The 57,671-nt window shown below is 73.1% G+C and carries 40 protein-coding genes (1 of these 40 running past the window's edge); 23 read left to right on the forward strand and 17 right to left on the reverse strand.

Annotation, left to right across the window (positions count from 1 at the left end):
* The 5 genes from KJS59_RS08885 to KJS59_RS08905 all read right to left on the reverse strand — a co-directional run.
* Positions 1-1,001 (reverse strand): acyl-CoA dehydrogenase family protein (locus tag KJS59_RS08885; RefSeq protein WP_213451938.1); only part of this gene is annotated, 1,001 nt, incomplete at its 3' end.
* Between the two features lies 1 nt (position 1,002).
* Positions 1,003-2,157 carry an acyl-CoA dehydrogenase family protein gene (locus KJS59_RS08890; protein WP_213451940.1) on the reverse strand — a complete coding sequence of 385 codons (1,155 nt, stop codon included), beginning with the start codon at positions 2,155-2,157 and terminating at the stop codon, positions 1,003-1,005.
* 12 nt (positions 2,158-2,169) lie between these two features.
* The gene (locus tag KJS59_RS08895) at positions 2,170-6,270 is read right to left on the reverse strand and encodes a non-ribosomal peptide synthetase (RefSeq protein ID WP_249713999.1); all 4,101 of its coding nucleotides are present in this window, start codon (positions 6,268-6,270) and stop codon (positions 2,170-2,172) included.
* A gap of 5 nt (positions 6,271-6,275) precedes the next feature.
* A complete protein-coding gene (locus KJS59_RS08900) occupies positions 6,276-7,400 on the reverse strand; it encodes a M20/M25/M40 family metallo-hydrolase (protein ID WP_213451944.1) in 1,125 nt (374 codons plus the stop codon).
* Complete coding sequence (locus KJS59_RS08905) at positions 7,397-8,275, reverse strand: RimK family alpha-L-glutamate ligase (RefSeq protein ID WP_249713991.1); 879 nt, start codon at positions 8,273-8,275, stop codon at positions 7,397-7,399. Before KJS59_RS08905 ends, KJS59_RS08900 begins: the two co-directional genes overlap by 4 nt.
* Before the next feature lie 1,318 nt (positions 8,276-9,593).
* Here KJS59_RS08905 and rocD point away from each other — a divergent pair.
* The 4 genes from rocD (at position 9,594) to KJS59_RS08925 (ending at position 14,545) form a co-directional block, all read left to right on the forward strand.
* On the forward strand, positions 9,594-10,796 hold the full coding sequence (rocD, locus tag KJS59_RS08910; protein ID WP_213451948.1) for an ornithine--oxo-acid transaminase: 1,203 nt from the start codon (positions 9,594-9,596) through the stop codon (positions 10,794-10,796).
* Positions 10,797-11,026: 230 nt separating this feature from the next.
* Complete coding sequence (locus tag KJS59_RS08915; protein ID WP_213451950.1) at positions 11,027-12,331, forward strand: ATP-grasp domain-containing protein; 1,305 nt, start codon at positions 11,027-11,029, stop codon at positions 12,329-12,331.
* A 53-nt stretch (positions 12,332-12,384) separates the two neighbouring features.
* Positions 12,385-13,155, forward strand: coding sequence for an SDR family NAD(P)-dependent oxidoreductase (locus tag KJS59_RS08920; protein ID WP_213451952.1), 771 nt, complete (start codon positions 12,385-12,387; stop codon positions 13,153-13,155).
* A 106-nt stretch (positions 13,156-13,261) separates the two neighbouring features.
* Positions 13,262-14,545 carry an MFS transporter gene (locus KJS59_RS08925; RefSeq protein WP_213451954.1) on the forward strand — a complete coding sequence of 428 codons (1,284 nt, stop codon included), beginning with the start codon at positions 13,262-13,264 and terminating at the stop codon, positions 14,543-14,545.
* Positions 14,546-14,575: 30 nt separating this feature from the next.
* On the opposite strand, the gene KJS59_RS08930 is transcribed toward KJS59_RS08925, so the two are convergent.
* The 4 genes from KJS59_RS08930 to KJS59_RS08945 form a co-directional block, all read right to left on the reverse strand.
* A complete protein-coding gene (locus KJS59_RS08930; protein WP_213451956.1) occupies positions 14,576-15,691 on the reverse strand; it encodes a GNAT family N-acetyltransferase in 1,116 nt (371 codons plus the stop codon).
* A 27-nt stretch (positions 15,692-15,718) separates the two neighbouring features.
* Positions 15,719-16,855 (reverse strand): ATP-grasp domain-containing protein, encoded by a 1,137-nt coding sequence (locus KJS59_RS08935; protein WP_213451958.1) that lies wholly within the window; start codon positions 16,853-16,855, stop codon positions 15,719-15,721.
* 389 nt (positions 16,856-17,244) lie between these two features.
* On the reverse strand, positions 17,245-18,642 hold the full coding sequence (locus KJS59_RS08940; RefSeq protein WP_213451960.1) for a class I adenylate-forming enzyme family protein: 1,398 nt from the start codon (positions 18,640-18,642) through the stop codon (positions 17,245-17,247).
* Positions 18,632-20,185 (reverse strand): NAD(P)-binding domain-containing protein, encoded by a 1,554-nt coding sequence (locus tag KJS59_RS08945; RefSeq protein WP_213451962.1) that lies wholly within the window; start codon positions 20,183-20,185, stop codon positions 18,632-18,634. Before KJS59_RS08945 ends, KJS59_RS08940 begins: the two co-directional genes overlap by 11 nt.
* A gap of 63 nt (positions 20,186-20,248) precedes the next feature.
* On the opposite strand from KJS59_RS08945, the gene KJS59_RS08950 reads away from it, so the two are divergent.
* From KJS59_RS08950 to KJS59_RS08980, 7 genes are read left to right on the forward strand one after another with little or no spacing between them, the layout of a single operon-like run.
* Positions 20,249-21,727 (forward strand): HAL/PAL/TAL family ammonia-lyase, encoded by a 1,479-nt coding sequence (locus tag KJS59_RS08950; protein WP_213451964.1) that lies wholly within the window; start codon positions 20,249-20,251, stop codon positions 21,725-21,727.
* Between the two features lie 5 nt (positions 21,728-21,732).
* Positions 21,733-23,295 (forward strand): NAD(P)-binding domain-containing protein, encoded by a 1,563-nt coding sequence (locus KJS59_RS08955; protein ID WP_213451966.1) that lies wholly within the window; start codon positions 21,733-21,735, stop codon positions 23,293-23,295.
* Positions 23,285-24,310, forward strand: a complete 1,026-nt coding sequence (locus KJS59_RS08960; RefSeq protein ID WP_213451968.1) for an alpha-hydroxy acid oxidase — start codon at positions 23,285-23,287, stop codon at positions 24,308-24,310. Before KJS59_RS08955 ends, KJS59_RS08960 begins: the two co-directional genes overlap by 11 nt.
* On the forward strand, positions 24,307-25,644 hold the full coding sequence (locus KJS59_RS08965; protein ID WP_213451970.1) for a cytochrome P450: 1,338 nt from the start codon (positions 24,307-24,309) through the stop codon (positions 25,642-25,644). Before KJS59_RS08960 ends, KJS59_RS08965 begins: the two co-directional genes overlap by 4 nt.
* A complete protein-coding gene (locus tag KJS59_RS08970; RefSeq protein WP_213451972.1) occupies positions 25,641-26,927 on the forward strand; it encodes a cation:proton antiporter in 1,287 nt (428 codons plus the stop codon). Before KJS59_RS08965 ends, KJS59_RS08970 begins: the two co-directional genes overlap by 4 nt.
* 28 nt (positions 26,928-26,955) lie before the next feature.
* Complete coding sequence (locus KJS59_RS08975) at positions 26,956-27,618, forward strand: response regulator transcription factor (RefSeq protein WP_249713992.1); 663 nt, start codon at positions 26,956-26,958, stop codon at positions 27,616-27,618.
* Complete coding sequence (locus KJS59_RS08980; RefSeq protein WP_249713993.1) at positions 27,615-28,913, forward strand: sensor histidine kinase; 1,299 nt, start codon at positions 27,615-27,617, stop codon at positions 28,911-28,913. Before KJS59_RS08975 ends, KJS59_RS08980 begins: the two co-directional genes overlap by 4 nt.
* A gap of 49 nt (positions 28,914-28,962) precedes the next feature.
* Here the strand turns inward: KJS59_RS08980 and KJS59_RS08985 are convergent, their stop codons facing one another.
* Positions 28,963-29,589: a TetR/AcrR family transcriptional regulator gene (locus KJS59_RS08985; protein ID WP_213451974.1), complete on the reverse strand. Its 627-nt coding sequence runs from the start codon at positions 29,587-29,589 to the stop codon at positions 28,963-28,965.
* A gap of 66 nt (positions 29,590-29,655) precedes the next feature.
* Here KJS59_RS08985 and KJS59_RS08990 point away from each other — a divergent pair, with 66 nt between their 5' ends.
* Complete coding sequence (locus tag KJS59_RS08990) at positions 29,656-30,369, forward strand: SGNH/GDSL hydrolase family protein (RefSeq protein ID WP_213451976.1); 714 nt, start codon at positions 29,656-29,658, stop codon at positions 30,367-30,369.
* Positions 30,370-30,394: 25 nt separating this feature from the next.
* Here KJS59_RS08990 and KJS59_RS08995 read toward each other — a convergent pair whose 3' ends face one another.
* Positions 30,395-30,568: a hypothetical protein gene (locus KJS59_RS08995; RefSeq protein WP_213451978.1), complete on the reverse strand. Its 174-nt coding sequence runs from the start codon at positions 30,566-30,568 to the stop codon at positions 30,395-30,397.
* A gap of 75 nt (positions 30,569-30,643) precedes the next feature.
* Between KJS59_RS08995 and KJS59_RS09000 the strand changes: the two genes are divergently transcribed.
* The 5 genes from KJS59_RS09000 to KJS59_RS09020 all read left to right on the forward strand — a co-directional run bounded on the left by KJS59_RS09000 (position 30,644) and on the right by KJS59_RS09020 (position 39,422).
* On the forward strand, positions 30,644-33,712 hold the full coding sequence (locus KJS59_RS09000) for an FAD-binding and (Fe-S)-binding domain-containing protein (RefSeq protein WP_213451980.1): 3,069 nt from the start codon (positions 30,644-30,646) through the stop codon (positions 33,710-33,712).
* A 15-nt stretch (positions 33,713-33,727) separates the two neighbouring features.
* A complete protein-coding gene (locus KJS59_RS09005) occupies positions 33,728-35,587 on the forward strand; it encodes a thiamine pyrophosphate-dependent enzyme (RefSeq protein ID WP_213451982.1) in 1,860 nt (619 codons plus the stop codon).
* A 69-nt stretch (positions 35,588-35,656) separates the two neighbouring features.
* Positions 35,657-36,253: a PadR family transcriptional regulator gene (locus KJS59_RS09010; protein WP_213451983.1), complete on the forward strand. Its 597-nt coding sequence runs from the start codon at positions 35,657-35,659 to the stop codon at positions 36,251-36,253.
* The gene (locus KJS59_RS09015; RefSeq protein WP_213451985.1) at positions 36,250-36,969 is read left to right on the forward strand and encodes an ABC transporter ATP-binding protein; all 720 of its coding nucleotides are present in this window, start codon (positions 36,250-36,252) and stop codon (positions 36,967-36,969) included. Before KJS59_RS09010 ends, KJS59_RS09015 begins: the two co-directional genes overlap by 4 nt.
* On the forward strand, positions 36,966-39,422 hold the full coding sequence (locus tag KJS59_RS09020) for an FtsX-like permease family protein (protein WP_213451987.1): 2,457 nt from the start codon (positions 36,966-36,968) through the stop codon (positions 39,420-39,422). Before KJS59_RS09015 ends, KJS59_RS09020 begins: the two co-directional genes overlap by 4 nt.
* Here KJS59_RS09020 and KJS59_RS09025 read toward each other — a convergent pair.
* Positions 39,327-40,307 carry a sigma-70 family RNA polymerase sigma factor gene (locus tag KJS59_RS09025; protein ID WP_213451989.1) on the reverse strand — a complete coding sequence of 327 codons (981 nt, stop codon included), beginning with the start codon at positions 40,305-40,307 and terminating at the stop codon, positions 39,327-39,329. The genes KJS59_RS09020 and KJS59_RS09025 overlap by 96 nt on opposite strands.
* Positions 40,308-40,451: 144 nt before the next feature.
* Here KJS59_RS09025 and KJS59_RS09030 point away from each other — a divergent pair, with 144 nt between their 5' ends.
* A complete protein-coding gene (locus KJS59_RS09030; protein ID WP_213451991.1) occupies positions 40,452-40,811 on the forward strand; it encodes a DoxX family protein in 360 nt (119 codons plus the stop codon).
* Here the strand turns inward: KJS59_RS09030 and KJS59_RS09035 are convergent, their stop codons facing one another.
* The 4 genes from KJS59_RS09035 to KJS59_RS09050 all read right to left on the reverse strand — a co-directional run bounded on the left by KJS59_RS09035 (position 40,812) and on the right by KJS59_RS09050 (position 44,865).
* Positions 40,812-41,249 carry a ChaB family protein gene (locus tag KJS59_RS09035; RefSeq protein WP_249714000.1) on the reverse strand — a complete coding sequence of 146 codons (438 nt, stop codon included), beginning with the start codon at positions 41,247-41,249 and terminating at the stop codon, positions 40,812-40,814.
* Positions 41,250-41,524: 275 nt separating this feature from the next.
* The gene (locus tag KJS59_RS09040; protein WP_213451993.1) at positions 41,525-42,694 is read right to left on the reverse strand and encodes a 4-hydroxybenzoate 3-monooxygenase; all 1,170 of its coding nucleotides are present in this window, start codon (positions 42,692-42,694) and stop codon (positions 41,525-41,527) included.
* 125 nt (positions 42,695-42,819) lie between these two features.
* Positions 42,820-44,034: an MFS transporter gene (locus KJS59_RS09045; RefSeq protein WP_213451995.1), complete on the reverse strand. Its 1,215-nt coding sequence runs from the start codon at positions 44,032-44,034 to the stop codon at positions 42,820-42,822.
* On the reverse strand, positions 44,035-44,865 hold the full coding sequence (locus tag KJS59_RS09050) for an IclR family transcriptional regulator (protein WP_213451996.1): 831 nt from the start codon (positions 44,863-44,865) through the stop codon (positions 44,035-44,037).
* Positions 44,866-45,324: 459 nt separating this feature from the next.
* On the opposite strand from KJS59_RS09050, the gene KJS59_RS09055 reads away from it, so the two are divergent.
* From KJS59_RS09055 to KJS59_RS09070, 4 genes are all read left to right on the forward strand, one after another.
* Positions 45,325-45,642 (forward strand): hypothetical protein, encoded by a 318-nt coding sequence (locus tag KJS59_RS09055; RefSeq protein ID WP_213451998.1) that lies wholly within the window; start codon positions 45,325-45,327, stop codon positions 45,640-45,642.
* A gap of 19 nt (positions 45,643-45,661) precedes the next feature.
* Positions 45,662-47,035, forward strand: a complete 1,374-nt coding sequence (locus KJS59_RS09060; RefSeq protein WP_213452000.1) for a tannase/feruloyl esterase family alpha/beta hydrolase — start codon at positions 45,662-45,664, stop codon at positions 47,033-47,035.
* A 648-nt stretch (positions 47,036-47,683) separates the two neighbouring features.
* Positions 47,684-48,199 carry a TlpA family protein disulfide reductase gene (locus tag KJS59_RS09065; RefSeq protein ID WP_213452002.1) on the forward strand — a complete coding sequence of 172 codons (516 nt, stop codon included), beginning with the start codon at positions 47,684-47,686 and terminating at the stop codon, positions 48,197-48,199.
* Entirely contained in the window at positions 48,196-48,795 is a 600-nt protein-coding gene (locus KJS59_RS09070; RefSeq protein ID WP_213452004.1) for a S26 family signal peptidase, read from the forward strand. The genes KJS59_RS09065 and KJS59_RS09070 overlap by 4 nt, the downstream gene beginning before the upstream one ends.
* Positions 48,796-48,902: 107 nt before the next feature.
* Here the strand turns inward: KJS59_RS09070 and KJS59_RS31725 are convergent, their stop codons facing one another.
* Complete coding sequence (locus KJS59_RS31725) at positions 48,903-50,321, reverse strand: glycosyltransferase (protein WP_213452006.1); 1,419 nt, start codon at positions 50,319-50,321, stop codon at positions 48,903-48,905.
* A 208-nt stretch (positions 50,322-50,529) separates the two neighbouring features.
* Here KJS59_RS31725 and KJS59_RS09080 point away from each other — a divergent pair, with 208 nt between their 5' ends.
* Positions 50,530-57,671 carry the 5' portion of a non-ribosomal peptide synthetase/MFS transporter gene (locus KJS59_RS09080; RefSeq protein WP_213452007.1) on the forward strand. It continues 6,853 nt past the right edge of the window, so the window shows 7,142 of its 13,995 coding nt (coding positions 1-7,142); its start codon is at positions 50,530-50,532; the stop codon falls past the right edge of the window.

Consider the following 57,671-nt stretch of genomic DNA (forward strand, 5'->3'; position numbering starts at 1 on the left):
GCGCCGGCCAGCCGCCACAGCGCGGCCGGCTCGCCGTACCGGTGGGACTCGGCCCCGGCCAGCCGGAAGTACCGGTGCAGGCCGAGTTCCGCCGTCATCGCCCGCACTCCGCAGCTCTGCATGCACACCCGCACCACATCGCGCGCCGTCTCCGCGGCCATCGCCAGCGCCACCACCGGTGCGGTGTCGGCCTTCTCCTGCCCGGAGTCGACCAGCCAGGCCCCCCGATACACGGCCGCCCTGGTCGCTCGCAACGCCACCACGGCCCGCGCCAACGGGAAGGCCACCGCGGGCAGATCACGCAGCCTGGTGTCGAACTGCCGCCGGACACCGGCATAGCGCACCGCGATCTGGTGCGCGCCGTCGGCGATGCCCAACAGGTAGGCGGCCTGCCGGAGCCGCGCTCGGGCCAGCGGGCCGGTGAGCGAGTCGTCCAGCGCCCCGACCACGGCCGCGCCAGCGACCGGCGTCGCCGCGAACCGGACGACCGGCGGCCAGCACCGGGTCTCCACGCTGCCGCCGGGCGCGCCGCGTGGCACCGCGACGAGTACCGGACCGTCGCCCGTCCTGGTGGCCACCAGAATCGGCCCGGCTCCGGGGTCGTCGACCGTGACCGTGCCCGTCAGCTCCCAGCCACCCGCCCCGGGTGTCGCGGTGACCCCGGTGCCGACCGGCAGCGCCTCGAATCCGGCCAGTGCCGCGCCGGGCGGGCAACCCACGTCGGCCGCCATCGCGTCGGCCCGGTACGGGTTTCCGCATGCCGCCCGGCCCAGTTCCTCGCTGACGAGCACGCCGGCGGTCAGGCCGAGGTCGAGGCCGCCGGCGGCGACGGGTCGCTCGAAGTCGGCCGTGCCCAGGTGGTCGAGCACGGCCCGGGCGGGGCCGGACGCTCCGTCGGCCACCGGCGCACCGTGCACTTCGGACCGTACGGGGACGCCGGCGAGGGCGGCGCGCACCGCCCTGCGCACCTGGACGATCAGCGGATCGGGGGTCGGGTCCACGTCAGCGCTTCTCCTGTCCGATGGAGTCGAACGCGGCGGCCACGATCTGCAGCATCACCTCGGAGGTGCCCGCCGACAGCGTGAGCCCCGGCGCCTCCCGGTAGGCGGAGTCCAGGATCACGGCCGCCCGGGTGCGGTTCGCCCGCTGCTCGGGGCCGGGGATGTCAGCGGCCCACGCCGCGATGCTCCGGGCGAGTTCGCTGCTGTGGTACTTGGCGACCGCGGCCGCGACCGGGTCGACCCGGTCGGCCGCGAGTCCGGTGAGCACCTCCCAGGCCAGGGCGTGGTCGGCCGCGAGCGCGCCGTCCCAGCGGCCGATCCGCTCCAGGTGGGCGTCGTGCGAGGAGGCCGGCTCGCGGTCGATCAGCGCCTCCAGCGCGGACCCCAGCCAGCGTTCCGCCTTGAGGTAGTAGTCGAGGCCGGTGCGTTCGATGGCCAGCGCCTGGTTGAGCAGCGGCCACCCCTGGTCGCGCGGTCCGAGCAGGTCGTCGCCGGACACCGGCACCGCGTCGAGGTCGACCCGGTGGAACTGCTCGTCGCTGACCCCGGGTATCAGCGACACCGTCACACCGGGGGCGCCCATGTCGACCAGGAACAGGCTGATCCCCTGGTATTTCCCGGCCCCCGGCGTCGTACGGGCCGCACACAGTCCAATGTCGACGAATCGGGTCTTGAGGCTGAACACCTTCGTGCCGGTGATCCGGTAGCCGTCGCCGTCCGGCTCGGCCACGGCCCGCAGTGCGCCGAGATCCGATGCCGCGTCCGGTTCGGTGTAGAGCACCGACGCGAAACTCGCGCCGCGGGCCATCGCGGGCAGGTACCGCCGCTTCTGCGCGGTGCTGCCCGCCATCAGCAGGAACTGGCCGACGATCTGGATGGTGTTCACGTGCAACGTGTCCGGCACACCCGCGTGCACCAGTTCCTCGGCGACGATCGCGGCATCGGTGAGCGGACGGTCCGCTCCGCCGAATTCGGCGGGCCAGTGCACGGCGAGCAGCCCGAGCCCGCCGAGCAGCCGGTACAGCGACCCCATGTCCGGCTCGACGCCGTGGGCGGGGGTGGCGTCCGCGACCGCCGCACGCACCTCGGCGGAGCGCAGCGCCCGCCGCACGTCCGCGCGGAAGCGTTGTTGTTCCTCGGTGAATCCGAACCGCATGTGCGCGTCTCCTCAGGGGGCGAGCGTCCGCTCGATCTCGGCGACGATCCGGCTCAACGCCGGTTCCGTGAACAGCGTGTAGTGGTCGCCGGGCAGGCCGGTGCTCTGGAACCGGCCCGTGCACACCGCCCGCCACTGCTCCCGCGCGGTGGCGTGGGGCGTGGCCGCCAGCAGCGTGACCGGTCCGCCGTACGGGCCCGGCGGGCGATACGACCGCAACGCCAGCGCGCAGGCCCGGAAGACGGCGTAGCGGCCGGTCAGCTCGTCGTCGCTCAGCTCCAGCTCGACCTCGAGCGATGCCAGCGTCGTCCTGATGTCGGCCAGTCCGGCGGCCGGATCGTCCAGCACCGCGCGCACGGCCGGGCCGTCCCGGCCGGCCAGCCTGGCCACGTCGTGCACGAACCGCCGCCGCACCGTCGGCTCGTCCAGCGGGGCGGCGTCCTCGTCGTAGAAGGCGTCCAGCAGCAGCACCGGCGGCCGTTCCCCGAGATCCCGCTCCAGCTGCCGGGCGACCTCGAAGGCGAGGACGCCCCCGTAGGACCAGCCGGCCAGGCAGGACGACTCCGGTAGGCCGGTCGCCTTCAGCGCCCGCGCGATCCTGGTGGCCGCCGCCGTCATCGCGTCTCGGGGAGGCACGTCGGCATCCCGTGGATCGGCGGCGAACCCGGCCACCCCGATGCCCTCGGGCAGCGCCCTGACCAGCGGGACGTAGCAGAACAGCTCGCCGCCGGACGGGTGCACCAGGAACACGCGCGCCGGGTCGGGTGCGCGCATCAGCACCGGTGCCCGACCGCCATCCGGCGCGACGGCCGAACGGCGCTCCACCGCGGCGTCGGACAGGTTCGCCAGCGCGTCGAGCAGGTCGTCGTCGCGCCCTCGCCCGGCGCGGACGGTGTCGATGATGGTGGCCAGGTGCGCGGCGGTGGGGGAGACGAAGAAGTCGGCGAGCGCGATCTCCACCTCGAACCGGCGGCTGATCGCCGACATCAGCTGGGCGGCCTGCAGACTGTTGCCGCCGGCCTGGAAGAAGTCGTCGTGCACGCCGAGCCGGTCGGTGCGCAGCAGCGGGCTGAGCACCTCGCCCAGCAGCACCCGTTCGGTCGCGGTGCGCGGCTGGTCGCCCGACCCGTCGCCGGCCGGGTTCGGCCGCGGCGCGGGCAGCCTGCGCCAGTCGACCTTGCCGCTACTGGTGAGCGGAAGCTCGTCGAGGACGACGAAGTACGACGGGACCATGTACGAGGGCAGGACCGTGCCGAGGTGCTCGCGCACCGCCGGCACCTGCTGCTTGAGCACACCCGTCAGGTAGCCGACGAGGTGCTTGGCGCCGGCGTCGTCGGTCCACGGCCGCACGCTGACCGGGCCGATCCCGGCGACACCGGCCAACGCCGACTCCACCTCGCCCAGTTCGATCCGCAGGCCACGGATCTTGACCTGCTGGTCGATCCGGCCGAGGAAGACCAGCCGCCCGTCCGGCAGCCGCTTCACCAGGTCCCCGGTCCGGTACAACCGGCCGCCCGGCGCGGTGCCCAACGGGTCGGTGACGAACTTCTCCGCGGTCAGCTCGGCCCGGTCGAGGTAGCCCCGGGCCAGCCCGGCGCCGCCGATTACCAGTTCGCCCGGCACCCCGATCGGCACCTGGCGCAGGTCGCGGTCCAGCACGTGCGCGACGTGGTTGGCCATGGGCCGGCCGATCGGGGGCGAGGCGTCCCAGGTGCCCGGGCACTCCTCGACGATCATCGTCACCGTGCACTCGGTCGGCCCGTAGCCGTTGAACAGCCGCCGGCCCGGATTCCACCGGTTGACCAGTTCGCCGCTGAACGCCTCGCCGCCGACGAACGCGATCCGCAGATCGGTGAACTTCTCCGGTGCCAGCAACGGCATCACGGTCGGCGGCAGGTCGATGACGGTGACGCCGGCCCGTTCCATCAGCGACTGGAGCCGGTCGATGGACAGCCGTTCGTCGTCGGTCGCCAGGCACAGGCGTGCCCCGGTCAGCAACGCGGAAAACGTCTCGAACACCGAGACGTCGAAGGTCATCGACGCGAACCCGAGCACCCGGTCGGCCGGGGTCAGGTCGAACAGGTCCCGGGTGGAATCGATGAAGTTGACCACGCCGCGATGTTCGAGCAGCACCCCCTTCGGCCTGCCGGTGCTGCCGGAGGTGTAGATGACGTAGGCGACGTCGCCGGGTTTCGGGGCGAGCGGGGGGTTCTGGGCGGGCATCGCCGCCAGGTCCGCGCGGACCTCGTCCAGCGCCACGACGGGCGCGGCGACGGCGCTCACGGCCCGGGCGACATCGACGTGCGTGATCACCGCGGCCACCCCCGCGTCGGCGGCGATGTCCGCCACCCGACCGGGGGGATGGGTCGGGTCGAGCGGCACGTAGGCCGCGCCGGTCTTGAGCACCGCGAGCACCGCCGCCGGCAGGTCCACATTCCGGCGCAGGCAAAGGCCGATCGTCGTACCCGGCACGGCGCCGCGCTCGCTCAGCAGGGCCGCGAGCCGGTTCGCGCGGGCGTTGAGATCGGCGTAGCTGGTCGCGACGCCCTCGACGACCACCGCCACGCCGTCCGGCGTCTCCGCGACGCGCGCCTCGAACTGTTCCACGACGGTGGTTTCGCGCACCGGCCGCACCGGGCCGCTACTGACCGCCGTGAGGAACTCCCTCTCCGCCGGGCTCAGCATGTCCGCTGTGGACAGCGAGGCGTCCGGGGTGGCGGTCAGGGTGCGCAGCAGTTCGTCGTAGTGCCGGGCGAACCTGGCGATGCTATCGCCGTCGAACAGGTCGGCGTTGAACTCGATGCGCAGGAGCGCGTCGGCGCCGGGAACCGTTGGCTCCACCAGGTTCCAGCTCATGTCGAACCGGGAGGTGGCGACCCGGACAGCCTCCCGCGAGGTCACGAGGCCGGGCAGACCGGCGGCGGTGGGATCCGCCTTCCCCGCGGCGAACACGATCTGGAAGATCGGTGAGCGGGCCGGGTCGCTGGTCGGGTTCACGGCGTCGACCAGCCTGGTGAACGGCAGGTCACCGTGTGCGCGCGCCGCCAGAACGACGCGTTTGACCCGCCGGACCACCTCGCGGAAGGTCGGGTTGCCGGAGACGTCCGCGCGCAACACCGTCATGGTGACGAAGGATCCGATCACCGGGGATACGGCGGTGTGCCGCCGGTTCGCGTCCGGCGAGCCGATCACCAGGTCGTCCAGCCCGCAGTAGCGGTGCAGCAGGGCGAAGAAGGCGGCGACCAGAACGTCGAACGGGGTCGCGTCCTCCGCTCGGGCCAGGTCCCTCGCCCGCTCCAGGCCCTCGTGCCCGACGCGGAAACCGCGGGCGTCACCGGCGAACGTCAGCGTGTCGCCCCGCGGCCGGTCGGTCGGGAACTCCAGCACCTCGGCGCCCGCCAGCCTGTCCCGCCAGTACGTGGTCAGCCGGTCCAGCTCGCCGTCGTCGAGCCGGTCGCGTTGCCACACCGCGTAGTCCGGGTACTGCACCGGAAGGTCGGGCAGCCGCGGGTCGTCGCCGTCGCGCAGCGACCGGTAGACCTCGGCCAGTTCGCCGCTCAGCACGCCGAGCGACCCGCCGTCGACCACGATGTGGTGCGCGGCGAACAGGAACAGGTGATCGTCCGGCGCCACCCTGATCAACACCGCGCGCCACAGCGGCGTCCGGGCCGGGTCGAACGGTGCCCCGATCCGCTCCTCGACGAGCGCCCGCGCGGCGGCGAGCCGCTGTTCGTGGTCGTCACCCGCGGCCTCGATCAGCGGCAGCTCGACCGGGACGCCGGGGGTGACCACCTGCATCGGGCCGCCGTCGCGTTCCACGATCGCGGTCCGCAGCGCCTCGTGCCTGGCCACGACCGCCGCCAGCGCCGAACGCAACGCGGTCACGTCCAGGTCGCCCTGTAGCCGGATGCACAGCGGCGCGTTGCCGGTCGGACTCCCCGGCGCCAAGCGGCCGAGGAACCACAGGGTCTCCTGCGCGTGCGACAGCGGTGCCGGACCGGTGTTCCCGCGCGGCGTCGGGCCCTGCCGGACCGCGCCCTCCGTCAGGGCCCTCAGCCGCGCGAGGAACTGCGCACGGCGCTGCGCGGGCAGCGCGGCGAGGCGCTGGGTCATGGTGGTCACCGGAGGCTCCCTTCGGGAAGCTGCGCACCGTTCACCCGGTCGTCCGTTCGGACGGGCAGGTGCGCCAGCTCCGCGATGGCGTTCGACAGCACGTCGATGCCGCGCAGGTAGTCCGACAGCACGATGTGCTCGGTGTCGGCGTGATCGAGCCTGCTGTCGCCCGGGCCGTAGGTCGCCATCGGAATGTCCCAGACCTCGGCGAGGGTGTTCATGTCCGAGGTGGCCGTCTTCACCACCAGCCGGGGCTGGGCGTGCTGCCGCCGGATACCGGACACCAGCGCGCGGACCGCCGGGTTGGCCCGGTCCACCCGGCAGGCCGCCACCGAGTTCACCACCTCGAGGGTGCCGACCGGCAGGCGGTCACGCAGCCCGCGCACCAGCGCGTCGACGTCGAATCCCGGCGGGGTGCGGACGCTGAGCTCCGCCGTCGCCGCGGTCAGATCGGCGTTGAGCTGGCAGAGCGTCGCGCCCGGCCGGGCGAACGCGTCGTGGCCCGCGTCCGGCCCGAGCAGGTCGACCAGCGCGGTCCAGCAGGCGACGGCCAGTTCGGACGCCTTCGGCGCCGGGTTGCTCGGGTGGGTGGCGGGACACTCGACGGTGTAGCGCAGGTCGAGCTTGCCCTTGTAACCGAGCACCACACTCGACCAGCCGCTCGGTTCGCCGACGATCAGCGCGTCCGGCCGGTCGTGGGTGGCCCGGATCGCCATCGCCCCACGGGAGCGCGGGGTCTCCTCCTCCACGACGCCGATCACCACGATTCGGCCGGGGAAGTCCACCGCGCTGGCCGCGGCGCAGATCATCGCTGCGAGCGGTCCCTTCGCGTCCACCGCGCCCCGGCCGTAGAGCCTGCCGTCCTCGGCTCGGACCGGGAGCTGGCCCGGGACGGTATCCAGGTGCCCCAGCAGCATCAGCGTCGGGCCGTCGCCGCGTTCGAGTACGCCGATGACGTTGCCCACCGCGTCGATGCGCGCCCGGAAACCCAGGTCCGCCATCGCTTCGGCCAGGAAGTCGGCCAGTGCACGTTCCTGATAGGACGGAGAGGGGATCGCCAGCATCCCGCGCAGCAGCCCGGTGGCGTAGGCTTCGGTGACCTCGCCGGCCGACGTGAAGGCCCGGGTCATCGGTGTGCTCGTTCCAGCAGGTGTTCGACGATGCGGTCCGCGACATCGACCCGGCCGGCGAGCGCGGACTGAAAGCCGGTGAACTCGACCCGGTGGTTGACCTCCAACACCAGCAGCCGGCCGTCGCGGTCCTCGATCAGGTCGACGCCGGCGATGTCGGCGCCGACGGCGGCGGCCGCGTCGATCGACAGCTTGGTGATCTCCGGTGTCCCATCACACGGCCGGGTCTGCGCGCCGAGCGCCACGTTGGTGCGCCACAACTCGCCGGTCCGGTAGACGGCACCCAGCAGGTCACCGCCGACCACGATCGCCCTGATGTCCCGGCCGGGCTTGTCGATCAGCTCCTGCACGTACCCGAGGTGCGACTGCGGGCCGGGCAGCGCGGCGACGTACTCGAACAGGCTTTCCGCACTGGCCCGGTCGGGCAGCCGGGCCACCAGCCGGCCCCAGGAACCGACCAGCGGTTTGATCAGCGCCGGATAGCCGATGGAGTCCAGCGCGGCCAGCGCAGCCTTCGGGGTCAGGCCGAGCGCGGTGCGCGGTATCGGCAACCCGGCGGCCCGCAACGCCATCGTGGTGCGCCACTTGTCCCCGCACACCTCGGTCGCGTCCGCGCTGTTGACCACCTCGACCCCCGCCGCGGCGAGGCAGCGGGCCGCGTACGCCGCGCGGACCTGGCCGATCTCCCGGTTCAGCACGAGACTCCAGGCCAGGTCGCGCTGCCCGGCCAGGAACCACTGGCCGCGCGCGTCGACGTGGTCGAAGGGAACACCTCGCCGGTCGAGTGCGTCGAACAGCCGTTTCTCGTCCGCGCCGACCCTGCTGGCGAGCACGGCGATCCGGCCATCACCCGGGTGCGCTCGTGTCGTTGACACGTGACCTCCGTCGTAGGACCACTGGTTGACCGGACGGCGCAACCGGTCCGCCGCACCCGGTCTGCCGCGTCGCATGGCTACGGGCGCGCCGATACCGGGCGCGTCCGCGACACGTTCATCCACGGGGCGCATTGCGTTTACCGCCTGCCCCGCGACTACGCCTTTTGTTTACCCGGCCCGGGGCCCCGCCCGGGCCACTCGCGGCTGGATTTCACATATGTTCCGCGGTAGTTCATCGCGCCCGCGGGCGGGCTCTCTTGCGGCCAAGGATATTTCGCGCCGGGGGCGCGTACGGCCGCGGTCCCCTCGCCGACTCCGCGGGTCGGATGCGGGCCGGAAATGGTCCGGGTCGGATCGGTGAACGATCATGACAGTTGGACTCGATGAGGCATGGCCGGAAGCCCCGCTGGGCGGGCGGCGACGCTCGGACCGTTCGACAGTGATGTTATTCACGTTGTCGCCTCCGGTGCGGGTCGCGAGGCTGGTCCGCCCGCCGACTCGCGCGGCCAGCGGCATCAACGCCCTGGTCAGGGCGGCACCGACGCCGTTGACCGCGCCCGTGCCGGCCGGCCCGCCGAGCGCCGGCCCGAACTCCGTGGGCCGGCCGCCGGCCCGGGCCGCCGATTTCGCCAAAACGTATCTGGCCAGCGTCTTGCGCGGGTCGGGCAATCCGTGGACCGTCCTGTCGGGTTTGGCGTTTGCGCGCGGATAGTCGTCGTTGCCCGACCGCTTCCGCCCCGTCAGCGCGACCGCTTTTTCCGCAAGGTCGACGTCCTCGGTGGACTGCCGACCCTCGGGCTCATCGCCATCGGCCGCTTCCTCCACACCATCACGCCCCTTGATCAGCCTTCACCCGCCGTGATGTTCGGCGGAAAAGCCCTCTGTTGATCAGGTCGACGCTGCAAGACTAACAGCACGGATAATCCCAGTAAAGCGATCACCATCATTGTTATTTGATCAATAAGCGCGCTGGCGGCGGGGGGACGCGGCTGGCCTCGTCGGCGCGGCCAGCGCCCCGACCGGCGGGCCGGTGATCCCGAGGACGCGGTCGGGAGGTTGCCTGACCAGGCCGGCCCGGGCGAGTCACCGCCGCCCTCACCCACTCCACAGTAGAACTGACGACCGACGACATGCGCTCGTTGCTGACGGCGGTTCGGCCGCTCGGCCCGCCGGCCCAACACGGACCTGTCCGTTAAGCGACTGCTCCATTGCGGCGCAACCGCGGCAGATGTATCGGGCCGCAGTCGACCGCCGCGAGCATCCTCGCCGGACCGGGAGAACATTCCGTTCGGGCGCCGACAGAGTTTAACCTGTCGATATGACTGCGGACGTCGCCTCCACCCGTGACTACATCGCCCTCGACGAGCGCTGGAGCGCGCACAACTACCACCCGTTGCCCGTGGTGCTCACCCACGGGGACGGCGCCTGGATGACCGATGTGGACGGTCGGCGCTATCTCGACTTTCTCGCCGGGTACTCCGCGCTCAACTTCGGCCATCGGCACCCCGATCTCATCGCCGCGGCCAAGGCGCAGCTCGACCGGCTGACGCTGACCGGCCGGGCGTTCCACCACGATCAGTTCGGACTGTTCTGCCGCGAACTGGCCGAGCTGACCGGCACCGAGATGGTGCTGCCCGCCAACTCCGGCGCCGAGGCGGTCGAGTCGGCCGTGAAGATCGCCAGGAAGTGGGCCTACCAGGTCAAGGGCGTGCCGGACGGCGCCGCCGAGATCATCGTCGCGGGCGCGAACTTCCACGGCCGCACCACGACCATCATCTCCTTCTCCACCGATCCGGAGGCCCGCAACGAGTTCGGCCCGTTCACCCCGGGCTTCCGGGTGGTGCCGTACGGCGACATCGACGCGCTGCGCTCGGCGGTCACCGGGAACTCGGCGGCGGTCCTGCTGGAGCCGATCCAGGGCGAGGCGGGTGTGGTCGTTCCGCCGAAGGGGTACCTCGCCGAGGTCCGCCAGCTCTGCGACGACACCGACACGCTGTTCGTCGCCGACGAGGTCCAGTCCGGGCTGGCCCGTACCGGCGCGACGCTGGCGCTGGACCACGAGGGTGTCCGCGCGGACCTGTACGCCCTGGGTAAGGCACTGGGCGGCGGAATCATGCCGGTGTCCGCGGTGGTCGGCCGGGCCGACGTCATCGGGGTGCTCAAGCCCGGCGAGCACGGCTCGACCTTCGGCGGCAACCCGCTGGCCTGCGCGATCGGCCGCGCGGTGGTGCGGTTGCTGGCAACCGGGGAGTTCCAGGAACGGTCCCGCGAACTCGGCGCGTACGCGCACTCCCGGCTCGGCGAGCTGGAGGGCGTCGCCGAGGTCCGCGGCCGCGGCCTGTGGGCCAGCGTGCAGGTCGCCGAGGGCCGCCTGGCCGGCCGCCAGGTGTCCGAGGAACTGGCCGAGCGGGGTGTGCTGTGCAAGGAGTACGCGGGGAACCTGCGGGTGGCGCCGCCGCTGGTGATCACCCGCGCGGAACTCGACCGCGGCATCGACGCGATCGCCGAGGTGCTCAGATGACGCACGCCGCGGCGTCCGCCGTCCCGGCGGGGTCGTCGTGGTACTGTCGTCGTCGGTGATCCCGCGCCGAAGTCCGACCGCATCGATCGCATGTAGACGGACGTGAGGCCGCTGAGCCCCCGCGAGTCCCGTGAGTCCCCGTGAATCTCCGTGCGGCGCATCGCGCGGAGGTGCCGGAAGTGATCCGCCCCAGCCGTGACGCCATTCCCGGCGAGCCGCCGGGAGGAAACGTGAGAGAGGGAACCACGTTGTCCGACGATGTCGCACCCACCGGCCAACGGTCCCCGGCGGTCGCCACCGGACGGCCACGCGTCCTGGTCATCGGCGGCAAGCTCCAGCATGTGCGCAAGGCCCGGGACCTCGGTCTGGACGTGGTCCTCGCCCAGTTCCCGGACGAGTACGACCGCGGCCACTGGCCCCATGTCGATCAGGCGCTGCTGCTCGACTACGGCGACCTCGACCGGCTCCTGCCGCTGGCCCGGGCGCTGCACGAGGGGTACCCGTTCCAGACGGCCGTGTCGCTGTTCGAGCTCGGGCTGCTGCCCGCGGCGCGGATCAACGAGGCGCTCGGCCTCGCCGGCGAGTCGGTCGCCACCGTGGAACTGCTGCTGGACAAGTGGCGCATGCGCCGGCACCTGGCCGCGCGGGGCATCAGCCCGGTGGCCTCCGCGGTGGGCCGTTCCGGGCAGGACGTCCGGGAGTTCGTCAAGCAGAACGGGCTCCCGATCATCGTCAAGCCGATCCGTGAATCGGGCAGCCTGGGGGTGTTCCGCATCCACGACCGGGCCGACGTGGACGCCGTCGCCGAACGGTTCCGATCGCTGGACGGGCAGTTCGACGTCCGGGACCTGACCTCCGCCGAATCCTTCCACGAGTTCCTCATGGAGGAGTTCCTGGACGGCCCCGAGATCAGCGTGGAGACCCTGACCTTCGACGGCCGGCACGTGGTCGTCGCGGTGACCGACAAGGAGTGCGGCGGTCCCGGCTTCGTCGAGATCGGACACTCGCAGCCCAGCGGCTGCCCGCCCGAGACGCTGCGCGAGGTCACCCGGTTGGTGACGGACTTCCTCGACGCGGTCGGGCTGCGCAACGGCCCGGGGCACACCGAGGTCAAGCTGACCTCGCGCGGCCCGCGGATCATCGAGTCGCACAACCGGGTCGGCGGCGACCGGATCAACGACCTGGCCGAGATCGCCTACGGCGTCGACATGGAGCGCTACGCGCTGGCCGCCGGGTTCGGCGTGGTGGAGCCACTGGCCGCATCGCCCGAACCTCGCGCCGGAGCGGCCATCCGGTTCCTCACGCCGGAGCCCGGACGGGTCGTGGCGGTGACCGGTGTCGACGCCGTGCGCGCCGACCCGGCCTTCGTCGACCTCCAGGTGGCGGTGGAACCGGGCGCCGTGGTACCGCCGCTGACCTGGAACGAGGACAAGGTCGGTCACGTCATCGCCCGCGGCGCCACCGCCGCCGAGGCGATCGCCCACGGCAGGCGGCTGGCCGCGACGATCCAGGTGCGCACCGAGCCCGTCGCGTGAGTTCCGCACCACCGCACGTTTCCTGATGCTCCTCAGTAGACAGGAGAGAACTCGTGAGTGACTTCGCAGGACTGGTCGCGATCGTTACCGGCGGTGCGTCGGGAATCGGCCTGGCGACGGCGAAAATGCTGCTCGGCAGGGGAGCCAAGGTTGCCGCGTTCGATCTCAAGCCGGACGGGCTCCCCGACGACATCCTGGGCATCGAGGTCGACGTCACCGACGACGCCCAGGTGAAGTCCGCTGTGGACGCCGTGGTCGAGCGGTTCGGCCGGCTGGACGTGGTGGTGAACAACGCCGGGATCGGCGCGGTCGGGGACGTCACCGGGAACTCCGACGAGGAGTGGCTGCGGGTCCTGGACGTCAACGTGGTCGGGATGGTCAGGGTGGCCCGGCACGCGGTACCGCACCTGCGGCGCTCACCCGCCGCGGCGATCGTCAACACCTGCTCGATCGTCGCGTGGGCCGGGCTGGAGAAGCGGGTGCTGTACTCGGCCAGCAAGGGCGCGGTGTACGCGCTGACGCTGGCCATGGCGGCGGACCACCTCCGCGAGGGCATCCGGGTCAACTGCGTCGCCCCCGGGACGGCGGACACCCCGTGGGTGGACCGGCTGCTCGACCGGACGGCGGATCCGGCGGCCGAACGGGCCGCGCTCAACGCGCGCCAGCCGATGGGCCGGCTGGTGATGGCCGACGAGGTGGCCTACGCGATCGCCTACCTGGCGAGCCCGTTGTCGGGTGCCTCGGTGGGGACGGTGCTTGCCGTGGACGGCGGCACGCACGGCCTGCGGCTGCGGCCGGCGGACCAGCGGGAGAGCAAGTACTGAACGGTCCTGTCGCGCAGGCCGACGCGTTCGGTCCGACCGGGCCGCGGGACATCGCGGCGGAGCATCACCGCCACCTGGATGGCGACATCGTTCGACCCGGAGCAGCATGACGAGCCAGCAATCCGCCGTACGGCCGCGGCAGCGCAGTCTGTGGCGGCATCGCCCGTTCCTCCTGCTCTGGTCGGGGGAGACGATTTCCCAGACCGGGGCGCAGATTTCGCTGGTGGCGGTGCCGCTGACGGCGATCAGTGTGCTGCACGCCGGGGCGACCGAGGTCGCCCTGCTGACCGCGCTCCAGTACGCACCGGTCGTCCTGATCACGCTGTTTGCCGGGGTGTGGCTGGACCGGCACCGGCGCCGGCCGGTGCTCATCGCGACCAACCTGGCTCGGTTCCTGCTGCTCCTGCTGATTCCGGTGAGCTACGCGACCGGTCTGCTCTCGCTGGGCCTGCTGTACCTGGTGACCTTCTCGGTCGGGCTGCTGACGGCGGTGTCGGACGTGGCGTACCTGGTCTACCTGTCGTCCGTGGTGTCTCGCGGGCAGCTGGTCGAGGCGAACGCGAAACTCGAGGGGGCGTACTCGATCGCCGAAATCGGCGGGCCGGGTGTGGGCGGCGTGCTCGTGCAGGTGGTGACCGCTCCCGTGGCGCTCGTTGCCAACGCCGGAACCTGCCTGCTCGCCGCCCTGGCCTTCCTCGGCATCCGCAAACCTGAGACGGTCGAGAGTCCGCAGCGCAGGCGCCGACCGGTACGCGCCGAAATCGCGGACGGGTTGCGGGCCATCCTCGGTCACCGGGTGCTGCGGCTGCTGGTTGTCCAGGGCGCGGTCTTCAACCTGTTCGAGCGGATCGTGCTCACGCTGTATCTGCTGTTCGGTATTCGCGAGCTTTCGCTCGGGGCGGGTGAACTCGGCGTCATCCTCACCACGGCCAGCGTCGGGGCCCTGATCGGCGCGTTGACGGCCAGCCGGGCGGCGGCGGTGATCGGTATCGGCCGGTGCATCGTCGCTTCGATGGTGGTCAGCGCCGCCGGGCTGGTGATGATTCCGTTCGCCCCGGCGGCGCCGGTGCTCACGGTCGTCGTGCTGATCGTCGGCTTCGTGGTGCACGGGTTCGGGCTGGGCATCTTCCACGTGCACTCGTTGAGCGTGCGTCTCGCGCTGGCCCCGGCCGGGCTGCTGGGCAGGATCCAGGCGACCTTTCGCCTGATCCTTTACGGCGTGGTTCCGATCGGCGCGCTGCTGGCCGGCGTGCTCGGGAATCTGGTCGGTATTCGCGCGGCGATCGCGCTGGGCGCGGTACCACTGTTTGTGCTGTCCACGCTGTTCTGGTTCAGCGCGGTGCGCCACGCCGACATCCCGGCGGCCGAGGTGGACGGTGACCCGAACTGAGCCGAGAACCGCTCCGCGTTCAGGGGCCGGCTATGCCCATTCCTCGCGGTCAGCGATGCCGCTGGCGAGCGCGCTGTCCGCCAGTAGTTTGTCGAGGAACGCCGCATTGTGATCGTGCACCGCCTGCGCCGCGCCGCGCAGCGGACTGGTCGCCGTGAGGTCAAGCAGCCAGAGCGGGCGAATGATGGCGCCGCGCAGCACCTTGGCCTTCATGGCCTTGATCCCGGCGTGTATCCACCGGATGTTCCGCTCGGCCGCCCAGCGAAGCTGCTCGTAATACAACAGGTTGAAGTACTCATAGGCGTTGCGCAGGCGTGAGTAGTCGAAGCCGGCCCAGCGCAGGAAGACCGTGTCCCCCCACACGTAGTACAGGCAGAAGCCGACCGGGCTGTCGTCCAGCGTGCACAGGGCGACCATCGCGGCGTCGCCGAGACAGTGTTCGTGGTTACGAAACGAGGCCAGATCCTCCGCCGTCTCCGCCTCGTAGCCGTATTTGGCTTCCGTGCGTACCGCAAGCGGCGCGATGAGCGTGCTGCATTCCCGCAGCGGCAGGTGGTGGATCCGGTAGCCCGCCGCGGTGAACGCGGCCATCTCCTTCCGGACGGAACCCCGCCGTTTCTGGCTGAGCGCGGCGAACCAGGTGTCGAACCCGCCGGCGGGGACCGGCAGCCAGGCGTCGCATTCCAGCAGCACGGCGGGCGCCGGTACGCCGGCCGCGTGGAACAGCCGAACATCCTCGGTGTTCAGGAACATCGCCACGCAGGGCGCTTGGCCCGCCCGGGCCCGAAGGTCGGTGAGCAGATTGGTGACCGCCCCGGGTGCCGGCCGTGGAGTGGCCCGCAGCAGGTGCGTCTGGTAGCCCTCGCGCGGGCCGGCAAGAAGGCCGCCGGCCGGGAGCGTCGGCAGGTTCCTGCTGGCCAGTTGGGCGTTCCAGTCGTACGGCGAACCGGCCAGGTCGGCCCCGCGGAACAGCGGAATCGCGACCTCGGCCGCCGTGCCGTCGCCGGCGGCGACCACCGCGTCGACCGCCGCCCCGTGTTCGACGGCACAGAAATCGAGCCAGTTCGCGCTGGAGTAAAAGTTGGGACCGGTCAGCGCGTCCCATTCGGTTCGCGCGACGGCGCCGAGTTCAAAACGGACGGACATGCCCCGGCTCCCCGATGACCCATGGCCTCATGCGGGAACTTCCCCCGCCAGCGTGGCGTCGAACTCATCCGACGGCGCCGGAAACAAACGCCGGCGGTTATCGACCAGAGCCTCGTGGTCGGCCGCCACGTGCACCAGGGCGCCGCCGCGCGACAGGCTGTCGGTCCACCCGGTCGCCTCCGACGCGGTGGTCACGGTCGAGAGGAGAACGCCGGAGGCCCACGGCTGGTGCGGGTCGGCGATCCGGGATCCGGCGATCTCGTCGGCGTCGGGAAAGACGACCTCGGCCGCGGCCGCCGGCCTGGCGGGCTGCTCGACGCTCCGCCCGCAGGCCACCCGGATCACCTGCTCGAACAGGTCGACACCCCAGGCCGCACCGACCATCTCCATGATGTAGTCGCCGGGAGTGCGCACCGCCACCTCCATGACGACCGGCCCGGCGTCGGTCTGCCGCAGCTCGACGTGCGCGATGCCACTACCCATGCCCAACGCGTCGACGACCGCTACGGCTGCCGACCGCATCCGCGCCTCGTCGCCCTCGGCGAGCCGGGCCGGCGCGACGTGGCCGACCTCCACGAAATGCGGCGGACCCGTCGTCCGCTTGCCGGTCACATTGACGAAGACCGGTGCTCCGGCCCGCACCAGCAGCTCGACCGAATACTCCGGCCCCGCGACGTACTCCTCCAGCAGAAACGTCTCGGGTTGCTCGGTGCCGTACCACGTCCGTAGCTCTTCGAGGCTGGCCACCAACCGCACGCCCTCGCTGCCGCCACGGTCGGTCGGCTTGGTCACCGCCCGGCCGAAGGCGGACAGCCACCGGGCGCCCTCGTCGAGGTCGTGCACGTGGTGCCACCGCGGCTGGGCGATACCGTGCCGCTCGAAGATCGCCCGTTGCAGCGTCTTGTCCCGGGATGTCAACGCCGCCCGCAGGCCCGGCCCGGGGCGGCGGAACTCATCCGCGATCATGGCTGCCGCGACGACGTGCTCCTCGCTGAAGGCGACGATCCCCTCGGGCGGCTGGTCTCCGACGGCCTCGCGGGCCGCCGCGTACCAGTCCGACGTCACCAGGGTGGTGTCCGCCAGCGGGACCGTCCGTACGTCCGGACCCAGCAACCGCTGTGTTTCCGGTGAGGCGAGCGCCTGGGCGCGGTCGACCACCGTCACGGGCAGACCCAGCCGGCGGCCCGCAACGAGGTACGGCCGTCCCTGACTGCCCAGACCGACCATCAGCAGTCCCCGTGGCGCGCGGGACGGTGTCACTGTTGGACCCCCCAACGATCGACGAACAACTCGGCGCAACCGCGGAACTCAGCACGGCCGCAGAAGGCGGAACCGCCGGCCGGGCGGGACAAGGCCCGCGATGATCTCGCTTGCCGGGCCAGGCACCGTATCGCCATCGCGGCATACTCCCCGCCGGGATTTCCGTCAATGTGGACCGTTCACCATTGGTGCTTGGCGCGCGCCGGACAGAGCGTCGCACAATTCCTTTCGGGCCGCAAGAAAGCACAGTCGACCGCCCGGGCGAGGCAGATCTTCTGCGCCGGTTCAGGCGCTCAGGAAAGGGCGCCCTTGTCCGGCTTCCCGCTCGGCGCTAACGGCACACCGGCGATGACCCGGATGACCTTCGGCACCGAGGCGTCGCCCAGCGCGGCGGCCACCACCGCGCGCAGCTGCGGAATGTCCGGCGCACGCCCCGTCGCCGGCACCACGAACGCGTGCACGGCCTCGCCGGTGTCATCGTCAGGGCGGCCGATCACGTACGCCTCGGCGACCGCCGGGTCGGCGCCCAGAACGCGCTCGATCGGGCCGGCGTAGACCAGGTTGGCGTCGACGATGACCACGTCGCGGACCCGCCCGTCGAGGTGCAGGTACCCGCGCTCGTCGAAGCGGGCGAGGTCGCGGGTGCGGACCCAACCGTCGCGGAACACGTCCGCCGTCTCGTCCGGGTCCCCCCAGTAGGCGCTGGCCTGGGCGGGCGTGCGGACGTACAGTTCCCCGTCGCGGATCGACAGGTCGTGCACCGCCGGGGGGCGCCCGACCGAGGCGAGCACGGCCGGGTCGGCCAGCATCTCGCCCGGGGTGACCATGGCGATCATGCCGGTCTCGGTCTGGCCGTACCCGTGGAAGACCACGGGTCCGAGCACCTCCAGCGCCTCGGCGAGCCGGGCCGGCGCCAGCGGGGAACCCGACACCATCAGCGCCCGCAGGCTGCTCAGGTCGGCCGGGTTCGCCCGCTGCTCGCGGACGAGGTGATGCAGCTTGCCGACGGTGATGACGCTGGCGGTCGCGCGGTGCCGCTCGATCATGCCGGGGAAGCCGGGCGGCCGGGCGGCGACGAGGGTGCCCCCGGCGGCGAGGGCCAGGATGCCGTACTCCAGCATCACCTGGCTCGCCAGCGACCCGAACACGAGGTGACGCCGCAGCCGCCCGGCCAGTTCCGCGACCGCGGGCGGCCAGCGGTCCGGGTACGGCGCCCAGGCCGCGCTCATCGCCGCGTACGTCTGCGCGCACCCCTTCGGCTCGCCGGTGCTGCCGCTGGTCCAGATGATCCGGGCGACGTCGCCCGGCCGCCCGGCGGCGACGAGGGGCGCGCCGTCGTCGGGGAAGGCCGCGAGGCCGGCGAGCCGGGCGTCGTCGACCAGCACCGCGTCCAGGCGCCGCAGCAGCCGGTCGCGCTGGGCCGGCGGCAGCCCGGGCCGCAGGCCGGAGACGCGGGCGCCGGCGGCGAACGCGGCGATGGTCGCGGCGAACGCCTCCGCCGTGACGCCCAGGTCGAGCGCCACGCCGCGGCCGGGTCCGATCCCGGCGGCGCGCAGCCCGGCGCCGATCCGCCGGATCATCGCGGCCATCCCGGTCGCCGTGACGACCCGGTCGCCGTCCTCGAACACCGGCCGGTCGTCGCCGGTGGCGAGCAGGTCGAGGACCGGCTGCGGCCAGGTCTCAGCCGGCATCGGCCAGGACGCCCTTGAGGAACAGCGCCAGCGGCTGCTGGTGTACCGCGGGCAGGTCCCAGTGGTTCTCGAGGTTCTCGGCGAGGTGGTGCTCGGCGACGACCTCGCCGCCGCGGTACACCCGCACGATGGGGTGCAGGTAGCTCGCGTCGTGCGCGGCCGAGGCGTCGTTCTCCGCGATGCGGGGCACCCTGATGTCGAACGGGTCGACGGTGTCGTGGTCGGGGCCGTACTCCAGGGTCGTGACGAGCGCCAGCGGCACGGTGCCCAGCCCGCCGTCGCGCAGGTAGGCGACCGGCACCTCCGTCAGGTACGAGGCGGTGTCGCCGTCCACGGTGACCACGTCACCGAGGACCGCGAACTGCTGCCAGAGCGCGGAGGTGCGGTTGATCCGGGCGATGATCGCGTCCGCGATCGCGTCGGGGGTCGCCTCGACCGGGGCGGCCGGCCACGGCGTGTCGTGGTGGCGGGCGCCGAGGATGCGGTGCAGGGCGCGTACCCCGTAGCGGAAGCCGTGGATGAAGCCGCTGGTCGCCTTCCGGAAGTCGCGCTGCTGGGTGAGGGTGCCGGCGAAGTACAGCCCGGGCACGTTCACCGACTCGTACGCGGCCGTCTGCTCCGGGAAGCGGTCGTTGATGACCAGCCGCGGCCGGGCCGAGGCGTCGAAGATCGAGGCGTCGAAGCGGAACCCGGTGGCCAGGATGACCCGGTCGTACTCCAGTTGCCGCAGCTTCTCCACGGTGCGCGCGTAGCGGAAGTCGATCCGGTAGCCGCCGCCGTCGCGGCGCTCGATGCGCTCGATCGTGCCGTCCAGCACCGCGTTCTGGCTCTTGAGCTGGTACGTGTCGAGGAAGTTGTTGTTGACGGCGCGCAGGTGCCCGACGTAGTGCGTCTGCCAGGCCAGCCGGATCGAGTCCGGGCCGGCGACGTGGATGACCGCGGCCGTGGCCACCAGCGCGTCGGCGGTCTCGAAGCCGGAGTTGCCCTTGCCGATGATGAGCACCCGCTGGTTGGTGAAGTCCTCCGGGTCGACGCTCACGGTGTCGTACCGCTCCGCCAGCTCCACGCCCTCGATCGGCGGCACGTAGAGCTGGGAGACGCCGGTGGCCACCACCACCCGCCGGGCGGCGAACGTCTGCCCGCCGGCCGCAACGGTGAAGCCGTCACCGTCGCGGGCCACGCGGGTGACCCTGGTGTCGTAGCGGACCCGGGCGCCGGTCCGGGCCGCGAAGTCGGCCAGGTACCGCACGAAGTCGTCGGCCGCCGGGAAGTATCGCCGGCTGTAGTGCTTGAAGAGCAGTTCCGGGTCGTCGCTCAGCAGCGAGTTCCAGTCCGCCCGCAGGTTGAACTCCGGATCCTCGGAGCCGGTCCAGATCTTGTTGATCGAGATTAGCTGCCGGTGCCGCGGGTAGCGAGTGAAGAACGCCCCCGGCCGGTCCGCTGCCTCGAGCACCAGGTAGTCGCGGCGGCCGTCGGCCTCCAGCAGGGCCGCCAGCTGCAGCCCGGCCGGCCCGGCCCCGATGATGAGGTAGTCCAGCGTCATGCGGCGCAACGTAACGAGCCGATTTCAGAACCCTCTGAGAATCGGTCTCTAGCGTCGCGTGCCATGACGGCAGAGGTCGACCTTTCGGCGCCACTGCGGATCGCGGACCTGATCGCCGCCCGCGACCCGATCCGGGTCATGGTCGGCGACCGGGTCCGCGACCGGGTCGCGGCGGCGCGCATCTTCCTGTCCAAAGTGCTCGGTGACGACCGGGCGGTGTACGGCAGCACCACCGGCTTCGGCGCCCTCGTCGGCTACGCGGGCCGGGCCGACCTGCGCGACCAGGCCGACAACACCCTCGCCCACCTCGGTGCCGGGCACGGGCCCGACATCGACCCGCACGTCGGGCGGGCCACCATGCTGGTGCGGGCCTGGTCGCTGGCGCGCGGCGCGTCCGGGGTGTCCCCGCACGTGATCGAGGCGCTGGCGGCGATGCTGGCCAGCACGTTCGTCCCGGCGATGCCCCGGCTCGGCTCGGTCGGCGCCAGCGGCGACCTGATCCCGCTCGGCGCCGCCGCCCAGGCGCTGCGTGGCCGCGGCCACGCCTACGTCGACGGGGAGCGGCTTCCGGCGGCCGAGGCGCTGCGCGCGGCCGGGCTGGAACCGCTGCCGCTGGACGGCCGGGACGCCCTGGCACTGGTCAACGGCACCTCGCTGACCACCGCCGCGACCGCCCTGGCCCTGGCCCGGACCCGCGCCGCGCACCGGGCCGTGCAGCGGCTCACCTGCCTGCTCGCCGACCTGCTCGGCAGCGATCCGCAGTTCCTCGACGAGCGGCTGATCGCCGTGTACGCCCACCCGGGCGCGATCGCCGTCGGCGCCGCCATGCGCGCGACCGCCGTGGGGCTGACCCCGTCCGGGAAGCGCCCGCTGCAGGAGCCCTACAGCCTGCGGTGCGCCCCGCAACTGCTCGGCGCGGCCGAGGACGCGCTGCGCTACGTCGACGGTGTCGTCGCCGCCGACCTCGCCGGGGTCAGCGACAATCCGCTGTTCTTCCCCGGCGACGACGCCGTCGTGCACGGCGGCAACTTCTTCGGCCAGCCGGCCGCGTTCGCCGCCGACGTGCTGTCGATGGTCGTCGCCCAGGTCGGCAACCTGGCCGAGCGCCAGCTCGACCTGCTCGTGGACCCGGCCCGCAACACCGGCCTGCCGCCGATGCTCGCCGCTGGCCCCGGTCAGCAGCACGGCCTGCAGGGCGTGCAGCTCGCCTCGACCGCGCTGATCGCCGAGATCCGCCGGGACGCCATGCCGGCCAGCATGCAGAGTCTGCCGACGAACCTGCACAACCAGGACGTCGTACCGCTCGGCACCCAGGCCGCGCTGCGGGCACTGGACCAGGCACGGCTGCTGCGCCTGATCGTCGGGTCCCTGGCGGTGGGGCTGCGGCAGGCGGCGTACGTCGGCGCCCGCACCCCGACCGCGCCCGGCTGCGCCGAGGTGCTCGACGCCCTGGTCGCGGCGGTGCCCCCGATCGACCCGGACCGGCCGTTGGAGGACGACGTGCGGCGCGCCGCCGACGCCGTCGAGGAACTCGAAAGGTGACCGTCGTGACGCTCGACTACCTGATCATCGGGGCCGGCCCGGCCGGGCTGCAACTGGCGGCCCTGCTGGAGGCCGAGGGCCGCCGCGACTACCTGGTCCTGGAGGCGGCGGACCGGCCGGGGGCGTTCTTCGCCCGCTTCCCGCGGCACCGGCAGCTGATTTCCATCAACAAGCCGCACACCGGCGGTCAGGACCCGGAACTGAACCTGCGGCTGGACTGGAACTCGCTGCTCAGCGACGACCCGGAGCTGCTGTTCACCCGCTACACCGAGCGGTACTTCCCGCCGGCCGACCTCATGCTGCGCTACCTGGGCGACTTCGCCGAGCGCACCCGGGTCAAGGTCCGCTACCACGCGCGGGTCGAGCGGGTCAGCCGCGACGGGGGCGGCTTCACCGTGCGTACCACCGCCGGCGAGACCTTCACCGCCCGCCGGGTCGTCGTCGCGACCGGCGTCCCGCGCCCCTACGAGCCGGCCATCGAGGGCTTCGAGCTCGCCGAGAACTACGCCGACATGCCCGTCGACCCGAGGGACTTTCTCGACCAGCGGGTGCTCATCATCGGCAAGGGCAACTCCGCCTTCGAGACCGCCGACGCGCTGATGGAGACCACCACCGTCATCCACGTTGCCGGCCCCAGTTCGGTGCACATGGCCTGGCGTACGCACTTCGTCGGGCACCTGCGCGCGGTCAACAACAACTTCCTCGACACGTACCAGCTCAAGTCCGCCAACGCGATCCTCGACGGCACCGTGCGCCGCATCGAGCGCGACGGCGCGGGCTTCACGGTGACGTTCAGCTTCTCCCGTGCCGACGAGGTGGTGAAGCGGCTGCGCTACGACCGGGTGCTGGCGTGCACCGGCTTCCGCTTCGACGCCTCGATCTTCGACGAGACCTGCCGGCCCGACCTCGTCATCGCGGACCGGTTCCCGGCCCAGACCGACGAGTGGGAGTCGACCAACGTGCCCGGTCTGTACTTCGCCGGCACCATCTCGCAGGTCCGCGACTTCAAGCGGTCGACCAGCGGGTTCATCCACGGCTTCCGGTACGCCGTCCGCGCCCTGCACCGGGTCCTGGAGCGCCGCCACCATGACGAGCCGTGGCCGGCGGCGAAGCTCGACGCCACCGCCGAGTCCATCACCGGCGCCGTCATCGCCCGGGTGAACCGTACGTCGGCGCTGTGGCAGCAGTTCGGCTTCCTGGCCGACGTGGTCACCGTCGCCGGGGCGGACGCCCGCTACCACGAGGAGGTGCCGGTCGACTACTTCGCCCGGGCGGGCCTGGCGGCCGACGGTCACGAGCCGGACCGGGCGTTCGTGGTCACCCTCGAGTACGGCCCCGACCACGACAAGGTCGACCCGTTCGACATCAGCGTGGGCCGCATCGCGCAGGACGCGGTCGGCCAGGCGCACGACGCCGCCTACCTGCACCCGGTCGTGCGGTTCCACCGCGGCGGCGCGGTCGCGGCGGTCCACCACCTGGCGGAGAACCTGGAGAACCAGTGGGACCGGCCCGAGGTGCACGTCCGGCCCCTCGCCGACTTCGTCGGGCGCTGCCTCGATGTTCGCTGACCTGCGGGCCCGGGCCCGGGAGCGGCTCGACCCCGCGCACTGGGACTTCTTCGCGGGCGGCGCCGGCGACGAACGGACGGTGCGCGCCAACGAGGAGGCGTTCGGGCGCGTCAGGCTCGTCCCGCGGGTGCTGCGCGCCACCGGGCCGCGGGACCTGCGCACCACCCTGTTCGGCACCGAACTGGCCGCGCCGATCCTCGTCGCGCCGACCGCGTTCCACCGCCTCGCCCACCCCGACGGCGAACTCGCCACGGCCCGCGGCGCCGCCGCGGCCGGCGCCGTCCTGGTCGTCAGCATGGCCGCGACCACGCCCGTGGAGGCGATCGCGGCGGCCGGCGGTCCACTGTGGTTCCAGCTCTACCCGCAGCCGGACCGCGAGTTCACCGCGGCGGTGGTGCGCCGGGCCGAGGCGGCCGGCTGCCGGGCCCTGGTGGTGACCGTCGACTCGCCGGTCTTCGGCCGCCGCGAGCGCGACCACCGCCACGGCTTCCATGACCTGCCTGCCGGGCTGGCCTGCGAGAACATGCGCGACGCCGGCGGCGTGGTGCGCGCCATCGCGATGGACGCGGACCTCGGCTGGGACGGCGTCGACTGGCTGCGCGGCATCACCGGGCTGCCGATCCTGCTCAAGGGGGTGCTGCACCCGGCCGACGCGGACCTCGCGGTCGAGCACGGCGTCTCCGGGCTGCTGGTGTCCAACCACGGCGGCCGCCAGCTCGACGGCGCGATCGCGACCGCCGACGCGCTGCCCGCGGTCGCGAAGGCGGTCGGCGGTCGGCTGCCGGTGCTGGTTGACGGCGGGGTCCGGCGCGGCACCGACGTGCTGGCCGCGCTCGCGCTCGGTGCCGACGCCGTCCTCGTTGGACGGCCGGTGCTGTGGGGGCTCGCGGCCGGCGGGGCGGACGGGGTGCGGCGGGTGCTCGACCTGCTCCGCGAGGACCTCGACCGGGCCCTGGCCCTGGCCGGCGCCCGGTGCCCGGCCGAGGTCACGGCCGATCTGGTGGTGACCCGATGATCTGGTTCGTCGTGCTGCTGGCGGCCGGTGCGGTCGCGGTGTGGACCGTGCCGGGCTGGCTGCCCGCCGCCGTGGTCCGGCTCCGGGAATGGATCTTCGCCCGGGTCAACGGGGTCGAGGGCATCCCGGTGCCCGGCCCGCTGGTCGGTGCCGAGCACTTCGAGCGCGTCTACGCCGACCCGGCCGCCGACGGGCGCAGCCGCGGCGCCGGGCTCTCCGACCTGTTCTGGTACTGGCTGGCACCGGGGCCGCAGATGCACCAGGAGCATCTGGAGCCGGGGGAGCGGTACCGGCTGGTCGCCCGCACCACCCGCCAGGTTCTCGCCGTGCCGCACGCCCGCTCGGACGAGTTGGCCACCGCGGCCACCCGGCGCCGCCTCGACGCGCTGCCGCCCGGCCGCACCGCCCACGTGCGGCTGCGCGACCTCATGCTGCCGGTCTGGGCCGAGGTGTACTACGAACTGGTCTTCGGCGAGCCCTGCCCGGCCGCGGCGCGCGAACTCATCGTGGCCAACGCCAACGACGTGGTGAGCGCGCTCAAGGGCACCTCGCTGCGGCACCTGGACCGCCGCGACCGGCTCACCCGCTACCTGCTCGGCCGCATCGAGGACGGCACCTGCCCGGTGGTGCTGCCGGCGGAGTTCACCGCCCAGGAGACGGCCTGGTACCTGCAGGGCGCGTTCTTCAACACCGCCGTCGTGCAGATGTCCGAGGCGATGGCGCACGTGCTGCTCGGCATCGCCGGGCACCCGGACCGGGCGCCGGACCCCGACGACGACGCCGCGCTGGACCGGGCCATCGACGAGACCCTGCGCGTGCACCCGCTGTTCGGCATCGCCCACCGGATCACCTCGGCCCCGATCGTGGTCGACGAGCGGGTCACCCTGCCCGCCGGCTCCGTGCTGCTGTTCAACTACCTCGCGTACCAGCGCACCGGGCCGGCCGCCGACGACGCGTTCGACCCGGACCGCTGGCTCACCGTCAAGCGGCGGGAGGCGCACTACATCCCGTACGGGGTCGTGGCCAACCGCGCCTGTCCCGCCCGCGGTGTCGCCCCCGTCATGCTGCGCGCGGCCACCCGGGAGGTGCTGCGGCGGTACACGCTCGCGTCGGCCGCGGCCCACACCCGCTCGCTGCCGAGCCGGGGGCCCGCATACCTCACGCCGGTCGGCGCCCGGGCACCCGGCCGGGTTCGGCTCGTCGGCCACGGGTTGCGGGACCGGTGGGCCGGGGTGGGGCGCTCCCTGGCACAGCTCGCGTTCGGCACGTGGATGGTCCTCGACGCCCGCCGCCAGCGGCTGTGCACCACGTACTTCGAGGAGGTTCGACCGTGACCCCGCCGCAGCTGGCGCCCGCCTTCTTCATCGCCGTCGTCGTGATCCTGGTCTTCTGCAAGGCCGTCGCCTGGCTGCTGGGCAAGGCGGGGCAGCCGGCCGTGGTCAGCGAGATGCTCGCCGGGGTCCTGCTCGGCCCATCGCTGCTGGGGCTGCTCCTCCCCGGCGTGCAGCACGCGCTATTCCCGGCACCGCTGCTGCCGCTGCTGTACGTCGTGGGCCAGGTCGGCCTGGTGCTGTACATGTTCCAGGCCGGGTACGCGTTCACCGGGCACCGCATCGACCGGATCGCGGGAACCGCCGGTGCGGTGTCGCTGGCCGGGGTCAGCGCGCCGCTCGTGCTCGGCGCGCTGCTGGTGTGGGCCGCCGACGGCCTCGCCCCGGTGCGCAAGGCGGGCACGTCGGTGGGCGTCACCGCCGCCTTCGTCGGCGTGGCGCTGGCCATCACCGCGTTCCCGATGCTCGCCCGGATCATCACCGAGCGCGGCCTGCAGCGCACCCGGCACGGCTCGCTCTCGCTGGCCAGTGGCGCCCTGGACGACATGGCCGCCTGGATCATGCTCGCCGTCGTGCTGGCCTTCGCCTCCGGCCGGCCCGGCCCGGTGATCATCACCGGTGGCGGTGCCGTCCTCTTCGGACTGGTGCTGTGGATCGGCGGGCGGCGCGCCGCCGGGGCGCTCATGGGCAGCGGCCGGTCAGGCGATCAGGGCCGGCTGCTGGGCACGGTCGTGCTGCTGTTCCTCGTCGCCTGGTACACCGACCGGATCGGCCTGTACGCGGTGTTCGGCGCCTTCGCGGTCGGCGTGGTCATGCCGCACACCGCGCGCACCGACCGGGTCGTCGAGACGCTCACCCCGATCGCGGCCACCGTGTTCCTGCCGCTGTTCTTCACGTACTCGGGTCTGCGCACCGAGTTCGGCCTGCTGGGCGACCCGGCGGTGCTGCTGTTCGCGATCGCGTGCGTGGTGCTGGCCATCGCCGGCAAGTTCGGCGCCTGCTGGGCCGCGGCCCGGGCACGCGGCGAGTCCAACGCCGTGGCGCTGCGCGTCGGCGCGCTGATGAACGCCCGCGGGCTGATGCAGCTCATCGCGCTCAACGTGGGCCTGGAGGCCGGCATCGTCGGCCCGGCGCTGTTCACCATCCTGGTGCTCGTCGCGCTGGTCACCACCGTCATGACCACGCCGCTGCTGTACTGGCTCGACCGTCGCGACGCGCGGGGCGCCGAGCCGATTTCCGCAACCCGCCGAGAAAGAGACATCCATCACTCGACTGTGGCTCCCTGACGGTGCCATTCTCCTTCGAGTGCTTGCCGTGGGATCCCCGCGGCTCCTGGTCGTCGAGGACGACGAGGAGCTCAGCGCGATGGTAACCGAGACGCTCGTCGACGAGGGCTACATCGTCGACCGGGCACACGACGGTCAGTGCGGGCTGCACCTGGGCCTGACCCGGCCGTACGACGTGATGGTCATCGACCGGTTGCTGCCGGCCCTCGACGGCCTCGACCTCGTCGCCCGGTTACGCTCCCGCGCGGTGCCGGCCCGCGCGCTCATGCTCACCGCGCTCGGCGCCGTCGGCGACCGCATCGCCGGGCTCGACGCGGGCGCCGACGACTACCTGGTCAAGCCGTTCGACCTGGACGAGTTGAGCGCCCGCATCCGCGCCCTGTGCCGGCGCACCTCCGCGCCGGCCGGGATGGTCCGGATCGGCGACGGCCACCTCGACCCGGTCGCCCGGGACGCGGTGCTGCCCGACGGCACCCGGGTCGCGCTCTCGGCGCGGGAGTTCGAGCTGCTGCGCGTGCTGGCCGCCCGTCCGAGCGTCGTGCACTCCCGTTCGCAGCTGCGCCGGCGGGTCTTCGGCGAGGCGGCGGCGGCGTCCATTGTGGATACGTACGTGTACTACCTGCGCCGCAAGCTCGGCCGCCCGGTGGTCGGTACCGTCCACGGCCTCGGCTACCGGATGGGCAGGCTGTGATCCGCGTCGAGGAGACGATGGTCCGCCGGACCCGGCTGCGGCTCGGCCTCGGCGTCGGGCTGACCATCACCGCCCTGCTGGCCCTGGTCGGCGGCATCTCCTACGCCGTCCTGGTGCACAGCCAGGAGGCACAGATCCAGCGCGAGATCGCCTGGGGTGCCGTCAACGGCACCATTCCCGGCCCGCCGAGCTGTACCTGGGTCTTCCGGTACGAGCGGGACGCCTTCGTCGGCTCGAACACCCCGCCCCCGCCGGGCCTGCCGGTGCGCGCCGACGCGGAGCGGGTGGCCGCCACGGGCCGGCCCTACGACTCCCGCCTGTCCCGGGACGGCACCGTGTATCACGTGCATACCGAGCGGCGCGGCGACGCGGTCGTCCAGGTCGCCTTCGACTCCCGCTTCCAGCTCGCCGACCGCCGGCACCTGCTCTGGGCGTTCGCCCTGGCCGCCCTGGTCGGCCTGCTCGCCGCGGTGCTGACCGGCGTGCTCGTCGGCCGGCACGCGGTGGCCCCGCTGATCGAGGCGCTGGCCCGCCAGCGTCGCTTCGTCGCCGACGCCAGCCACGAGCTGCGTACCCCGATCGCCCAGGTGCACACCCGCGCCCAGTTGCTGGCCCGCCGCGGCCCCGCGTCCCGCGACCTGACGCGGCTGGTCGACACCACCCGCCGGCTCGGCGAGATCGTGGACGAGCTGCTGCTCTCGGCCCGCCTGGCCGCCGACCCGGACGGCCTGCCCGCGGTCGAGCCGGTCGACCTGGCCGCGCTGGCCACGGACGCGGTCGCCGCCGAGTCCGACCTGGCCGCCGCGCGCGACCAGATCATCACCCTGGCCACGCCGGGCGAGCCCGTTCTGGTCCTCGGCATCGAGTCGGCCCTGCGCCGGGTCTTCAGCGAGCTGCTCGCCAACGCCCTGACCCACCTGCCGGTGGGCGGGCGCATCACCGTGACCGTCCGCCGCGACGACGGCCGCCCGACCGCCGCGGAGATCGTCGTGCGGGACACCGGGGCGGGATTCGACCCGGCCGACGCCGAACGCATCTTCGACCGCTTCCACCGCGGCGCGGGCGCGGGCGAACGCCGCCACGGTCTGGGGCTGGCCCTGCTCCGCGAGGTGGTGACCGGCCACGGTGGCACCATCACCGCCGAGGGGCCGCCCGGCGCCGGTGCGACCTTCACCGTTCGCCTCCCCCTGGGCCAGACCGGCCGCCCCGGGCTCGCCCGGCTCGCCGCCTCCCCGGTGGCGCCGCCGGGCGCCCGGCCGCCGCTGGCGCGCGTGATGAGCAGGCGCTGCCGGTAGGCGGGGCGGGCGAGCACGTTGGTTCTCACCGTCCGTTGTGGACCGGGCCTTACGGGATCCCTTTCCGGGCCACCGCTATCGACGCCTCGGCCTGCTGGGGCGTGTCGCCGGCGCCGACCGCGAGGTTCCGTAGGTACGCGCGGAACTCGTCGTCGGACCGGTCGGTCGCGGTGAGGTAGCCGGTGAGTTCGAGGCTGACGAGGCCGTGCAACTGGCACCACAGGTGCCGGGTGACGGACCAGGGATCGGCGGGCCGGAACCGGCCTGCCTCGATGCATCGGCTGACGGCGTCCCGGGCCACGCGCAGCGTGTAGAGGCCGATGCGGCGGTCCTCCTCCGACAGCTGGAAACCGGCGATGCTCGAGCCGCCGAACATCACCGCGTACAGGTGCGGCGCCAGGTGCGCGGACCGCCGGTACGCGGCGGCCAATCGGAAACTGTCGGCGACCGGGTCGTCGCTGTCCCGTACCGTCGCCAACCGCTCGGCGAGCCGGGCGAAGCCTTCCCGGATGACGGCCCGCACCAGTCCCGGCATGCCGCCGAAGTACGTGTAGACGGCCATGGTGGAGGTGCCCGTCTCGCGGGCCAGTGCCCGCGCGGACAGCGACCGGGGTCCCTGCTCGGTCAGCAGCCGGGCAGCGGCTTCGACGAGTTCCTGCCGTGGATCGCCGCTCATCCTTGACACCGGGCCATCATAACGGTGTTATGGGCATAACACTGTTATGACGGGGGAGGCGGTCCGATGTTGGGGGCAGCACGGATCCGGGCACGGATCCCGCGACTCACCGAAGCGCACGGGGCCGACCGGGGAACGGTCGCCGGCGACGGAGAGCCGCTGCGGCTGGCCGTGCTCGGCGACTCCGCGGCGGCCGGGGTCGGCGCCCCCGACCACCAGGCGGCGCTGGCCGGTCAGACCGCGGTCGCGCTCGCCGCGTTGACCGGCCGGCACCTGTCCTGGCGGGTCGTGGCCCGCTCCGGAGCCACGGCCAGAGCGATCCGGCGGGACCTGGTGGACGGCATCACGGATCCACACACGCGGTGGAGCCCGCACCTGGTCCTGCTGGTCGTGGGGGTCAACGACGCGGTCCGGTTGCGGCGACCCGGCCGGTTCCGGCGCGACGTCGAGCATCTGGTGGCGGCGATCCGGCGCCGGCTCGGCGCCCCGGTCCCGGTTCTGCTGGCCGGGCTGCCTCCCGTGCACCGCTTTCCCGCCCTGCCCGCGCCGGTACGGCTGCTGCTCGGAGCGCACGCGCGCCGGCTGGACCGGCAACTCATGCGCCTGGCTCGCCGCGACACGGACGTGTTCCACCTACCGGTCGGGCACTTACCCATCGAACGGGCGGACTTCTTCGCCGCGGATCGCTTCCATCCCGGCCCGGCGGGTTACCGGGTGTGGGGTCGCGCGCTGGGTGCACAGACGGCCACGATCCTCGATGTGGCGCTCGGCACCGAGTGAGGCACCGTGCCGGGTGGGTCGCCGGCTAACCCCGGCCGGCCAGCGCGTCCAGCGCTCGCCGGTCCACCTTCCCGTTCGGCTGGGTGGGCAGCCGGTCCACGATCACCCGCCGCGCACGCGGGCACCCGTACTCCCGCGCGGTCCCATCCGCCTCACCCCGGGCACGAACCAGCGACGGCTGACCGGCCGGGGCGTGCATATCGGGTGGGGAGCGGGGTAACCGGCGGGGGCCTCGCGAGCCGTCGCCGGCTCGCCCAGCCGATCGAGGTGAACCATGAGAGGGATCGAGGATCGCGCGCGCTCGGGACCGCCGCCCGCCTACGCGGCCGAACTCGGGCGTGAACTGCGCCGCGTGGTGCGGGGCGAGGTCCGGTTCGGTCCGGGCGACCGGGCACTCTACGGCTTCGACGCCTCGATCTACCGCCAGTTGCCGATCGGGGTGGTGCTGCCCCGGCACGCCGACGACGTCGAGGCGGCGCTCGCGGTCTGCCGGCAGTACGCGGCGCCGGTGTTCGGCCGCGGCTGCGGCACCGCCCTGGCCGGGCAGGCGGTGAACGCCGCGGTCTGCTTCGACTTCTCCAAGTACCTCAACCGGCTCGTCGAGCTGGACCCGCGGGCCCGGCGGGCCCGGGTGCAACCGGGCCTGATCTGCTCCCACCTGCGCCGCGCGGCGCAGCCGCATCGCCTCACGTTCGCCCCCGACCCGGCGACGCAGGACCACGCCACGCTGGGCGGGATGATCGGCAACAATTCCTGCGGCCCGCACTCGGTCATGGGCGGCAAGACCGTGGACAACGTTCACGAGCTGGACATCGTCACCTACGACGGCGCCCGGATGCGGGTCGGAGCCACCGGCGAGGACGAACTCGAGCGCATCATCGGCCTGGGCGGGCGCCGGGGCGCGATCTACGCCGGGCTGCGGCACATCCGGGACACCTACGCCGACGTCATCCGGTCCGGGATGCCGGACATCCCGCGCCGGGTGTCCGGATACAACCTGGACCAGTTGCTGCCGGAGAACGGCTTCCACGTCGCCCGCGCGCTCGTCGGCTCCGAATCGACGCTCGCGCTCACCCTGGCGGCCGACTGCCGGCTGGTACCGATGCCGCCGGCCCGGGCCCTGGTCGTCCTCGGCTACCCCGACATCCCCAGCTCCGGGGACGACGCCGCGTGGCTCATGGACTTCGGGCCGATCGCGGTCGAGTTCACCAGCCGGCACGTCGTGCGCAACCTCCAGGCGAAGAAGATGGCGTACGGCGATCCGCGGCTGCTGCCGGCGGGCGAGGCGTGGGTCCTCGTCGAGTTCGGCGGGGACACCCAGGCGGAAGCCAACGGGCGGGCGGAGCGGTTGACCGCCGCCCTGCGACGGCGCCCGGGCGCGCCCGACCACCGGGTGTACGAGGAGCCGCGGCGGCAGGCGGCGGTGGCGGAGATCCGCAAGCACTCGGCCGCCACCTCCCGGATGCCGGTCGGGCTCGGCGGCCACGGCGGCTGGCCGAACTGGGAGGACGCCGCCGTCCCGCCCGAACGGCTGGGCGACTACCTGCGCGCGTTCACCGGGCTGCTGGACCGGTACGGCTACGACGGCGTGTTCTTCGGCCACTGGGGGCAGGGGTGCGTGCACTGCCGGCTGGACTTCGACCTGCGCACCGCCGGCGGCGTGCGCGCGTTTCGCGGGTTCATGGAAGAGGCCGCCGACCTGGTGGTGTCGTTCGGCGGCTCGCTGTCCGGCGAGCACGGCGACGGGCACGGCCGCGCCGAGCTGTGGCCGAAGATGTTCCCGGCCCGGCTGATGGCGGCGTTCACCGAGTTCAAGCGGGTGTGGGATCCGGACGGGCGGATGAACCCGCACCAGCTCATCGACCCGTACCCGCTGGACTCGCACCTGCGGGAGGGCACCGACTTCCGGCCACGGCGGCTGGCGACGGCGTTCCGGTATCCGCGGGACGGCGGCAGCTTCGCCGAGGCGGCCGGCCGGTGCTTCGGCGTCGGGGTCTGCCGCCACACCGAGGGCGGCGTCATGTGTCCCAGCTTCATGGTCACCAGGGAGGAGAAGCACACCACCCGCGGCCGGGCCAGGCTGCTGCAGGAGATGGTCGACGGCGCGGGCGCCATCACCACCGGGTGGCGCAGCCCGGAGGTCAAGGAGGCGCTCGACCTGTGCCTGGCGTGCAAGGGGTGCAAGGGCGACTGCCCGGTCCGGGTCGACCTGGCCACGTACAAGGCGGAGTTCCTGCACCACCACTACGCCGGCCGGCTCCGACCCCGGCCGGCATACGCCCTCGGTCTGATCAACGTGTGGGCGGCGGTCGCCGCGCGCGTGCCGCGGCTGGCCAATCTCGCCACCCACGCGCCGCTCCTCGGTGCTGCCGTCAAGGCCGCCGGCGGGATCGCCCGGGATCGGGAAACGCCCTTGTTCGCCGCCCGGACGTTCCGGTCCTGGTTCGCCGACCACCGCCCGCGGCACCCCGACGGGCCACCGGTGCTGCTGTGGCCCGACACGTTCACGAACTTCTTCGAACCCCGGATCGCGGTGGCCGCGGTCGAGGTGCTCGAGTCGGCGGGGTTCCGGGTCACGGTGCCGCGGCAGGGGCTGTGCTGCGGCCGGCCCCTCTACGACTACGGCATGCTGAACCTGGCTCGCCGGTACCTGCGCCGGATCCTCGACACGCTCGGCGACGGCATCGACGGTGGGGTCCCGCTCGTCGGGCTGGAGCCCAGTTGCCTGGCCGTGTTCCGCGACGAGTTGACCAACATGTTCCCGGACGACGTGCGGGCGCAGCGGCTGCGGGCGCAGGCGTTCACCCTCGCCGAGTTCCTCGACCGGCACGCGCCCGGCTGGACGCCACCGCGGCTGGGCGGGGACGCCTTCGTGCAGACCCACTGCCACCAGCACGCGGTCGTCGGCTTCGAGCCGGACCGCCGGCTGCTCGCGGCCATGGGCCTGACGGTCGAGATGGCGGAGCCCGGCTGCTGCGGCATGGCCGGCAGCTTCGGCTACGAGGCCGGCGAGAAGTTCGACGTGTCGGTGGCCGCCGGGGAACGCGCGCTGCTGCCGGCCGTCCGCTCCCGCCCCGACACCACCCTCATCGTGGCCGACGGGTTCAGTTGCCGCGGCCAGATCCGCTCCGGCACCCGCCGGCGGGGCATGCATCTGGCGGAGGTCATCGCCATGGCCGCCCGCACCGGCACGCGTGGACCGGGGGACGGCAGGCCGGAGGAGCACGGCGTGGGCGATCCGGCCCGCCGCGCCACGGCGCGGCTCCCCGTCGCCGCGACCGCGGCGCTGCTCGCCGTCGCCGCCGCCACCTACCGGCAGGCGCGCCGCCGCAGAACACCGTGAGGAGAAGGAAGCGACATGGCTGACGAACGCACCGCCTCCGACGCGCTCGTGGAACGGCTCATCGCCTGGGGCGTCGATACCATCTTCGGGCTGCCGGGCGACGGCATCAACGGGTTCGTCGACGCGCTGCGCAAGAAGCGGGACCGGATCCGCTACGTCCACGTGCGCCACGAAGAGGTCGCGGCCATGGCCGCCGTCGGCTACGCCAAGTTCACCGGCCGCCTCGGGGTCTGCTTCTCCACCTCCGGCCCGGGCGCCGCCCACCTGCTCAACGGGCTCCTCGACGCCCGCGTGGAACAGGCCCCGCTGCTGGCCATCACCGGCATGTCGTACCACGACCTGATCGGCACCAGCTACCTGCAGGACGTCAACACCGACTACCTGTTCAACGACGTCACCGTCTACAACCAGCGCATCATGGGGCCCGCCCACGTCGTCAACGTCGTCGACTACGCGGTACGCAGCGCCCTGGGCGAACGCGGCCCCGCGCACCTGGCCTTCCCGATCGACTACCAGGCGGCGCCCGCCGGATCGGGCACCCGGTACCTGCGTAACGTGCCCGGCCACACCTCGACGACCTGGCGGCCGCCCGTGCGGGTGCCGCAGCGGGAGGATCTGGAGGCCGCCGCCAAGCTGCTGGCGGGGCGCGCGAAGGTGGCGATCCTCGCCGGGGCCGGTGCCCGCGGCGCGGGCGACGAGCTGGAAGCCGTCGCCGACACGCTCGGCGCCCCCATCATCAAGGCGCAACTCGGCAAGGACTGCGTACCCGACGACAGTCCATACACGACCGGCCCGATCGGCCTGGTCGGCAGCCTGCCCTCCGAGCTGGCCCTGGAACAGTGCGACGCCCTGCTCATCGTCGGCTCCACCATGCCCTACATCGAGTACTACCCGACCCCCGGCCGGGCCGTCTGCGTGCAGATCGACGACCGGCCCGAGCGCATCGGCCTGCGTCACCCGGTCGACGTCCCGCTGGCCGGCGACGCCCGCGCCACCCTCGCCGCCCTGCGGCCGCTGCTGACCCGTAACGACAACCGGGACTTCCTCGGTCGGGCGCAGGCCGGGATGCGCGACTGGTGGGCCCTGATGGCCGAACGCGGATCCTCTTCGGACACTCCGATGAAGCCGCAGGTGCCGGCGTGGTCGCTCAACGAGGCGCTCGCGCCGGACGCGATCGTCTGCGGCGACTCCGGCACCGTGACCACCTGGGTCGCCCGGCAGGTCAAGGTGCGGCGCGGGCAGGCGTTCAGCTTCTCCGGCACGAACTGTTCGATGGCCGCCGGGCTGCCGTACGCCATCGGTGCCCAGGCCGCCTACCCGGACCGCCAGGTCGTCGTCTTCACCGGGGACGGGTCGTTGACGATGCAGCTCGGCGACGTGCTCACCGCGGTGCAGCACCGGCTACCCATCAAGATCATCGTGATCCGCAACGACACCCTCGGCCTCATCAAATGGGAGCAGATGGTGTTCCTCGGCAACCCTGAGTACGGGGTCAACTTCGCCCCGATGGACTTCGTCAAGTTCGCCGGGGCCTGCGGCGCCACCGGCGTGCGCATCGACGACCCCACCCGCTGTCCGGAGCAGCTGAAACGGGCCCTTGCCACCGACGGCCCGGTGATCGTCGAGTGCGTCGTCGACCCGCACGAGCCCCCGATGCCGGCGCGCGTCAAGAAGGAGCAGGTCGAGAAGCTGGCGGCCGCGCTTCGCGAGGGCACCCCGAACCGCAACCGGATCGCGTTGCAGATGGTCAAGGATCTGCTCGACGAAGCCAGCTTCGAGGCGAGCCCCGGCCGTGCTATCCCCGACCGGGTCGGCCAGACGCTGTCCGGCATCGCACGTCGTATCCGTGACCTCACCGACGGCGACCGCGCCTGACCGCAAGCCCCTCGCGGTGCCCGCCGGGGGTACTTACTGGGCAACTAGTTACTTGGTAAGGTGCTCGCCGTGCAGAGAAACGCGGTGCGCTGGGGCCTGTTGGCGCTGTTCGTCGACGGCCCGAAGTACGGCTACCAGTTGCGGACCGAGTTCGACGCGCGGACCGGGGGGACGTGGGCCCTCAACGTGGGGCAGGTCTACACCACGCTGGAGCGACTCGCCCGGGACGGTTACGTGGCGTCGATCGGTGGTAACGACGACGGGCGTGCGGTCTACGCGATCACGCCGCAGGGGCGGGAGGCGCTGGCCGGCTGGTTCACCACACCGGTCACGGACACGGACCGACCGCGCAGCGAACTGGCGATCAAGCTCGCGATGGCGGCGGCCGATCCCGATGTGGACGCCTCCGCCGTCGTGCAGGCGCAGCGGACGGAGTCGATGCGCCAGCTGCACGACTACACGCGGTTGCGGCGCCGGGCCGATCCGGACGGCGATGTCGGTTGGCTGCTCCTCCTCGATCATTTGATCTTCAACCTGGAGGGTGAGATGCGCTGGCTGGACCACGCGGAGGCGACCGTCCTGCGGCGGCGCACCCGCCGCGCCGGGACCCCGCTTCCCGCCTCGTCCGGTCAGGACAGCGAGCCGGCCGAGACGGCCGCCCAGTGAGCCGGGCGGTGTTGCGCTTCACCGGGGTCAGCCGGGTCTACCCCGCGGCGGAGAGTGTGGTCCGCGCCCTCGACGAGGTCAGCTTCGCGGTGAACCGGGGCGAACTCGTCGCCGTGATGGGCCCGTCCGGTTCCGGTAAGTCCACCCTACTGGCCCTCGCCGGCGGGCTCGACGCGCCGACCTCCGGGTCGGTGCAGGTGGAGGGAGTCGAGCTTGGCGGCCTCGACGCGACCGCGCTGGCGCGGTGGCGGCGGGACCGGATCGGCTACGTCTTCCAGGACTACAACCTGGTCACGGACCTCACCGCGGCGGAGAACGTGGCGCTGCCCCGCGAGTTGGCGGGCGTCGGCACCGGCCGGGCACGGCGGGAGGCTGTCGCGGCACTGGCCGAGGTGGGCCTGAGCGATGTGGCGGACCGCTTCCCGGACCAACTGTCCGGCGGGCAGCAGCAGCGGATCGCGATCGCCCGCGCGTTGGTGGGTGAGCGGGGGCTGGTGCTGGCCGACGAGCCGACCGGCGCGTTGGACTCGCGGACCGGCCTGGCGGTGCTCGAAGTGCTGCGGGCCAGGATCGACGCGGGAGCGGCCGGGGTACTGGTCACGCACGAGCCGCGATACGCCGGCTGGGTCGACCGGACGATCTTCCTGCGCGACGGCCGGCTGGTTGACGCCACCACCCGGGAAACCCCGGAGCAGTTGCTCGGACATTCCTCGTGAGCCCGGCCGCCAGCGAGTTCGTTGGTTCCTGGCGCACCGCGCTGCGGATCGCCCGCCGGGCGTCGTGGCGGCACCGTCGGCGCAGCGGGCTGGTCCTGCTCATGCTCTTCCTACCCGCCTTCGCCGCCACCGTGCTCGTGGTGAGCTGGGCCAATCTGAGCGGCACCTCGGCTCAGGAGATCACCTTCGGGATGGGCCGGGCGGACCTGATCGTCGAGGCCGACGACCTGGCGGCGGTGCGAGCCACGCTGCCCGCGGGCAGCCGGACCGCGCCCCTGGTACAGGGGCACACGGTGGTCCACGGCCCGGCCGGGTTGCGGGCCCGCGAGTACGAGGCGACCGACCTCACCGACCCGATCAACCGGGGCCGCTATGTGCTGCGGGCCGGCCGCGCTCCGGATGGGACGGCGGAGGCGGCGGTGACCCGGTTCCTGGCTGCGGAACTCGGCGTCGGTCTGGGCAGCCAGATCGAGGCCGGGATGCCGCAGCGCCGGCTCACCGTGGTCGCGGTGGTGGACTGGAGCCGGTCACTGCGGCAGGCCGGGCTGCTCGTGCCGGCCGAGGCGCCGTTGTCGGGTGCGCGGCCCCAGCTGATGGTTGAGTTTCCCGCCGGGCAGAGCTGGTCACCGCCCGACCCGGGCACCGTCGCGGGCCTGGGCTGGCGGGACCGCCGGGGGATGGAACTGACCGCCGCCGAACGGGCGGTCGAGGTCGCTGCGGCCCTGCTGGTGGCCAGCTTCGCCGGGGCGCAGGTGGTGCTCCTGTCCGGGGCGGCGTTCATGGTGGGTGCCCGTCGCCAGCGGCGGGAACTGGCCCTGGTCGCCGCGGCGGGGGCCACCGCCCGGCAGCTACGCCGGATCGTCCTCGCCGGAGGGTTGCTCCTGGGTGGCGTCGCGGCGGCCGCCGGAGCGGTCCTGGGACTGGTGACCTTCGCGTCAGCCAGGCCGGTGATCGAACTGATCGCCAACCATCCGCTGATTGACGTGTCGGTACCGGTCTGGTCGGTGGTGGCGGTCGCGGCCGTGACGGCCATGGCCGGCATGCTGGCGGCCTGGTTACCCGCGCGTACGGCCGGACGCCGCCCCGTCCGCGCCGATCTCGGCGGCCAACGCAGCCGCTCCCGGGCCGACCTTCTCAGCCTGGGTGGCGGCCTGGTCCTCCTTGCCGCCGGCACCGGGTTACTCCTGTGGTCCGGAAACCCCGAAGGTCGACCGGAGGCGCTGGCGCTCGGCGGGGTCGCCGAACTGCTCGGTGTGGTGGCCTGCGCGCCAGCGCTCGTCCGGGCCGCCGGGCGGCTCGCCGCCGCGCTGCCGCTGTCCGGCCGGCTGGCGTTGCGGCACGCGGCGCGGTACCGCCTGCGCACCGCGGCGGCGATGGCCGCCGTCGCGGCGGCGATCGCCGGCAGTGCCGCACTGGCCGTGGTCGCGGCAGCCCGCGGCGACACCGCTCCGGCCCGGCTCGCCGCCCGTCCCGGCCAGGTGCTGCTGCCGGCCGAAGCCGCCGACCTGCTCGGCCAGGACGGCCTGCGCCGCCTGGCCGCAACCCTCCCGGCACGCGACATCGTCGTGCTGGCCAACGCCACCAACGTCGCAGTGCCGATCGAAAACCCGTCCGATGAGCGGGTTGATCCCGCAACGCTCGCCAGCCTCGAACAGCGCGGCGTTGCCATCGGTGGTGCCGAGACGATCCGGCTGATCACCGGGCGGGCCGCCACCACCGCGGAGTTGGCCACCCTCGCCAACGCGGGTGCGGTCGTCTTCAACGACACCCTGATCGCGGGCGACCACGTCACGCTGGCGGTCAACACACACCCCGCGGCACCGCTGCCCGCCGTGCTGGCAGCCCGCGGGGAGTACTTTGTCGACCTACCCGGACTGGTCGTCACGGCGGCAACGGCGCAGCGGCTCGGGCTTACCGTCGCGCGCGGGACGGCCATCGTCGACACCCATCGCCCGCCGACCGCGGCGGAACTCGCCGCCGCCAACGACGTGCTCCTCCGTTCCCAGGTGAACGCCGCTCACCCGCCGGCCGAGCCGATCACCGTCGCGGCCGTGCCGGCCGGTGCGGACAGCGGCCGGACCACCACCATGTTCTACCTGCTTGCCGCGGTCAGCGCGATGGTGACCCTGGTCGCCAGCACCGTCGCGGCCGGGCTGAGCGCCACCGAACTTCACGGCGATCTCGCCACGATGGCCGCGGTCGGTGCCACCCCCCGGATCCGGCGAAAGATCATCAAGGCCCAAGCCCTGCTCATCGTCGGACCCGGCGCGCTCCTCGGCGTGCTCGCCGGGCTCGGAACCGCAGCCGGCTTCATCGGCTACAGCACCGAGACCCACTGGCAAACCCCGTGGTCCGCGCTACTGCTCATCACCACCGCTCCGCCGGCGCTCGCGGCGCTCATCGCCGGCTTCCCCACCCGCAGCGGCCTCCCACTCACCCGCCGCACCACCTGAAGAGTGTTGGGGGAGGCTCACGGCGAGTTCGGCGAGCCGGCCCGGTTCGCCGATCACCTCGATCTCAACGATCCGGTCGTTCTCGATGCGCATCGTCAGCGCGATGCGCAGCTGGTTCTGGGGGGCGACGACAAGGCCCGGAGCACCGTCTATCAGCGCGAGCCGGCCGAAGCGCGTCGCGGTCCGGGCGTACCGCAGTGTTCCTTCCGCGACGGTGCGGGCGCCGCGAATCTCGGCCGGTTCGGTGGCCGTGATCACCCAGCGATCCGCGCGCCGGACCACCTCGGGGTCGAGCAGTGCCAGCAGCGCCCGCAGGTCACCGTCGCGGATGGCGGCCAGGAACGCCTCGACCAACTCCCAGCGCCGGATCAGGTCCGCGTGGTCGGCGGTCCCGCCGCGTACCCGGATCCGGGCCCGGCTCGCCAGCTTCTTGGCGGCGACGGGGGTGCGCCCGACGATGGCGGCGATCTCGGCGAACGGCACGTCGAACATGTCGTGCAGCACGAACGCGATCCGCTCGGCCGGCGTGAGCCGGTCCAGCACGACGAGCAGGGCCAGGCCCACCGCGTCCGCGGTGAGCGCCTCCTGTTCGGGGTCCACACCACGGCCGGGGTCCGGCAGTACCGACGCGGGTACCGATTCCAGCGGGTTCTCCTTGCGTGCGGCCCGGGCCCGCAGCATGTCCAGGCAGACGCGGGCGGTCACCGTCGTCAACCAGCCGGCGAGGTTCTCCACCTCCCCGGGGCGGACTCGGCTGAGCCGTAGCCAGGTTTCCTGAACGGCATCCTCCGCCTCGGCGGTCGAGCCCAGCATGCGCAGGGCCACGGCCCGCAGCCGCGCCCGGTGCGCCTCGAAGCGCTCGGCCAGCCAGTTCGGCTCCTCCACCGTGGTCACCTTTCGGCTCGCGGGCCCGTCATCCCCATGACGAGCCAACCGCGTAACAGGTGACCAGATGCTCGCAGGTGCGCGGCCGTCGCGCGCGTTGACGGCCGCGCGCCTGGTCAGAGCCGGGATGGGGGAGAGGTCTCGATGTTCATCGGGTATGTGGCCGTGGCGGCCGTCGCCGCCGTGGCGAACGGGTGGGCGGCCTCGGTGGACTTCCGCCGGGCGGAGATGGCGGTGGCCAACGCGGCCAGGGCCGAGGTCCCGCCGTCGTGGCTGTTGCCGCTCGGAGTGCTCAAGGCCGCCGGTGCCCTCGGGCTGGTCGCCGGCGTCGCCGTGCCGCTCATCGGGGTGGCCGCCGCGATCGGGCTGGTGCTGTTCTTCGTCTGCGCCGTCTTCGCCCACCTGCGCGTCGGCTGGTACTCGACCCTGCCGTTCCCGATGGCGTTTCTCGGGCTCGCCGTCGCCGCCCTGGTCCTGCGCCTGGCCACGGCCGGCAACCTCTGACTAGCGCTGCTCGCGGGCCCGGGCGGTCGCGCGCGCGTTGGCCTTCTCGATCCGATTCACCAGGTCACCCTTGGTGAGATCCTCCGGATGGTCGATGCCGAGCCGGCGCGCGACGTCGTCGAGATGGTTCTTCGAGGCGTTCACGTCGACGCCCTGCGCCGTCGGGCGGGTCCGCTGCGGAGACTGGGGCGTGCCGAGTTCGGCCTGGGGATCGGAGGGGCCCTTGTGTTCCTTGGGCTCCCAGTGGTCACCCACCTTCTCATGCGTGTGCTTCAGCGCGGAGTACGCCGTGCGGTGGGCGCGTTCACCCTCGCCGTACGACTCCTCCGCCGACTCCAGCGTCTTCTTGTACGTCCGGACGGCCTTGTCGTCCGATCGCGCGATCGTGGACGGCACGTCGTCGCGCATCTCCTCGGCTTGCTCATGCTTGTCGACCATGTCCACCCTCCTGCCTTGGTCGGACGGTGCTGTCGCTGGCTGTAGTACCCCGTGGAGCCGCGCTCATCCCGCCGTGGCCGCCCGGCCGAGTTCCTGCCGCACCGGGAACGGTTGACGGCCGACCAGCGAACGACCCGAAGTGCGCGCGGAGCCGCCGCTGCCATGCTGGCGCGATGGTGCTCTGGGCGGAGCGTGGCGGTCGGCTTCAGGTAGGGGCAGGAGACGTCATCCACCTCACGACCTCGCCCCCCGACGCTGTCGACCGTCCAGAGTGGTCAGCCGGGCGGCCCAACGTAGTTCTCGGCGAGGCTGGTCGCGTACGCCCGCGACGTCGTGACGTAGCGCAGTTGCGCGGATTGCAGCTTCGCCTCATACGGGTCGTCGGTGTTGAGGCGGTGCAGCAGGGAGGTCATCCACCAGGAAAAGTGCTGGGCGCGCCAGACCCGCTCCAGGGCCGTACGGGAGTAGGCGTCGAGCAGGTCGGTGCGGCCGCCGGCGTACCAGGCGGCGAACGCGTCGCCGAGCAGCGCGACGTCGGACAGCGCCAGGTTCATGCCCTTCGCGCCGGTCGGCGGCACGATGTGCACGGCGTCGCCGGCGAGGAACAGCCGTTGCCACCGCATGGGTTCCACGACGAAGCTGCGCATCGGGGTGATGCCCTTCGCTAGGATCGGCCCCTCGTTGAGCGACCAGCCCGGCACCGTCTCCAGCCGGGTCCGCAGTTCCGACCAGATCCGCTCGTCCGGCCAGTCGGCGATGTCCTCGTCCGGGGCGACCTGTAGGTAGAGCCGCGACACCTGCGGGGAGCGCAGGCTGTAGAGCGCGAAGCCGCGTTCGTGGTAGGCGTAGATGAGCTCGTCGACGGCCGGGGGAGCGGCGGCGAGGACGCCCAGCCACGCGAAGGGGTAGGTGCGCTCGTACGTGCTCAGCACCCCGGCCGGCACGGCCGCCCGGCTCACCCCGTGGAAACCGTCGCAGCCGGCGACGAAGTCGCAGTGCAGTTCCGCCGCCCGCCCGCCGTGGCGGAAACGGATGACCGGGGCGTCGGTGTCGAGCCCGCCCGGGCGTACGTCGTCGACCTCGAAGAGGATCCGGCCGCCGGTGGCCAGCCGGGCGGCGATCAGATCCTTCACCACCTCCTGCTGCCCGTACACCGTGATCGCGCGGCCGGTCAGTTCGGTCATCGGCACGCGGTGCGACTCGCCGTCGAAGCGCAGTTCGATGCCCTCGTGGCGTAGCCCTTCGCGGAGCAGGCGCTCACCCACGCCGGTGCGCACCAGGAGGTCGACCGAGCCCTGTTCGAGCACGCCGGCGCGGACCCGCCGCTCCACGTGGTCGCGGCTGCGGCATTCGAGCACCACCGTGTCGATGCCCCGCAAGTGCAGCAGGTGCGACAACATCAGACCGGCCGGTCCGGCTCCGACGATCCCGACCTGGGTACGCATCGTGTTCCTTCCGCTCTGCCGTTGACCCGCCGCGAAGGCGTTCCTGGTGGTGCCAGCCTGCCGGATCCGATCGCGGTGGACCCGCTCCGGCTTCCGTCCAGTGAAAGCGGTCCCGGCGGTTGCGGTCACACCGGGCGGTTGCGTGCCGCCCCGTACGACGATAGGGCCATCACCGCGGTCGCACCGCAGAGGGCGAGCAGCGGTAGGTTCCACCCGCCCGACCCGTCGAGCAGCACTCCGACGATCAGCGGCCCGGTCGAGCCGAGGAGGTAGCCGATCGCCTGCACGGCGCCGGACAGGTCGCGGGCGGATTCGGGCGACGCGGCGCGCAGCACGATCAGGGCCAGCGCCAGACCGATGCCGGCGCCCTGCGCGAGTCCGGCGACCAGCGACCAGAGCAGGTAGAGCGACGGTACGGCCAGCAGGCCGACCAGCCCGACCGCCCAGGCGCCACTGGTCAGCAGCGCCAGGACGCGCTGGTCGGGCCGGCGGGCGGCGAGCACCGGCACCAGCACGGCGGTGGCGATGCCGAGCAGGTTGAACAGCGCCAGCGCCCAGCCGGCCCGGGCGGCGGATATCCCCCGGTCGACCAGCAGCGCGGGCAGCCACGCCAGCACCGCGTAGTAGGTGACTGACTGCATTGCCATGAAGACGGCCAGCTGCCAGGTGACGGGGTTGCGCAGTACGGAGGCGCCGCCCGTCCGGAGCGGCGGGGTGGTGCGGCGGGCGCGCAGTTGGGGCAGCCAGACGAGCGCCGTGAGGCCGGCGAAGGCGCCGATCACGAGCAGCGAGCCGCGCCAGCCGAGCCCGGCCGAGTGTGCCAGCGGCGCGCTCACCGCCGCCGCGATGGCGGCTCCGCCCGTCAGAGCCGAGGTGCTCAGCCCGGTCACCAGCCCTTGGTGCGCGGGGAAGTCCTGTTTGACGATGCTCGGCATCATCACGTTGCCCACGGCGATCCCGGCGCCGATGACGGCCGTGCCGGCCAGCATCCAGCCGGCGGTGGGTAGCGTGCGCAGCAGGCTGCCCGCGAGTACCCCGAGCATCGCCAGCAGGAGGGCGACTTCGATTCCGACCCGGCGGCCGAGCAGCGCGGCGGCCGAGGACAGCAGCGCGAAGCACAGCACCGGCAGCGTCGTGAGCAGCCCCGCCATGCCGCGGGAGAGGCCTAGGTCGGCCTGGACGTCCGGGAGCAGCGGGGAGAGCGCGGCGATCGCCGCCCGCAGGTTCAGCCCCAGCAGCAGTACACCGAGCAGCGTCAGCCAGCCCGGCACCGGGTGGACGGTCGGGCGCGAGTCGGGCGCCGTGGAGTGGACGCCGACCTCGGCCGCGTCCCGCCGCATTCAGGCGCTCTCCTTCCGCATCGACGGCCGCCGGGGGGTGAACTGGTGACGCAGGCCGGGGTACGGGTCGCCCGCGGTATCGGCGAGGCGGCCGGCCACATCGCGGGCGGCGCCGCGTAGCGCCGGCACGAGCCGTTCGAGGTTCGCCCGGAGGCTGTGCACGACGATGCCGAGGGAAGCCGTCACCGTCCCGTCGGGGTCGAGGACGGGTACCGCGACGGAGCACGACCCGAGCGTCATCTCCTCACGGGTCTGCGCCCAGCCGCGCCGGCGGACCAGGGCGAGTTCGCCGGCGAGCCGGCCGGGCTCGGTGATGGTGTACGGGGTGCAGCGGGGCAGCGGGTCATGCAGGTAGGACGCGACGAACGCCGGCCCGGAGAAGGCGAGCAGGGCCTTGCCCACCCCGGTGGCGTGCAGCGGCAACCTCCCCCCGACCCGGGAGATGATCGGCACCGCCCGGTGCCCGGTGAACTTCTCTATGTAGAGCGCCTCGGTGCCGTTGCGGACCGCGAGGTGAATGTTCTCCCGGGTCGTCTCGTACAGGTCGTGCAGAAACGGGACCGCGATCTCGCGCAGCCGGGTGTGCAACGGCGAGAGCAGGGCCACCTCCCACAGCCGGACACCGATGCGGTATCCGCCGTCCGGGCCGCGGGTCAGGGCACCCCAGGCGGCAAGTTCGCCGACCAGCCGGTGCACCGTCGGCAGCGGCAGGTCGGTCCGCCGGGCGATGTCGGTGAGCGTCAGAACCGGGCGCTCGATGTCGAACGCGGCGAGGATCGCGAGCGCCCGGGAGGTGACGCTCGACCCCGCGGTTCGGACACCAGGGGCCACGGTTGCCTCCTTCCTGACCGGGCATCAGGTCGGCCATGGCCCGGACCGCCTGTTCGCAAAGCGAACGGTCGTTCTTATCCCGGAACAGTTGCATGGGGCGGGCCACACGTCAACGGGTGCTCATGACATTTCTGCGCCGGCTGCCCCGCCGCCGACCCGCACCGGATCGACGTGCGTTGACGTGTACGACCGGCCGGACAGCGTCCACACAAGAGCGTCCGGGTCGGCGGCCGGCATCCTGGCCCGCGGCGCCAGCCGAACGAGGTCCCCGCGCGTACGCGGGGCGGCGGTCGGCGCGCTGGCCCGCATTTCATCCAACGGAAGCGATTCCTTGCCGCGGCCGAGCGGCCATTCGTATCGTCCGCCCAGCCTGTTGCTCAGCGTTGCCTCGATCAACCCAGTCCTCGACCTCCCGATGGGAACGACGGCTGAGGCGACCCAGGAATGAGGAGGAGTGCCATGCAACGACGGAGGGTGGCCGCGGCGGCCACGGTATTGGCAGTCGCGGTCCCGTGTCTGGTCGCGATGGGGACGTCGGCCGCGGCGGCGCAGGGCCTTCCGACCTGCGCGGATCTGGCGGTCGACCCGGCCCGGGGTCTGGTGGGGAACCCCGCGGTGGTGAGCGTCGCCTCGTCGGAGCAGGAGACGTCGGGCATGGCGTACTGCCAGGTGGACGTCAACTGGTCCACCCCGGGCGTGTCCGGGCCCGCCGCCGGCTACGCCGACGGTGAGTCACAGTCCATCACCATGCGATTCGCGCTGCCGGCCCGGGGATGACTGGACCGGACGAATGATCATGACCGCCGGCGGCGGATCCCAGGGCAGCGTCCCGGACCTCCGGAGCATGATCACGATGGGGGCGATCGGCGGGGGCACCGACTCCGGCCACGGCCCGGGCTCGGACTTCGGTGTCATCCAGGAGACGAACACCCTGGACACCGGGAAGATCACGGACTGGATCGGCCGGTCCAACGGCCTCGCGGTACGGCTGGCCAAGGAGATCGCCAGGACCTACTACGGCAGTCCGGTCAGCTACACCTACTGGCAGGGCTTCTCCGGCGGTGGACACATGGGCTGGACCCAGGTGACCCAGTACCCGGAGGAGTACGACGGCGCGCTGATCGGGGCGCCGGCCGCCGACTGGCAGCAGTTCCGGCTCGCCGACTCCTGGGATGAGATCGTCCGCAAGAAGGTCGCCCAGCAGACCGATCCGATCACGCAGGGGCAGATGACCGCGGCCACCGCGGCCGCCGTCGCGGCCTGCGACGGCGACGACGGGGTGCGCGACGGCCTCCTCGGCGACCCCCGTTCCTGCACCTGGAGCGCCACCAACAACATCTGCGGCGCCGCCGGCGCTCCCGCGGCACCGAACTGCGTGAACAGGATCCAGGCCAACGGCATCGACACGATGTGGGACGGCCCGCGCAACAGCCACGGGCTGCGGATCTGGTACCCGTACGACCGCGGCATCAACCTCGGCACGAGCACCACCACGCAGGCCAGCACCGTCCAGGTCATGCGGTGGAACCGCGCGGACCTGACCTTCGACGGGAACAACCTGTACCAGGACCGGGAGTCGATCGCCCTCGCGGCCGCGGCCGGGGTGGACGTGACGAACGCCGTCACCTACGAACAGGAGGCGGTACTGACCGCGGCCACGACGGCCCGGCTCACCTCCGGCTGGCAGCGCGACATCACCAGGGCCCGCGACCTCGGCCTGAAAATCATGGTCTACCACGGCACCGCGGACTCGGCGATCCAGTACCGCAACGATGTCGACCGCTACCGGCAGGCCGCCCGGTACTACGGCACGGGCCAGGCGAACTTCGCGGCCATCCAGGACTGGTACCGCCTGTTCCTCGTGCCCGGTATGGGCCACTCCGCCCAGCCGTTCCTGCCCGAGTTGATGGCCTGGGTCGAGGACGGCGTAGCCCCCGACCGGATCGCCCGCACGAGCGGCTTCCCGGTCGTCTGTTCCTTCCCGCAGAAGGCCATCTACCGCGGAAGCGGCAGCACCAGCGACGCGAACAACTACACCTGTGGCGGCAACCTGGACGCCGACCCGGTCGCGCTCTGCCAGATGCCCAGCACCAAGTTCGGCCTCGAGGACAAGGCGGCGCTCAACACCAGTGAGACCGGTATCCCGCCGGGCCAGTGCAAGAAGTCCTAGCCGCCTCGGTACGGTGCCCTCGCTTGCGTCCGCACGAGCGAGGGCACCCTACTGCGACCACTATGGACTGTGGTGCCCCCGGGCGGGATGGCCAGGCGCACCGCCGGGAGCGGGCAGCGCCGGCGCCATGAGAGTCCATGAAGGACGGTTCGCGACGACCGCGGAGCGCCGGCGCGGGAACGCTCCCATTGACATCGGGCAACTTATCGATCACGCTGCCTATCAAGCGTCACCTCACGGGAGGAACTCAGCCATGGTCCAGACCCTGAATCGGTTAGCCGACCGCGTCCTCGCACGTCTCGTCCCCACCGCGCAGGCGGACGCCGCCTGCGCCTACGTATGGGAAAGCTGTGGCTGCACGCTTGGCTTGCGCTACCGCCGCAAGTGCATGAACGGCTGCCCGCAAGTTCCCAACCACTGCTACCCCTGCGAGGCATGGGGCACCTGCTGAATCGTGTCAGCGTCCACCGCGCCGCGGCCGGTCGCCGACACCGGTGACCGCCGTGGCCGGTGTTCCGGCCGCCCCGTTCGCCAAGGCGGTCGGCCGTCAGCCGCGGTCGCGGTCGTTCGCCCGGCTCCGCCGGTTCGGAACGCCCGCGGTACCAGGAAGGAGCCACCGTTGCCGGTGCAGGAACGAACGGGCGAGCGATGACCGACGCACTGTTCGTCGCGGTGCTGTTCCTCGCCGCGCTCACGCTGTTCAATCTCATCGTCGTGCTCGGCGTGGTGCGCCGCCTACGCTCCTACGAGACGCGCCTGGGCGCCGTGGCGGAGCCGCCATTGGTGTCCACTATGGCGGCGGGTGAACAGGTGGGCGACTTCACCGCCTCCACCGTGGATGACCGAGTGGTGAGCCGCGCGTCCCTTGGCGGCCCGACGCTCGTCGGCTTCTTCTCGCCCAACTGCCCGGCCTGCCATGAGCGGCTCGGCGACTTCCGCGCCGCCGCGGACGGCCACCCCGGCGACGTGCTGGCGGTCGTGGTCCGCGACGGTGGCGACGTCGCCCCGGTGCTCTCCGCGCTCGCCGGGACGGACGTGGTCATCGAGGAGCCGGAAGGGCCGCTGGCGCGGGCGTTCGGCGTCCGCGGCTTTCCGGCGTTCATCGCCGTCCGGGAGGAAGGCGTGGTCGAGTCGGTCGGCTTCCAGGTGCCTGTGCCGGCGTGACCGGTGCTACCGGCCGCGCGGGCGCCGCGCTCGACCTCGCCTCACGGGCGTGGTCGGTGCCGCTGGCGGGCTACGCCGCGCTGGCGCTGCTTGCGGTCGCCCCGCTCGTGGCGGTGCTGTTGGTGCGGCGGCGATGGATGGTGGTCCGGGTGCGGGGCGGCAGCATGGCACCGGCCCTCCATGACGGTGACGTGGTCCTGGCGCGGCGGTGGACGGGCCGATCTAAGCGCCACGGCGAGGTGTCGTCGCCGGGCCGCGGCGATGTCGTGGTGTTGCACCGCCCCAGCGGTGCGGCGATACCCGCCGGAGCGGTCGCGGCGCCGCCGCTCAGGATGACGGCACCGCCGCCGAGCGCGACGGCTTCGGGCCGGTGGCTCATCAAGCGGGTGGTGGCGGTGGCAGGAGATCTTTTGCCGCCCGGCATACCGCCCGGTCGGGCACCGGCCGGTGTCGTCCCGCCCGGCATGGTCGTGGTCCTGGGGGACAGCGCGGGCTTCGACTCCCGGCTGTTCGGACCGGTCCCGCTCGACTCGATCCAAGCGACGGTCGTCAGGAGCCTGAGCCCGGGGTCGGTTCCCGCGTCGCGGCCCACCTGATGCTCGGCCCGCCCGCTGGGCGGGGCCGGCGAGCGCGATCCGCTCGTGGCCCCGCCCGCTGACCGCGGCTGCGCGGCACCGCCCTCAGATCGATGGGGAGCCGGGGATCAGGCCCCACGGAGGCGACGCAACAGCAGGGCACGCTGCTGCGGCGACAGCTGGCGTAGCCGGCGCGGCAGCTCGCCACCCGCGTTGGCCTCGGTGGGGCCTCCGCTTGCGGCGCCCGCACCGGCCGATCCGTCCACAAGCGACGCTATGAGCCGCGTGGCTCGAAGGGGCGCCGCGTGCTCCGGTTCGCCGGTGTAGCGCGTGGCGCGGTCCCGATAGCCCCGGTCGGCGAGGGCACCGTCGAGCTGCGCGGCGACCGCCGGGGCGGACCACTCGTGTTCGGCCGTCCAGCGGGCGAGACCGTGCGCCGCCAGTCGCTCGGCGTTGTCCGGCCGGTCGGCCCCGTACGCCATGATGACCTGCGGGGTCGCGCTGCGCAGCGCGCGTACGGCGGTGCCGATTCCGCCGTGGTGCAGCACCGCCGCCACCCGCGGAAATATCGCGGGAAAGGGCAGGCGGGGGTACCAGTGCAGCCCGGCGGGCAGCCGGTCGGGCAGGACGGCGCGGTCGGGCGTGACGACGAGACCGGCGCGGCCGGTACGGGCGACCGCGTCCAGTGCGACCGGATAGAACCGCTCGTGCAGCAGTTGCCCGGTGCCCCCGGTGACCAGCACCGGGGGTTGGTCGCCGGCGAGCAGCGCGGCAACCTCCGCCGGCACCTCCGGCTCGCTTCCGGTGGGCTCGGTTCCGGCCGGTTCGGTTGCGGTGGGCTCGGTTGCGCCGGGTTCGGTTCCGGCCGGCTTGGCTCCGGTGGGCTCGGTTCCGGTGGGTTCGGCGAACCCGGCCAGCTCGTCGCCGGTGACGAACCCGGCCAGCTCGGCCCGGGTCGGGGTGCCCGCCTCCTCGAACCACCGGGGCCACAACCCGATCGTGTGGGCCGGGCGCAGCCACCCGCTCCAGTCGCCGACCGGCGCGAGCCCGACCTCCGCGCGTACCTCGTCGATGCCGCCGGCGAGTCCGCGCGCCGCGTGCGCGGCGGCGACCGGCGCGACGACCAGTTGGACCGGTGCCACCGCCACCCAGGCCGCGGGCGCCCCGAGCAGGTCGGCGGCGATCCGTACGGACAGGGCCGAGGTGTGCCGGCCAACCAGGACGGTCCGATCCGGACGGTGCCGCTCGGCGAGCAGGTCGACCTCGCGGCGCATCTGCGCGAACAGGCCGGACCGCTGGTAGAACCGCCGCAGGTCGGCCGGGTGGCGTACCGCCAGCAGCTCCGCCGAGCCGGCCAGCATGTCCACATAGGACTCCCCGGTGTCGACGGCGGCGAAGTCAAGGCCCGCGCGGCGGGCGGTCCGTTCGTACGGCGCGTGCGTGCACAGCGTGACCTCGTGCCCCTGCCGCGCGAGGGCGCTGCCGATGCGGGCGAACGGTAACACGTCGCCGGCCGTGCCGTGAGTGACCATGAGAACTGTTGCCATGGCGCTCCTTCCGGGCACCCTGCCAGACAAATACGGGCATAGACCGGTATTGGGTCGGGGCGGGTGGCCATCTGCTTGACGATCACTATTTCTGTTTGTAACGTACGCCGCATGGAAGCGCTCCCATGGGGTGCGACCTGCTCTTTTGGACGCGGCACCAGGCAATTCGTGTGGTGGCCGACGGTGACGCTACGGGGGTACGTTCACCATGCATTTTTCTGCTCCTCAGTCTGCCCGGGCCCAATTAGCCGACCTCGATCCGCTCCGGCACGCCGCGCTCGTCCGGCTGCTGGCGGAGCGGCGGTCCGGTGTGGACACCGCCGACCCGGTCGACGGGGCGATCCGGCCGCAACCGCGCGACGGGCGGACCTTCCCCTGCACCCCGGCCCAGGAGCGGATCTGGCTCGCCGGCCAGGTCGCGCCGGACCGCGTCACGGTCCCGAACGCGACGTTCGGCCTGCGCCTGCGGGGAGCGCTGCGCCCCGAGGCCGTCGAGCGGGCGCTGGCGGAGGTCATCGCCCGCCACGAGTCGATGCGCACGGTCTACTTCGCCGCCCCGGTCGCGGCCGGCGCCGAGCTGCGTCCCCGGCAGCGCATCCTGCCCGCGCCGGCCCCCGGCTCGCCGGCCCAGGGGCTATTTACCATGGTCGACCTGACCGATCTGCCCGCCGGGCAGCGGGAGCGGCAGGCGCAGGCGCTGGCCGCGGCGGCCGCCGCGGAACGGTTCGACCTGGCGGCCGGACCGCTGCTGCGGGTCACGGTGTTCCGGCTCGCCGAACACGACCACGCGCTGCTGTTCGCCGGGCACCACATCGCCTTCGACGAGCAGTCCGTGGAGGCCGTGCTGCGCGAGCTGGCCGCGGGCTACTCGGCGGCGACGGGCGAGCGCGTCGACCCGCCACCCGCACCCGCCGTGCAGTATGCCGACTACGCCGCCTGGCTGGCCGGCTCACCGCAACGGGCGCTGGCCGCCGACCGCCTCGCGTACTGGCGGGAGCGGCTGACCCCGGCCCCCGCCGACCTGCGGCTGCCGGTCGCCACCGACCGGGCCGCCCGGCCCGGTGGCGCGCCGCACAGCGTGCGGGTGCGGCTGCCCGCTGGCAGTGTGGACCGGTTGCGGCGCGGGGGCGCGAACCCGACCCCGTTCGTCGCGCTGCTCGCCGCGTTGAAGGTGCTGCTGGCCCGGTACACCGGCGCGACCGACATCACCGTCGGCACCGTCTCCTCCGGGCGCGGCCGGGTCGAGGTGGAATCGGTCGTCGGCTGCTTCGTCAACCCGCTGGCCCTGCGCACCGACCTGTCCGGTGTGGACTCGTTCGCCGAGGTGCTGCGGCGGGTGCGGCGCACGGTGGTGGAGGCGTTCGCCCGGGAGGCGCCGTTCGACCGGGTCGTTGCCGCGGTGAACGCGCCGCGCCGCCCGGGCGTACACCCGCTGTTCCAGGTCGCGCTGTACCTGCACCGGCACCGCGCCGACCACGGCGCCTGGTCCGGGCTGGACGTCGACGTCTGGCACCACGAGGTCGGCGGGGACGACCTCGACCTGATCGTGGAGGCGACCCCACTGCCGGACGGCGGTGCCGAGGTCACCTTCCGCCATCCGGCCGGCGCCCTGGAGAACGGGGCGGTCGAGCGGCTCGCGGACCAGTTCGGCGCGCTGGTGACCGCGCTCGGGGCGAACCTGGACGCCGCGCCCGACTCGGTGCGGTGCCGCACCGCCGCCGAGGAGGCGCTGGTAAACGGCTGGAACGACACGGCCACGCCGGTGCCCGCGGCCACCGTCGCGGACCTGGTCGAGCGCCAAACCCGCGCGACGCCGGACGCCATCGCGGTGCGGGCCGGCGACGAGGCACTGAGCTACGCCGAGCTGGACACCCGGGTCGAGGCGCTCGCCCGGCGGCTCCGCGCCGCCGGTACCCGGCCGGGTGGACTCGTCGGGGTCTGCGTCGGCCGTTCGGCGCGGCTGGTCGTCGCCACGCTCGCGGTGTGGCGGGCGGGGGCGGCCTACGTTCCCATCGACCCCGAATATCCGCCGGCCCGGCAGGCGTTCGTGCTCGCCGACTGTGCCGCGCCCGTACTGCTGGCCGATCGCGCCCTGGTCGACGCGCTGCCGCCGCACGACGCCACCGTCGTCCTGGCCGACGAGGACGCGGCCCCCGAACCCACGGAGCCCGACGGTGCGCGGCCGGCGGCGCACGACGTGGCGTACGTGCTCTACACCTCCGGCTCGACCGGCCGGCCCAAGGGCGTCGCGGTCGACCACCGCGCACTGGGCAACTTCATCGAGGACATGCGCCAGCGACTCGACGCCGGACCGGCGGACCGTTGGCTCGCCGTGACCTCGCTGGCGTTCGACATCGCCGCGCTGGAGCTGTATCTGCCCCTGGTCAGCGGTGGCCGGCTCGTGGTCGCCGACGAGCTGGCCGGCCGCGACGGTGCCGCCCTCAACGCGCTCATCGACCGGGCCGGCGTCACCCACGTGCAGACCACGCCGTCGCGCTGGCGGCTGCTGCTCGCCGCCGGGTTCACCGGCGGGGCCGGCGGTGGCGCCGCCGGCCGGGCGGTCACGGCGCTCGCCGGTGGCGAGGCGCTGCCGCTGCCCCTCGCCCGCGAGCTGCGCGGCCGGGTCGGGCGACTGATCAATGTGTACGGACCGACCGAGACCACGATCTGGTCGACGGCCTGGGAGGTGCCGGCGGACCCCGGCGAGGTGCTCATCGGTACGCCGATGGCCAACACCCGCGCGTACATCTGCGACGGGCACGGCCGGGTGCAGCCCCTCGGCGTGCCGGGTGAACTGTGCCTCGGCGGTCTCGGCGTGGCCCGGGGCTACCTGGGCCGGCCGGGGCTGACCGCCGACCGGTTCCGCCCGGACCCGTCCGGGGCACCGGGCGCGCGCCTCTACCGCACCGGCGACCTTGCCCGCTGGCGCGGAGACGGGCAACTGGAGTTCCTCGGGCGCGCCGACAACCAGGTCAAACTGCACGGGTACCGGATCGAGCTGGGCGAGATCGAGGCGCGGCTCGGCGAGCTGCCCGGCGTCGCCGAGACCGCCGTGGTGGTGCGGGACGGGGTTGCCCCGGGCGGTGCGCCCGCCCCGGAGCGAGAGACGCTCGCGGCGTACCTGCGGCTGGAGCCGGGCGCCGAGGCGGACCCGGCGGGGTGGCGCGCCGCGCTGGCCCGGGTGCTGCCGCAGTACATGGTGCCGGACCATTACGTGCCGCTGCCGCGGTTGCCGATGACCCCGAACGGCAAGCTCGACCGGGCGGCGCTGCCCGCGCCGTCGGACGGCGCGCGTCCCGTCGCCGAGTACGTGCCACCGCGCACCCCGACCGAGGAACTGGTCGCCCGGGTGTGGGCCGACCTGCTCGACGGGTCCCGGCCCGGCGCGACCGACGACTTCTTCGCGCTCGGCGGGCATTCCCTGCTGGCGATGACGGCGGCGGCGCGGCTCTCGACCGAGAGCGGCCGGGAAGTCCCCGCCGGCATGCTCTTCCGCCACCCGGGCCTGGCCGAGCTGGCCGCGGCGCTGGACGCGCTGCCCGTCCACGTCACGACCGATCCACAGCCGACCATAGTGGACAAGTCCGACACGATCCCGCTCTCCTTCGGCCAGGAACGGCTGTGGTTCCTGCACCGCCTCGATCCGGACGACGCTTCGTACAACATGTACCTGGTCTACCGGCTGCGCGGCCCGCTCGACGGCACCCTGCTGGAGCGGGCGCTGGGTGCGGTGGTGGACCGGCACGATGTGTTGCGGACCCGGTTCGTGGCCGACGACGGCCGGCCGGCGCAGGTGGTCGCGCCACCCGGCGGGCTGACCGTGCCGCAGGCGACCGTGCCGGCCGGCGTCGCCGACCCGGTGGCCTGGGCGCGGGAGCGGGTGGCGGCGTGGACCAACGCGCCGTTCGACCTCGCCGCCGGACCGCTGGTGCGGGCCGGGCTGATCCGGCTCGGCGCCGACGACCACGTGCTGTGCCTGGTGGTCCACCACATCGTCGGCGACGGGCGGTCGCTCGGGCTGATCCTTGACGAGCTGTTCGCGGGGTACCAGGCGCTGGCGGCCGGCGAGGCACCGGCGCTGCCGCGCCCCGCCTTCCAGTACGCCGACTTCGCGGCCCGCCAGCGAGACCGGGCCGCCGCGGACGAGGAATCCCTGTCGTACTGGCGGGAGCGCCTCGTCGGTGTGTCCGTGCTGGAGCTGCCCACCGACCGGCCGCGTCCGGTGGTGCGAAGCGCGCACGGTGGCTTCGTCCGGCACCACCTCCCCGCCCCGTTGGCGGCGTCGCTGCGGCAGTTGGCCGCCGATCAGGGCTGCACCCTGTTCATGGTGCTGCTCGCCGGGTACCAGGCGCTGCTCGGCCGGCACGCGGGCCAGGACGACGTCTGCGTCGGCTCCTCCATCTCCGGCCGGCCCGCCGGCTTCGACGACGTGGTCGGGCTCTTCGTCAACACGCTGGCGCTGCGCGGCGACCTCTCCGGCGACCCGACGTTCCGGCAGTTGCTGGGCCGCACCCGGCAGACCGCGCTCGCCGCGTACGCCCACCAGGACGTCCCCTTCGAGCGGCTGACCGCGTCGCTCAACCTGGCGCGCGACCTCAGCCGGACCCCGCTGTTCCAGACCATGCTGATCCTCCACTCCGAGGCCGGCGCCGGCACCCGGGTGCTGCCCGGCGTCGCCGCGGAGTTCTTCGACGACGGCTTCGCCCAGGCCAAGTTCGACCTGATGGTCGACGCGTGGGAGGAGCCGGACGGGCTGGACCTGGCGGTCAACTACAGCGCCGACCTCTTCGACGCGTCGACCGTGGCCCGGCTGGCCCACCGGTTCGAGGCGCTGCTGTCGGCCGCCGTGGCCGACCCGGACGCACCGCTGTCCCAATTGGACCTGCTGGCGGCGGGGGAGCGGGACGAACTGCTCGCGCTCGGTGCCGGCGCCGCGGGGGCCGGCGTCGATGACGTGGTCGCGCTCGTCGCGGCCGCCGCGGCGGCCAGGCCCGAGGCGGTCGCGGTCGTGGGGGGCGCCGTCCGGCTCAGCTACGCCGAGCTGGAGCGGCGTGCCGATGTGCTCGCCGCGCGGTTGCGCGGCTACGGGGTGGGCCCGGACCGGGCGGTCGCCGTCGCGCTGCCACGCACCCCGGAGCTGATCGTCGCCCTCCTCGCGGTGCTCAAGGCCGGTGGGGCGTACGTGCCGGTGGACGTCGACTATCCGGCCGCCCGGGTGGAGTTCCTGCTGCGCGACAGTGCTCCGGCCGTGCTGGTGACCGAGTCGGGCCTGCGGGACGGGCTGCCCGCCACCACCGCCACGGTCATCTGCGTCGACGAGGCTCCCGCCGAGGTCGTCCATGGAGGACCATCGCCGGCGGCGTCCTCCGCGGACCTCGCGTACGTCATCTACACCTCCGGATCAACCGGCACGCCCAAGGGCGTCGGCGTGTCCCGGGGAGCGCTCGCCGCCCGGGCGGCCTGGATGCGCCAGCGGTACGCACTGACCGATGCGGACCAGGTGGTGCAGTTCGCCTCGGTCAGCTTCGACACCCACGTGGAGGAGGTCTGGCCGGCGCTGAGCTGCGGCGCCCGGCTGGTGCTCCTGCCGCCGGGTGAGCAGCTGCCGGACCTGCTCGCCGGCCCGGCCGGCGCCGGCATCACCGTGCTGGACCTGCCCACGCCGTACTGGCACGAGCTGGTCGGCGAGCTGGACCAGGTGCGCTGGCCGGCGACGCTGCGGCTGCTGATCCTCGGCGCGGACCAGGTGCGGGCCGACGCGCTCGCCCGCTGGCGGGCACACTTCGGCGACCGGGTCGAGATACTCAACACGTACGGTCCGACCGAGACGACCGTGATCGCGACCGCGGCCCGGCTCAACGGCGACGGCGGCGGCCTTCCACCGATCGGCTCGCCCATCGCGGACTCCCGCGTGTACATCGTGGACGATCAGCTGCGGCTGGTGCCGCCGGGCGTCCCGGGCGAGCTGTGCATTGGCGGTGCGGGCGTGGCCCGGGGATACCTGGGCCAGCCGGGCCTGACCGCGCAGCGGTTCCGGCCCGACCCGTACGGCCCGGCGGGCGCCCGGCTGTACCGTACCGGCGACCTGGCGCGCTGGCGCCCCGACGGGCAGCTGGAGTTCCTCGGCCGCCTCGACGACCAGGTGAAGATCCGCGGCTACCGGGTTGAGCCCGGTGAGGTCGCGGCGGCGTTGAGCGCCCTGCCCGGAGTACGGCAGGCGGCGGCCCTGGCCCGGCCGGACCAGGCGGGTCACCTCACGCTGGTCGGTTATGTGGCCGGCGACGGGCTCGCCCCGGCGGACCTGCGCGCCGCGCTCGCGGGGCGGCTGCCGGCCTTCCTCATCCCGTCCCACCTGCTGGTGGTGGACCAGATCCCGTTGACCACCAACGGAAAGGTCGACCGGGAGGCACTGCCCGCGCCGGGCTCACAGCCGGCCGAGGGCGGCTACGTGGCACCGCGTACCGCCACGGAGGTGCTCGTCGCCCGGATCTGGGCCGGCGTGCTCGGGCTCGACGAGGCCGCCGAGCCGGCCGACCCGGCGGGCGCCGGGCCGCGCGGCGTCGGGGCGGACGATGACTTCTTCGCCCTCGGCGGCCACTCGCTGCTGGCCATCCAGGTGATGGCCCGGCTGCGCGCCGCCACCGGCTGCGACGTGCCGATCCGGGCGCTGTTCCGGCACTCGACCGTCGCCGGCCTGGCCGAGGTGCTCGACGGGCTGCGCGCGGAAGCGGCGCCCGGCTCGGCCGACGAACCGCTGGCCCCGCGGCCGCCGGACGCCCCGCCGGCACCGCTGACCTTCGGCCAGGAACGGTTGTGGTTCCTGCACCAGCTCGACCCGGCCGACGCCTCGTACAACATCTACCTCACCTACCGGCTGCGCGGGCCGGTCGACGCGGACCTGCTGGAGCGGGCGCTCGGCGCGGTGGTGGAGCGGCACGAGGCGCTGCGGACCCGCTTCGTGGCGGAGGACGGCGAGGCGCGGCAGGTGGTGGCCCCACCCTCCGGCGTGCCGCTGCACCGGGTGGCGGTACCGGCCGGCGAGCCGGATCCGGTCGAGTGGACGCACGCGCTCGTCGCCGATTGGCTCAACGGCCCCTTCGACCTGGTGACCGGGCCGCTGGTGCGCGCCGGGCTGGTCCGCCTGGACACCGACGACCACGTGCTGTGCGTGGTGCTGCACCACATCGCCGGCGACGGGCGTTCGGCCGGCCTGCTCGTGGACGAGCTGCGCGAGTGCTACGCGTCCTATCTGGAGGACCGGGAGCCCGACCTGCCCGAGCTGCCCGTGCAGTACTCGGACTACGCGGCCTGGCAACGGTCCCGCGCCGTCGCGGGTGCCGGTGCCGAAGC

Source organism: Rhizomonospora bruguierae, from assembly GCF_018397995.1.
Taxonomy (GTDB): domain Bacteria; phylum Actinomycetota; class Actinomycetes; order Mycobacteriales; family Micromonosporaceae; genus Rhizomonospora; species Rhizomonospora bruguierae.

Excerpts from the sequence above, each read along its gene's own strand:
- KJS59_RS08925 (WP_213451954.1), top strand. The coding sequence starts at position 13,262 with ATGACGAGCCAGCAATCCGCCGTACGGCCGCGGCAGCGCAGTCTGTGG.
- KJS59_RS08985 (WP_213451974.1), bottom strand. The coding sequence starts at position 29,589 with ATGAGCGGCGATCCACGGCAGGAACTCGTCGAAGCCGCTGCCCGGCTG.
- KJS59_RS09030 (WP_213451991.1), top strand. The coding sequence starts at position 40,452 with ATGTTCATCGGGTATGTGGCCGTGGCGGCCGTCGCCGCCGTGGCGAAC.
- KJS59_RS09035 (WP_249714000.1), bottom strand. The coding sequence starts at position 41,249 with ATGGTCGACAAGCATGAGCAAGCCGAGGAGATGCGCGACGACGTGCCG.
- KJS59_RS09000 (WP_213451980.1), top strand. The coding sequence starts at position 30,644 with ATGAGAGGGATCGAGGATCGCGCGCGCTCGGGACCGCCGCCCGCCTAC.
- KJS59_RS31725 (WP_213452006.1), bottom strand. The coding sequence starts at position 50,321 with ATGGCAACAGTTCTCATGGTCACTCACGGCACGGCCGGCGACGTGTTA.
- KJS59_RS08890 (WP_213451940.1), bottom strand. The coding sequence starts at position 2,157 with ATGCGGTTCGGATTCACCGAGGAACAACAACGCTTCCGCGCGGACGTG.
- KJS59_RS09065 (WP_213452002.1), top strand. The coding sequence starts at position 47,684 with ATGACCGACGCACTGTTCGTCGCGGTGCTGTTCCTCGCCGCGCTCACG.
- KJS59_RS09005 (WP_213451982.1), top strand. The coding sequence starts at position 33,728 with ATGGCTGACGAACGCACCGCCTCCGACGCGCTCGTGGAACGGCTCATC.
- KJS59_RS09040 (WP_213451993.1), bottom strand. The coding sequence starts at position 42,694 with ATGCGTACCCAGGTCGGGATCGTCGGAGCCGGACCGGCCGGTCTGATG.
- KJS59_RS08945 (WP_213451962.1), bottom strand. The coding sequence starts at position 20,185 with ATGACGCTGGACTACCTCATCATCGGGGCCGGGCCGGCCGGGCTGCAG.
- KJS59_RS08930 (WP_213451956.1), bottom strand. The coding sequence starts at position 15,691 with ATGTCCGTCCGTTTTGAACTCGGCGCCGTCGCGCGAACCGAATGGGAC.
- KJS59_RS09060 (WP_213452000.1), top strand. The coding sequence starts at position 45,662 with ATGACCGCCGGCGGCGGATCCCAGGGCAGCGTCCCGGACCTCCGGAGC.
- rocD (WP_213451948.1), top strand. The coding sequence starts at position 9,594 with ATGACTGCGGACGTCGCCTCCACCCGTGACTACATCGCCCTCGACGAG.
- KJS59_RS08990 (WP_213451976.1), top strand. The coding sequence starts at position 29,656 with ATGTTGGGGGCAGCACGGATCCGGGCACGGATCCCGCGACTCACCGAA.
- KJS59_RS08995 (WP_213451978.1), bottom strand. The coding sequence starts at position 30,568 with ATGCACGCCCCGGCCGGTCAGCCGTCGCTGGTTCGTGCCCGGGGTGAG.
- KJS59_RS09055 (WP_213451998.1), top strand. The coding sequence starts at position 45,325 with ATGCAACGACGGAGGGTGGCCGCGGCGGCCACGGTATTGGCAGTCGCG.
- KJS59_RS08950 (WP_213451964.1), top strand. The coding sequence starts at position 20,249 with ATGACGGCAGAGGTCGACCTTTCGGCGCCACTGCGGATCGCGGACCTG.
- KJS59_RS08940 (WP_213451960.1), bottom strand. The coding sequence starts at position 18,642 with ATGCCGGCTGAGACCTGGCCGCAGCCGGTCCTCGACCTGCTCGCCACC.
- KJS59_RS08965 (WP_213451970.1), top strand. The coding sequence starts at position 24,307 with ATGATCTGGTTCGTCGTGCTGCTGGCGGCCGGTGCGGTCGCGGTGTGG.
- KJS59_RS08895 (WP_249713999.1), bottom strand. The coding sequence starts at position 6,270 with ATGACCCAGCGCCTCGCCGCGCTGCCCGCGCAGCGCCGTGCGCAGTTC.
- KJS59_RS08900 (WP_213451944.1), bottom strand. The coding sequence starts at position 7,400 with ATGACCCGGGCCTTCACGTCGGCCGGCGAGGTCACCGAAGCCTACGCC.
- KJS59_RS08960 (WP_213451968.1), top strand. The coding sequence starts at position 23,285 with ATGTTCGCTGACCTGCGGGCCCGGGCCCGGGAGCGGCTCGACCCCGCG.
- KJS59_RS09045 (WP_213451995.1), bottom strand. The coding sequence starts at position 44,034 with ATGCGGCGGGACGCGGCCGAGGTCGGCGTCCACTCCACGGCGCCCGAC.